Source organism: Curtobacterium sp. LFS079, from assembly GCF_047977865.1.
In the GTDB taxonomy this organism is placed as follows: Bacteria; Actinomycetota; Actinomycetes; order Actinomycetales; family Micrococcaceae; genus Arthrobacter.
On record NZ_JBFPFO010000002.1, the window covers coordinates 499557 to 547161 of the forward strand.

A 47605-nucleotide genomic window follows, 5' to 3' on the forward strand; every position below is an offset into this window, starting at 1 on the left:
ATGGTCGCCGTCGTGCTGCGTAAGCCCAGAGCTGCTTAAACGAGTTGGCAGTTCGCGGCAATGTTTTCGAAGAACACTGCCGCGAACTGCCATTTCGCGTGGAGGGGGAGGAAAACTAGATGGAGTCTTCCGAACCCGGGGAGGGGCGGTTGGCCACCACCGGGGACATGCCGGTGTAGCCGTCGCGTGCCTCGGCGATCTCGTGGATCTGCTTGCGGCAGGCGTACCAGCCCCCCACCATCAGCGCACAGGCGATGAGGGTGACCAACAGGGTGAGGGGCGAATCGATGAACACCATCACCAGGACCACGACGAGGAAAACGAGCGTCAGGTAGCCCGTGTAGGGTGCGCCCGGCATCCGGAAGGCGGGCCGCTTGAGCCAGCCCTTGTCCGCCCAGCGCTTGAGCTGGATCTGGCAGAGGACGATCGTGGCCCAGGTGGAGATGATGCCCACAGAGGCCACGTTGAGCACGATTTCGAACGCCTCGGACGGAACCAGGTAGTTCAGCGGAACACCAAGCAGGGAGACGCCCGCGGTGATGGCGATGCCGCCGTAGGGCACACCGGCCTTGTTCATGCGCTGGGCGAACTTCGGGGCAGAACCGGCCACGGACATGGAGCGCAGGATGCGGCCAGTGGAGTACAGGCCGGCGTTCAGCGAGGACAGCGAGGCCGTGAGGACCACCAGGTTCATGATGGTGTCCACGCCAGAGACGCCGATGGAGCCGAAGAACGTCACGAACGGGCTGACGCCCTTCTGGTACGAGGTGAACGGCAGCAGCAGCGAGAGCAGGATGACCGAGCCGACGTAGAACACGGCAATACGGAAGACCACGGAGTTGATGGCCTTGGGCATGATCTTTTCGGGGTTCTCGGTTTCACCCGCGGCGGTGCCAACCAGCTCGACGGAAGCGTAGGCGAACACGACGCCCTGCATGAGAAGGATCATCGGCATGATGCCGTTCGGGAAGATGCCGCCGTTGTCAGTGATGAGGGAGAAGCCTGTCGGAGCGCCGGTGGGGGTGCCGAAGGCGACGAACCAGATGCCTAGGATGAGGAAGGCAACCAGGGCTGCGACCTTGATCAGGGCGAACCAGAATTCCATCTCGCCGAAGACCTTCACCGAGACCAGGTTCAGCGAAAGCACCACGACCAGGGCGATGAGTGCCCAGGCCCACTGCGGCACGGCGCCGATCCAGGACACGTACTTGCCGAAGAAGTTCATGTAGATGGCCGCGGCCGTGATGTCCACGATGGTGGTCATGGCCCAGTTGATCCAGTAGAACCAGCCCGAGGCGAAGGCAGCCTTTTCGCCGAAGAACTCGCGGGCGTAGGAAACGAAGGAGCCCGAGGACGGGCGGTGCAGGACGAGTTCGCCCAGGGCCCGCAGGATCAGGAACACGAACGCGCCACAGATTGCGTAGGAGAGGACCAGCGAGGGGCCCGCGACGTTCAGGCGGCCGCCGGCACCGAGGAACAGGCCGGTACCGATCGCGCCGCCGATCGCGATCATCTGGATCTGACGCGGCTTGAGGTTCTTGTGGTAGCCCTTGTCCTCGGCGTGCAGCAGCTTCTCAGTCGCGTGCGCTTGCTGCGGGACCGTATGGTCGGTGATGGGTTGATTGCTCATGGGGATCCTTAGGGGTGTCCTGTGGGGAGGTTCCGGTTAGGGGACGACGGCGGAAAGCCGGCCGCCGTCGTCGTGCTCGCTGCCGCTCATGCCGCAGAGCCGGGCTGCTGATGGAGAGGGCGGCAGCGGAGTGTCAGCTGCCCAGGTTGGCGAGCCGTTCGGGACGCAGCAGCTCGTTCAGCTGCTCTGCGGTCAGCATTCCGTGCTCCAGTACCAGCTCGGCGACGCCGCGCCCGCTGGTCAGCGCTTCTTGGGCGATGGCCGTGGCGGAGGCGTAACCGATGTGCGGGTTCAGGGCCGTGACCAGGCCGATCGACTGCTCCACGGTAAGGCGCAGGCGTTCGGTGTTGGCGGTGATGCCACGCACGCACCGTTCGGTGAGGGTGTGGCAGGCAGCTTCCAGGTGGGAAATGCTCTTGTGGATGCTGTGGACGATGATTGGCTCGAAGGCGTTCAGCTGCAGCTGGCCCGCCTCGGCCGCCATGGTGACGGTGATGTCGTTGCCGATGACCTCGTAGGCCACCTGGCTGACCACTTCCGGGATCACCGGATTGATCTTGCCTGGCATGATGGACGATCCCGACTGGACTGCCGGGAGGTTGATTTCGCCCAGTCCCGCTCGCGGTCCGGAAGACAGCAGGCGGAGATCGTTGCAAATCTTGGAGAGCTTCACGGCCACGCGCTTGAGCACGCCGGACAGGTGCACGAAGGCCCCGACGTCCTGGGTGGCCTCGATGAGGTCGACGGCGGTGACCAGCGGCAGGCCAGTGATCGCGGCCAGGTGCCGGCAGGCTGCCTCGGCGTAGCCCTTGGGGGCGTTCAACCCGGTGCCGATCGCGGTGGCGCCCAGGTTGATTTCGTGGATCAGCAGCTGGGATTCGGCCAGCCGGGCGCGGTCTTCGCCGATCGTCACGGCGTAGCCGCCGAATTCCTGGCCCAGGGTCATGGGCACCGCGTCCTGCAGCTGGGTGCGTCCCATCTTGACGACGGTGCGGAACTCCCGGCCCTTTTCAGCGAAGGCGTCTTCGAGGATGGCGAGGGCCTTGAGCAGGCCCTGCACCGAGAAGATCGTGGCCAGGTTGACGGCGGTGGGGTAGACGTCGTTGGTGGACTGGCTCAGGTTGACGTGGTCGTTCGGGTGCAGGCGGGCGTAGTCGCCCTTGGGGTGGCCCAGGATTTCCAGGGCGCGATTGGCGATCACCTCGTTCGCGTTCATGTTGGAGCTGGTGCCAGCTCCGCCCTGGATCACGTCCACCATGAACTGCTCGTGGAGCTTGCCGTCCAGGATGTCCTGGCAGGCCTGCTCGATGGCTCCGGCGCGCTCGTCGTCGAGGAGGCCGAGTTCACGGTTGGTGCGGGCCGCGGCCAGCTTCACCGCGGCCAGGCCGCGGACCAGGTCCGGGTTGCTGGAGAGCCGCTGGCCCGTGATGGGGAAGTTTTCGATCGCGCGGAGGGTGTGCACACCCCAGTACGCGTCAGCGGGGACATCGCGGTCGCCCAGAAGGTCGTGTTCCGAGCGGAAGCGGTGATCGTCGTTGCTCATGGCATTCCTTGGTTTGTTTGTGCGCGAGTTGGCAGATCGCGGCAATGTTTCTTGGGAAAACTGCCGCGAAGTGTCAACTCGCGGGGGTGGTCTGGAGGTATGGGAGGAAAGCTGCGGCGCGGAGGACGCCCACTGGCTTGCCGCCGCCCAGCACCGGCGGGATCTGCAGCGCCGCCAGGGCATCGGCGTCGACCCCGAGTTCGGCGAGGACCCGGAGGGTGACGGGCAGGCGGGCGCGGTCGCCGCCGTCGGAAATCTTGATTGCGATGCCGGTGCCGTCCGCCAGGCCGATCAGCTGCAGGCCCTCGAAACCGTCTTTCGCGAGCAGGCCCGGCACCGCACGCATCAGGGCGGTGACGTCGCGGCCTTCGCCGGCCACCATTTCCGGGAAGGCGCGCATGGCGTGGGCCACCTGGCCTTCCTGGCTTTCCGGGCTGGCGGAGGCGAGCCGGCCGTAGGCGCGGGCCATGCCGCGCAGGCTGTGGGCGAAGAGCGGGGTGCCGCAGCCGTCGGTGCTGACCGCGGCGGCGTCTTCGCCCGTGAGCTCGGTGATGGTGTTGCGGACGAGGACCTGGAGCGGGTGCTCCGGATGCAGGTAGCCCTCGACCGGCCAGCCGTTGATGGTGCAGACCGCGGCCATGGAGGCGTGCTTGCCCGAGCAGTTCTGGGCCAGCTGCGTGGGGCCGTTGCCGGCGCGGAGCCAGGCCTCGCGTTCGCCCGCGCCGTAGGGCAGGTCGGTGCTGTTGGCCAGGGCTCCTTCGTCCAGGCCGTGCATTTCGAGGATCCGGCGGGCGCCGTCCTGGTGCATGGCCGCGCCCGAGTGGCTGGCCGCGGTGAGGGCGAGGAGGTCTTGCGGGAGGTCCAGTCCGGCACGGAGCAGGGCCACGGCCTGCAGCGGCTTGAGGGAGGAACGCGGGTAGATGGGCGCGTCGGGATCGCCGGCGGCCACCTTGGTTTCGCGGTTTTCCCCGCTCTTGGTTTCCGCGCGCTCGGCTTCGGCGCATTCGGGGCCGAGGGCGATGAGCGAGCCGTAGTGGATGCTCTCGACGAGGCCGTCGCGGGTCTGCTCGGCCAAGGGCACGTGCGGGGTTGGCATGGCGTCCTTAGGTAGTTGTTGCGTGGTGGTCCGTGTGGATTGCGTAGACCGGCGCGGGCCGGGCCCGGCTAGCCGCCGGTGGAGCTGAGGATGCTTTCCAGGGCAACGCTGACGGCGTCGAGGTGGGCGGCCATGGCGGCTTCGGCGGCCTCGGCGTCGCCGGCGTCGATGGCCTCGATGATCCGGAGGTGTTCGTCGTCCGAGGCGTGGCGGCGGTCGGCCACCATGTTCAGGGTTTCGGACTGGTGGGCGAGGGCGTCGCGGATATCGGCGACGACGCTTTCGAAGACCTTGTTACCGCTGGCCCGGGCGATGGTCGAGTGGAAGGCCGCGTCCAGGCCGACCCAGGACTCGGGATCGTTTTCGAGGAGCATCTCCTCCATGAGCCCGCGGAGCTGCTTGAGGTCCTCCTCGCTGCGGCGCTGTGCCGCCAGCCCGGCGGCGGGAACCTCGATGTGCGGACGGGCTTCGTTGAGGTCCCGGGCGGAGTACTGGCCCAGGGTGAGGTCGTTGGCCACCTTGTTGGCAACCACGAACGTGCCCTTACCGGTCTTGGTGACCGTCAGGCCCAGGGCGTTGCAGGAGCGGAGAGCCTCACGGATCACCGAGCGGCTCACGCCGTACTGGCCTGCGAGCGTGGCTTCGGAGCTAAGCTTCGCGCCCAGCTCGACCGTGCCGGATTCGATGTCCTGCCGGATGGCGCTGAAGACGGCCTCGGCCGCGCTGAGGCGGGCGAGGGGAGTGGCCTTCGCGGCGATTGCAGGCGGCGCCGGGGTGGCCGTCGCGAGCGACTGGCCGCCGTCGGCCTGTCCGGCTGTCCGGCTGTCTGACAGGTTCACGGTTAAGAATATGGCACGGGTCACAAGGCCCTGTCAATTGGGGCTTTCGAGGTTCTCCTTGGGCCGTTCTGCGTTCTCCTGGCGGCGGGGCGCTCATTCTGCTGGATCTCCTTGGCTGCGCCGGGGCCCGACCCCCGGAACGGCGGGGTTTTCGCAAACGCGGCGGTCGGTGATCCAGCAGAATGTTGCCGGCCCGCGTTGCTCCCGGCGCATAATCGAGATGGAGCGGCCGGTGAATGGTCACCGGCGGGCAGGGAGGTCCGGATGCAGGCGCCGCCACGCATTACCGTCGAGGTCCCGCTGCTCAGCCTCGGCAACAGAGCCGCCGACTACGAGGCGCTGGGCAGCCACGTCGATGCCCTTCGCAGGCCGCGCGGGCTGCACATGACCCTGCTGCACCTGGGAATCCTCGAAGACTTCGCAGCGGATGTGACCGCCTGGACCAAGGGGTTCACCGGTGCCGACTCCGCCCTCGAGCGCACCGCGACCTGGTTGCGTGGACTGCCGGTCCTGGAAGGGTTTTCCGCGAACACCGGCAGGTTGGTGATCCTGGGCGGCGGCAGGATTTACGGGCTGGAGGTTGATGTCCCCCAGCCGGTGCGTCACTTCCAGCTTTCCCTGGTTGAAGCACTCCACGGCCTGCTCGATGACCTTGCGGTGGACAACATCGACGACTTCATCCTCAGCTCGCCGGCCCTCGGCTACAGGTCACCGCGCTGGATACCCCACGTAGCCGTGGGTCGGCCGAAGACCAGGCACGACGGACCCGTGGACATCGAGCCGCTGGCCCTCGAATTCGGCGCGTCGCGGATCAGGAACGAGTGGGCGCTGCCGGCGTGAGGTGCTCCGGCGGATGACTCAAGGACGCACATTCTGCTGGATCACCCGGCCGGCACGGTCCACGTCCCGCGGCATTCCGGGCCCGACGGCGAGACACAGATAAGTGATCCAGCAGAATGTCGCCGGCTTCACCCGTGGGGACCCATCCGCCTACCCTGAACCTTGATGCACATGGAGACCAACGCACAGGGAACAAGCCAAGAGGCAGCCTTTGCCCACCCCGAGATAACCGCCGCCCTCAAGGACCTCGAACGCCAGCTTGAGAACGGCAAGAGGGTCATCCTCGGCATCACGGGACCGCCTGGCGCCGGGAAGTCCACCTTCGCCGAGTGCCTCGCCCGGTATTTCGGGCCGGAAACCAGCACCGTGGTGCCGATGGATGGCTTCCACCTGGGCGAGTCGATCATCGCCGGGACGGACCTGAAGGCGCGCAAGGGCGCCATCGACACCTTCGACGTCGGCGGCTACTTCTCGCTGCTGCGGCGCCTCAAAAACCGGGACGAGGCGGTCGTGTACGCGCCCGCCTTCCGGCGTGATATCGAGGAACCCATTGCTGCCTCGATCGCCGTCCGCGCTGAAACACCATTGGTCATCACCGAGGGCAACTACCTCCTGAGCGGGGACCCCGCATGGCAGAAAGTCCGCGCCCAGCTCGACGCCGTCTGGTACCTCGAACTCCCGGCGGACCTCCGGCTCGAACGCCTGATCCGCCGGCACGTCGAGTTCGGAAAGGAACCCGCCGCAGCCGAGGCCTGGGCCAAGGGAACCGACGAAGCCAATGCCCGCCTCATCCGGGCAGACAGCCACAGGGCAGACCGCACCCTGCCCTGGGGTTAGCTCCGCAAACGGGTACTGTGGAGAAGCGGCTAAGGCCCAGGCCGGAACAAGCCGCAGGACCTAAAGGTGCTGGATGCCCGCCCGCTGCATGGCATCGCGGTACGTTTCGATGGTCTTCTCCAGAAGCTCCTGCTGCTTCGCCTCGGACAGGGCAAACGCCCGCCCGCCCAGCGCACTGGCCTTATAGACCTTGATGCCGTGCTCCTTGAGCGCCGAGTGGTAGGTCTTCTCGAACAGGGTGAGGAAAGCGGCGGCTTCCGCTCCGTGCGCGACGACGGCGGAGACCCTTTTGTTGATCTTCAGGAACTGGCGGAACGGCTTGAGTCCGTCCAGCTTTTCCTGCGCGCTCAGTGACGGCGGCAGGCCCGCGTCGCGGACCCAGGGGTAGCTGTGCCACGGCATGACGTAGCGGGGGTCCAGCTCGGCTCCGGTGTAGATCTCCTGCGCGCGGCGGGCGGAGTCGTCGTCGTTGAAGTACGACACGAACCCGGACACCGTCCCGCGGCCGGGACTCACTTGGAGGCTGACGATCCGGCACTCATCTTCGTCGTGGACGGGGTCGACATACGGGACCAGGGAGCCGGGTTTCCGGGCCATCAGTTCCTCGCAGAGCTGCGTCACGGCAGCGATATTCGGTTCGCGGAGCAGGGCTCGTTTGCCGTCCCAGTCAATGTCCACGTTTGCTCCTTCGGCAAGCCAGCCCCCAGAAATCGTCCGTCTCCTGACACTTTACGCGCCGCACCCGCGTGTCGTCGCCGGTAATTTTTGCCGGTGGCGGCGTGCGGACTCCGCGTAGCCCTTTCGGCTTCAACGCCGCCGTCGTAGGCTGGGCAGGAAGGACAGGAACCACCAAAAGCCGCGTGACCCATGGGAAGAATCCCTCCCGGACTGGCTCTTTGCGCAACAATCGCCGCCGCCTTGCTTGCGGCCTTCGGCGTGGCGTCGCCAACCCCAGTCGCGGAATTACCAGTCGCGGAATTGGCAGGTACGACGGCGGCAAGCACCGTGGCCGCCCCGTCTCCTTCGGCCCAACTGCTGCGCATGACCATGGGACAGCGGGTCGGGCAGTTGTTCATGGTCGCCGCCACCGCCACGGGCGCCTCCTCCGCCACGCTGTCCGACCTTTCCGCCTACCATGTGGGCAATGCCTACCTCTCGGGCCGTAGCGCGGAAGGTACGACGGCGACGGCCGCCGTCGTCCGGCGTATGACCCAAGGCGTCTCGGCCGCCACGACGGGCAACGTCAAGCTGCTCGTGGGAACCGACCAGGAAGGCGGCTACGTCCAGGTCCTCAGCGGCCCCGGCTTCTCCACGATCCCTACGGCCCTGTCCCAGGGCACGCTGGCTCCCGCGACGCTGCAAGGCTACGCCGGGACCTGGGGCGGACAGCTTGCCGCTGCCGGGCTGAACCTGAACCTGGCACCCGTGCTGGACACGGTGCCAAGTGCAGCCTTTGCCCCATTGAACGCCCCCATCGGCTACTACGAACGCGAGTACGGCTACACCCCCGCCACCGTCTCGAGCCACGGCTTGGCCTTTGCCGCAGGGATGAGGCAGTCAGGGCTGGTTACCGCGGTCAAGCACTTCCCAGGGCTGGGACGGGTCACCGCGAACACGGACACCAGCACCAACGTCCATGACACCATCACCACGATCGCGGACCCGTACCTGCAACCCTTCCGGGACGCCGTCAACGCGGGCACCGGCATCGTCATGGTCTCCAGCGCCTACTACGACAAGATCGACCCCGCCCACATCGGCCCGTTTTCCGGCACCATCATGAAGACCATGCTGCGTGGGAACCTTGGCTTCAATGGCGTCATCCTTTCCGACGACCTGTGCAACGCCGCGCAGCTGGCGCCGTGGTCCCTGGCCGACCGCGCCATTAACTTCTTCAATGCCGGCGGCACCATGCTGTTGTGCGCCAACCCGGCCAGCATTCCCGCCATGTACCGCGCTGTGCTCAGCCGCGCCCAGTCGAGCGCCGCCTTCGACGTGGTGGTCAGGACTGCAGCCCTTAAGGTGCTCCAGCTCAAGGCAGGCGCCCTCCCGAACGCCTTCGGACATGGAGCCACGAGCTACATGACCGACTTCAACGGCGACGGCACGGGCGATGTGTTGGCCCGGGATGCTGCCGGGGCGCTGTGGCTGTACCCGGGCAAGGGCAATGGCACCTGGCTTCCCCGTGTTCAGGTGGGCAGCGGTTGGCAGATCATGACGGCGTTGCTGAGCCCGGGGGACTTCAACGGTGACGGCACGGGCGATGTGTTGGCCCGGGATGCTGCGGGGGTGTTGTGGCTGTACCCGGGCAAAGGCAATGGCACCTGGTTCCCCCGTGTTCAGGTGGGTAGCGGTTGGCAGATCATGACGGCGTTGTTCAGCCCGGGTGATTTCAATGGCGACGGCACGGGCGATGTGTTGGCCCGGGATGCTGCGGGGGTGTTGTGGCTGTACCCGGGCAAGGGCAACGGCACCTGGTTCCCCCGCGTTCAGGTGGGCAGCGGCTGGCAGATCATGACGGCGTTGTTCAGCCCGGGTGATTTCAACGGTGACGGCACGGGCGATGTGTTGGCCCGGGATGCTGCGGGGGTGTTGTGGCTGTACCCGGGCAAGGGCAACGGCACCTGGTTCCCCCGTGTTCAGGTGGGCAGCGGCTGGCAGATCATGACGGCGTTGCTGAGCCCGGGGGACTTCAACGGTGACGGCACGGGCGATGTGTTGGCCCGGGATGCTGCGGGGGTGTTGTGGCTGTACCCGGGCAAGGGCAACGGCACCTGGCTTCCCCGTGTTCAGGTGGGCAGCGGCTGGCAGAACATGACGGCAATTTTCTAGAACCGTCGGCATGGGTCGTGCCCTCTGGCGGCAACAGGCGGTGCTCCCTAAACTGGCAGTTACCATCGTGCGGAGTCCCGCAGCGGGGGCGGGTTCCCACGGAATAACCCAGGGAGCATCCCCATGCGTGAAAACACCCGGCGTGGAAACACCCGCAAAACTGCAAAAGCATTACGTCGTGCCGCCGTCGCCCTGCTGGCCGTAGCAGGCCTCCTTCTCCTTCCGGGTCCCGTCGCCTCGGCGAAGGCCCCGGCCCCGCACAAAACCCAGGCCGCCAAATCCATCGTCCTGCCCGGCGCCGGGGGCGCAGAAGGCATCGCCGCGGGCAGGGGCACCACGTTCTACGCCGGCGACCTTGCCACCGGAGACATCTTCCGCGGCGATATCCGCAAAGGCACGGCAGAACGCTTCATCGACGCCCCGGCCGGCCGCGTGGCTGTCGGCATGAAGTTCGACAAGCGCCATGAGCTGCTCTTCGTGGCCGGCGGGCCCGCCGGCACGGCCTACGTCTACGACACCAAGGCGGCCACCACCAAGGCCACGATCCAGCTGACCGGCAAGCAACCGGCCTTCATCAACGATGTCGCGCTCACCCGCCAAGGCGCCTGGTTCACCAACTCGAACGCCGCCGAACTCTACTTCGTCCCTGTGGGCGCAGACGGCAGCCTCGGAGCCGTCAAGACGCTCGCGATCAGCGGACCGGCGTCGGACACCTCCGCCCAGTTCAACCTCAACGGCATCGCGGCAGCGAACGGTGGCCGCATATTGATCGTGGCGCACTCGGGCAAGGGAGCCGTGTACACGGTCAACCCGCAGACTGGCGCCAGCGCGGCGATTTCCGGCGTCGACGTCCCCAACGTGGACGGCATCCTCGTCCGCGGCCGCACGCTCTGGGCCGTGCAGAACTTCAGCAACCAGATCAGCCGGGTCAAGTTGTCCGCGGACCTGTCGTCCGGCGTCGTGAAGCACGTCATCAAGAGCCCGCTGTTCCAGGTCCCGACGACGGCCGCGAACTTCGGCGGGAAGCTCGCCGTGGTGAACGCTAAGTTCGGGGTGCCGGCACCGGTGACCTACGACGTCGTGGTCCTGCGGGGGAAGTAGGCTAGCGGCCGCTGCGGAGCCTTTCCATGTCGCGGCGGTCCTTCTTGGTGGGTCGGCCCGCGCCGCGGTCGCGCTGGGGCAGGCCGAGCGTTGCGGGCGCCGGCCGCTCCGGCGTGTGGTCGGTGAAGCAGTGCGAGGCGGCCTCGGCGCCGACGCGTTTCGCGATCAGTTGGCGCACTTCCAGGATCCGCTCGAAACCGGGCTGCCGGACGCGCACGGTGTCCCCGATAATTACGGTCTGCGATGCCTTAACCGGGTTCCCGTTGATCCTCACGTGGCCCGCGCGGCAGGCGGCAGTAGCCGCGGAACGGGTCTTGTAGGCGCGGATCGCCCACAGCCACGCATCGATGCGGGTGGAGGAGGAAGTCGGCAGGCTGTTCATGGCTGCGAACGAGTCTAGCTGCGCCACTATCCCGGAGCCTACCTCCGGCGCAGCTCCGCAAACTCGAGATGGGGAACCACGGTGCCGGCGTCGCGCTCCAGGAAGTTGGTGCCGGGCGCCACGATGTCGTCGATCGCGTCCAGCAGGGCCTCGCTGAGCACCGTATCTGCGGCCTTGAGGTAGTCCGTCAGGTGCTCCTCGGTGCGCGGGCCGATGATCACGCTGCTCACGGAGGGGTGGTTCAGTGCGAAGCCGACAGCGAGCTGGATGAGGCTCAGGCCGTGCTGGTCGGCCAGGCGGGCCAGGGCGTCGGCCGCGTGGAGCTTGTGCTGGTTGAATGGCGCCGCGACGTCGAAACGGCCTGGCAGCGCGTTGGCCCGCGAACTGGACGGCTGGCGGGCGCCGAGCCGGTAGTGGCCGGACAGCCAGCCGCCGTCGAGCGGTCCGTAGCTGAGTACCCCGAGGTTGTACTGCTGGGTGATGGCGAAGACGTCGCGCTCGTTGGCGCGCACCAGCAGCGAGTAGGGCACCTGGTCCACCACGGGCGGGATGAGGTGGTTGGTGTTGGCGATCCATTGCGCCTCCACCAGTTGGGCCGGCGTGAACACGGAGGTGCCGTAGTAGAGGATCTTCCCCTGCCGGATGAGGTCGTTCAGGGCCGTGATGGTTTCCAGGACGTCGGTAGTGTAGTCGGGCCGGTGAGCCTGGTAGAGATCGATCCGGTCCGTCTGCAGGCGGCTGAGGCTGCCCTCCACCGCCTTCATGATCCAGCGCCGCGAATTTCCCGAATGCGCCGGGTTCGACCCCATTTGGCCGTGGAATTTCGTGGACAGGAAAACGTCGTCGCGGCGGCCCTGCAATGCGCGGCCCGTAATGGCCTCCGCCTCGCCCTGTGAGTAGATGTCCGCGGTGTCTACGCTGGTGATTCCGGCGTCGAGGGCCGAGCGGATGATGCGGACGCTGTCCTCCGGGCCGGTGGGTGCCGAGCCGGTGCCGAAGTTGAGGGTGCCCAGGGTCAGGGGACTGATCGGGACGCCCGTGCGTCCCAGGGTTCGAAGCTCGCTGAGGCTCACCTACGGCTCCCTTCGTGGAGGAATTGGCTGTGAAGCAGGAGTGCACAATCGGTTGACACGACGCTACACATTTGCGTGAAACATCGCCCGAAAAACCGTAGGAGTTCTTAGCTTTTCGTATTCCGGAGTAACGAAAACGGCATCATGACGCAGCGTGAATGGGGGCATGGACATGCAATTACACAAATATTGCCCTCTGCCGGATCCAGTGAATTAGTTGAAAAGGAAGGCGCAGAAACACGGAGAGAGGACGAACGGCATGACCCAGGCGACAGTGGACGGAACAGCTTCGATCAAGCAGGCGTTTGCGCAATTTCCGTCCGGGGTGGCCGCGTTCAGCGCCATGGTCGGTTTCGCTCCCGAGGTGCTCGTGGCATCGAGCTTTACCGTGGGTGTTTCCCTGGAGCCGCCGCTGGTGATGTTCGCCGTGCAGAACTCTTCCACCACCTGGCCGAAGCTCCGCCGGGCGCCGCGCCTTGGCGTCTCGGTGCTCGCCGAGGGCCAGGAGGCCGTGTGCCTGCAGCTGTCTTCGCGCAAGGGTGAGCGATTCGCGGGGATTGCCACCTCAACCAGCGACGCCGGAGCCGTCACCATTGACGGCGCGGTGCTGTCCCTCGAGTGCGAGATCGTTTCAGAGACCCCGGCCGGCGACCACGCGATTGTGGTGCTGGAGGTTAAGTCGACGGCGATCAACGACGACGCCCGGCCCCTGATCTACCACGGGGCTTCCTTCCGCCGCCTGACGGAAAGCGGCCTGAGCGGTACAGCCTGAGCAGCGCTGCCTGAGCGGTGCCGCCTGGGCGGGCTCGTCATGGACTCAGCGTGAGCCGGCGGCCGACTTTTCGCGGGCATGCACGTGGGCCACTTCCCGTGCTTCCTCCCGGGCCTCTTCCCGGGCGTCGGCCTCGGCGACCGCGGCGGCCCACTCCGCATTGAGGGCCGGCGGTTCGTGGGTCGCGGCGAGCAGCAGGGGGTGGTGCTTCGTCTGGTTCTCGACGGCGGCCGCGGTACCTTCCGCGATCCGGCTCCTGAGCTGGCCCGGAGGAGGCCATTCGTTCGGCGAGAGCAGCTTCTTCCAGGGGACGCTGCGAAGGGCTGTTGCCAAGGCGGCGACCAGCTGTGCGGCTGATTCCAAGAAGCCGGGCCGCGGAGCGGCAGGCACCTCAACAGGGGCGCCGGAAACATCGCCGCCGGCGGGCGCTTCGTCCGGGGCGGGCGCATAGTCAGCATCCGCCGTCGCCGGTTCCGCTGCGGGCTCCGCGGAGGCGGTGTGGCTGCTCGGAAGATGGACCACCGGGTCGGCGTCGTTCTTCGGCAGGATCCCCACCATCGCGAGCACAAGGATCGACAGCAGCCGCGCGAGCCCCGCCAGCACCAGCGTGGCTGCCATGCACAGGAGCAGGCCCAAGAACATCAGGAAAGCCATGCCGAGGGTGCCGAAAAAGGTCAGGTTGAGGGCCAGCGTTGTCGGATCTTCCACGTAACCTCCCCGTGCCGCAGTTTCGACCGTCCCGGATGCCGGGCACGGTTCCTAGCCTACGATTGAATCCGGCCGGAATCACCCGGCCGGCCGCGCGCTGCCCGGGTTGTAGCGAAGCTGTTATCTCGTCCGGGAGGATCCATGCCGCTCGCCCTTTCCAGGCTCCGAAACGGCGCCTGCCCCTGCCTGTCCGGTGAGCAGTACGAGCTTTGTTGCGGGGTGTTCCACCGCGGCGACGCCGAGGCGCCCACGGCGGAGCAGCTCATGCGTTCCCGGTACAGCGCCTTCGTGCTGCTTGACCCCGGCTACCTGCTGCGCACCTGGCACCCGGACACCCGGCCGCCCGCACTGGACCTCGACCCGGACACGCAATGGCGCCGCCTGGACATCATCGGGACTTCGCGCGGCGGCCCGCTGGACTCCGAGGGGACGGTCGAGTTCGCGGCGCACTATTCGCACGACGGCGAACGCGGGGTGCAGCGCGAAAAGAGCCGCTTCCTGCGCGTGGACCGCCGCTGGTACTACCTGGACGGAACAGTCCGCTAGTCCTAGCGGTACTTCCGATGCAGGTTCTCCTTGGCGGACGGACCGGGGGCGGCGTCCGCGATCCACGGGCCGGTGCCTTCCGAGGAATCCAGGATCCCCGCCTCCAGCCAGGCGTAATCCCCGGCGAGGACCTTGCGGGATACCGCATGGTCGGCGTCGTCGGTGTTCTTCCACAGCTGCTCGAAGGAAGCCTCCACCCGAAGCCGGGCCTGCTCGCAGTAGGCGTCGGCGAGCTCGAACGCCGCGGCACCGTGCTCCGGGTTGCTGCGCAGCAGCGCTTCCGCCCGCGAACAGCTGGCGGCCATGGCGAACAGCTCCGCGCCGACGTCCACGATCCTGCCCAGGAACGCCTGCTTGTGCTCCAGCCCGGCCTGCCAGCGGCCCATGCCGTAGAAGGTCTGCCGGGCCAGCTTCCGGGAGGCGCGTTCCACGTAGCGCAGGTGCCGGGAGAGCCGGCCGAACTCGCCGTAGGAGCGCGGGTCCAGGCCCGCACCGGCCACCAGCTTGGGCAGCCACCGCGCGTAGAAACCTGTAGCGCCGACGGCGGCCCGTGCCTTGTCCTGCAGGCTCGCGTCCGCTGAGGCGAGGTCGCCCGCGGCCGCAAGGTGCGCGTCCACCGCTTCGCGTGCGATCAGCAGGCGCATGATCTCCGAGGAGCCTTCGAAGATCCGGTTGATGCGCAGGTCCCTGAAGAGCTGCTCGGCGGCCACGGCCCGTTCCCCGCGGGCTTCCAGCGAATCGGCGGTTTCGAAGCCGCGGCCGCCGCGGATCTGTACCAGCTCGTCGGCGATCTGGCAGCTCAGTTCGGTCGACCAGAGCTTGGCCAGGGCTGCTTCGATCCTGATGTCCTTCTGCCCGGCGTCGGCCATTTCGGCGCACAGCTCGAAGACCGCTTCCAGAGCGAAGGTGGTGGCGGCGATGAACGCGATCTTTTTGCCCACGGCCTCGTGCTTGCCGACGGGGCGCCCCCACTGGGTGCGGGCGTTCGACCATTCACGGGCGATCTTGAGCGACCACTTGCCGGCCGCCACGCACAGCCCCGGGATGGACAGCCGGCCGGTGTTGAGCGTGGTCAGGGCGATCTTCAGGCCCTGGCCTTCCTTGCCCAGCCGGTTCTCCGCCGGAACCCGGACCTGGTGGAAGCGGGTGACGCCGTTTTCGATGCCGCGCAGGCCCATGAAGGCGTTGCGGTTCTCCACCGTGATGCCTGGGGAGTCCATTTCCACCACGAAGGCAGTGATTCCGCCCTTGTGCTCGCTGCCGTCCGCGGCCGTGTAGGGCAGGACCTTGGCCATGACCACCACGAGTTCGGCGATCACCCCGTTGGTGGTCCAAAGCTTCACGCCGTCCAAAAGGTAGGAGCCGCCGTCGTCCGCCGGAACCGCCGTGCAGCCCATCCGGGCGGGGTCGCTGCCGACGTCGGGCTCGGTCAGCAGGAACGCAGTGATGGCTCCCGCGGCGCAGCGCGGCAGGTACTGCTGCTTCTGTTCGGCGGTGCCAAAGACCTTGACCGGCTCCGGGACACCAATGGATTGGTGGGCCGAGATCAGGGCGCCCAGGCTGGGGTGGACCGAGCCCAGCAGCGCCAGCGCCCGCCCGTAGTAGACCAGGGACAGGCCGAGGCCGCCGTACTCCCGCGGAATCTTCATCCCGAAGACGCCCAGCTCCGCCAGGCCGGCAAGGTACCGGTCGGGGATGCGGGAGTCGCGTTCGATGGCGCGCCCGTCCATCGATTTGCAGTACTCCCGCAGGGATGCCATGAATGCTTCGCCGCGTTCGACGTCGTCCGCGCGGGCCTGCGGCCAGGGATGGATCAGCCCGAGGTCGAAATCACCGAGATAGAGGCCCTTGGCGAAGCTGGGCCGGGACCATTCCTGCTCCCTGGCGGCTTCGGCGACGGCGCGCGCTTCTGCGGCCGTGACTGCGGAACTGCTGTGTCCAACCGGGCTGTTCTCGGTGGTCGACGTCATGGCAGGACTCCTCCGGCCGCGTCCGCGGCATAGGGCCCAGGGTTCGCCTCGGGCGGAGAACCCTGCAGCTGTCCCTCAATGCTACCCGCGGGTAGATAGCTCTGCCAGAGAAGAAAAGGCCTTGCCCGGCAATATTCAGCGATATATCGTTAAGTATCGCCAGATCGTTGGCGTCGAAGGATCGAAAGGGTGATGACGTCATGAAAGGCATTCACGACAACAAGCACGAAGACTGCGGGCCCGGCAACGGCCGTTTCGAGCGTGGCAGGAGCCATCGCGGACCCCGCGGCCACGGTGGAGGCGGGTTCGGGCGCGGTGGATTCGGGCCCGGATTTGGGCCGGGCTTTGGTCCTGGCTTCGGCCCGGGTGGTTTTCGACGGGCCAGCAGGGGTGACGTCCGCTGGGCGATCCTCTCCCTCCTCGCCGAGAATCCTTCCAACGGGTACGGGCTGATTCAGACAATTGCGGAAAAAACGTCCGGTGCCTGGCGTCCAAGCCCGGGGTCCATTTACCCCACGCTGCAGCAGCTTGTGGATGAAGAACTGATCGAGCCCGTGGGAGAGGGCCGGCGCACTGAATTCACGCTCACAGAGGCGGGCAAGGCCTACGTTGCCGAGCACGCTGAAGAGCTGAGCAACGCCTGGGACACCGACCCCGAGGGTGCCCTGCCCGCGTTTCACGAGAGCGTCGTGAAACTCATGCGGGTCATCCATCAGTTCCGGATGGCGGCCAGCGATCAACAACGCCAGGCCGCGGTGGAGAAAATCGACGAAGCCCGGAGGGCGCTGTACCACATCCTTGCGGACTAGCGAGCCGTGCTGGGGCGTGCCGAGCGGCGCTCTGCCGGCGTCCCGGCGGGCGTCCCGGCGGCTAAAGGGTATTCGGCTGGCGCAGCAGCGAGCCCGTCACGGCCTGCAGTTCGCCCGGAATCTCCACATTCGCCGTTTGGTGGACCACCCGCTCCCAGGCGAAGTTGATTCCATTGACCAGCGCGCCCAGGGTGCTCCGCAGCAGGAACCAGAGGAACTGCCCGCATCCCGCCAGCGCAAGCGTTGCCAGCGCAGCCACGGCCATGAAAGCGGCCAGGGCCAATGCGATCAGCAGCGTGCCGATGAAGACGTAGATGGACGTGTCCAGAGCCGTGAAATCCAGGTTCATTTGTCCCCCTTGAACAATGTGCCTGAGTTGAACTGTGTGCCATGAGCAGGGTGTGGTGCAGTCCGGGGAAAGCCGGTGTTCCGAGGGTAGGATCGGCGCGGGGCTTCCGGCCAGCAGCCCACACGCGCGACACGGAGTTGTTGCGTGATCGAAACCGTGCCGGGGACCAAGGTCACGGCGCGGTTTCGGAAGGGGGGCGGAACCGCCTGCGGACAACGGCCCGGCCACCCTGCGTTAACCTTGAAGGGGCAGTTTTCGGGAATCCCGCTGCCACAACGTACGCGGCAGCTGAAGGAGAGTGTGTGTCCCGATCTGCGATGTCCTCGGCAGACGCCATCAGTGCCCGGCTCCGGGACCTGGAACTGCTCACCAAGGGTCCTGCCTGGGCCTTGACGCGCTCGGCGCCGTGGGTGATCGCGGTGCTGCAGGCTTCCTTCACCCGCACCCGGCCGCAGCTTCCGCTCGAAGAGTTCCACGCCGACGTCGACGCCTTCCTTGAGCAGCTCCGCCGCCAGGAGCCGGGGCTGGGCGGTTCGGCCAACGGCAAGGCATTCGGCGACGAATGGACGCGCAGGCAGTTCCTCACCCGCCGGAACCAGTCCGGTCAGATCGTCTACGAAGTCACCGAGGCCGCGGCCCGCGTGCTGGCCTTCCTCGACAGTCTCTCCAGCGAACGTTCCACCCTGAATGGCTCCCGCCTCGGGACGCTGCTGGGCGACGTCGAGAAGCTCGCCAACGAAACCAACCCTGACCAGAGCGCCCGCCTGGAAGCCCTGGAGGACGAAATCCAGGAACGCCAGCAGCTGATCGAGGACATCAGCTCCGGCGATTTCGACGGCCTGCTGGACGACGAGGAAGCCGTCGAGGCTGCCGGGAACATCCTCGACCTGGCCGCGAGCCTGCCCGCCGACTACAAGAAGATGCGCGACCGCATCGAGGAACTGGTGGGCGAGCTGCGCAACCAGATCATCGAAGAGTCCCTCAGCAAGGGCGCCACCATGGCCCAGGTCCTGGAGGCGGACAAGCGCCTGCGCCAGAGCCCCGAGGGCAGGACCTTCCGCTCCTTCACGGCGTTCCTCGAAGACCCCCAGCAGCAGCTGCGCTTCCGCTCGGCGATCGGCGAGGTGCTGGGCCGGCAGTTCGCGGACGAGCTCAGCCATGAGGACCGCGAGACGCTGAAGAACCTCGTGGCCGAACTCCGCACCCAGCACAGCCAGATCCAGCGGATCTACGGGAAGCTCTCGGAGAGCCTCAACGCCTACATCCAGAGCGACGACATCCGCCAGTCCGTGCGGCTGCGCAACGTCCTGCGGGAGGCGGAGCAGGCCATCCGGTCCATGCCGTACGAACGCGACCGCCCCGCACTGGTCCGGGCGCCGGTGCTGTACAACGCCGCCTTCGAATCACTCGCCATGGTCAAGCTCTTCGACCCGGACGAGTTCGCGGCGCCGCCCAAACTCGCGGAGCCGATCGCCTTCAGCGACGCGGACCGCGTGCGGTCACTGCGCTCCGCGAAGGCGAGGCCCGACGTCGTCCGTGCGGCTGCCGCGGGAGCCGCCACTTTGGCGGAGGCCTGGGAGAACCTGCCCGACGACGAGCGGCACATCAACACCGTCCGCGCCCTGCTGTCCCACGCCCTGCACAGCGGCGCCGCGTTCGGGCAGGACAGCTGGGAAAACATCGACTTCGAACAGATCGACGGCAGCACCCGCACCGCGTACCTGCCGCTCGTGACACTCACCGCGCCTAACGAGGATTCCGATGACTGACGCCCCCACCACCGACGGACATGTCCACCCGGACCCGTTCCGTGTGACGCCGCGCGATACCTTCGTGGACGGCGCAGCACTGTTCCCCGGCGACACCGGCGTGCTGCCCATGAAGCTGCGCCAGGCTTTGGTGCGGCTGCTGAAGGGCCCGTACGTCGACGGCGGCCGGGACGAGAAGCTCTGGACCACCCTGCTGGACAACCAGCAGATCCTGCGCAGCCGCCTCTCCGAACTGTTCCTGAGCCTGCAGCTGGACCACGAACGCAAGATCGCCGTGCTCCGCCCGGTGGACCCCGACGTGATCGGCGGCGGCGCCCGCTCCAGCATCCTCCGCCAGCAGCGTGCCCTGAGCCGGGTGGAAACCATCGTGCTGCTACGCCTGCGCCTGCTCCTGGACCGGCACGCCACCGCCCAGACCGAGCCCACCATCACCCGCGAGGAAATCTCCGAACTCGTGGCCCACTACCAGCCCTCCGGCCAACAGGACGCCCTGCGCGACGCCGACGTGGTCAACCGCACCATCACCAAGCTCCTGGCCCGCCAACTCCTCCTGGCCACCGGTATCGACGACACCTTCTCGATCTCCCAGGCCCTCCCGCTGGCCTTCCCCTTCGAAAACATCGGCGACATCCCTGCCCAGATCGAAGCCCTGGTCGCAGCAGGATCGGACGAAACCGGCACGGAGCCCCTGCTTGAGCTGGCTGAAAACGACGACGACGGCGACGGCAGCCTGGGTGGCGAGAACGCCGATGCCGCCCCCGCCCCTTCGGTGGGCGGCTCCGCTGCAAGCAGCGAGCCGTCCACCTCAGGAAGGCCCGATGCCACTCCCTGGGCGGCATCGGCGTCCTCGCCGATCGGCGAACCTGCGGCGCCCGGCCGCAGCGTCGCCGACGCCCAAGGTGAGACTCGTCCCACCGCGGAGGCAGAGGCAACCACGACTGAAGCGCCAACGACTGACGGGGAGCAGACCAAGTGACCATTGCGAGCATGCTTCCGATCGGTGACCAGGTGAACCCCGGCCAGATGCGCCTGGCCCTGGTCCAGGTGGTCAACTGGGGCACCTTCCACGGCGCCCACACGATGCACGTGGACCGCAACGGCACCCTGCTGACGGGCAACTCTGGCGTGGGCAAGTCCACGCTGTTCGACGCCATGCTGCGGGTCTTCGATGCACGTCCGCGTTCCAACGAGGCCGCGGCGCAACGGGTCGGCGGGTCCGTGGAGGACAAGCGGACCACGTTCACGTACATGCGCGGCAAGGTGGGCGACAAGGCCGTGGGAGAGGGCTCGGCCAGCGCCTTCCAGCGGCCCGGAGCCACCTGGTCCGCCGTCGCGCTGACGTTCGACAACGCCGCGGGCACCCGGGTGACGGTGTCGGCGCTGTTCGACCTGCCGAAGAACGGCACGGAGTCCAGCGTGGGCCGTTTCTACCTGATCGACCACAGGCCGCTGGACTTGGCCGCGATCGAGGGCATCGCGGAGAAGCGCTTCACCAAGGGTTCCCTGGAGGGTATCTTCCCCGAGGCGCAGGTCTTCGACGTGCACAAGGCGTTCGCGGAGCGCTTCCGCCGCCTGCTGGGGATCAGCTCGGACCAGGCCCTGCCGCTGCTGCGCGTGATCCAGGCCGGCAAGGGCCTGGGCGGCAGCGTCAACACCTTCTTCAGGGACCAGGTGCTGGACCCGCCGGCCACGCTCGCGGCGGCGGACGACGTCGTCGAGGAATTCAGCAACCTCATGTCCATCCGGCAGCGGCTGGAGGACGTGCGGCAGCAGCGCGACCAGCTGGCGCCGGTGCCGGGCCTGAACAAGGAGTATGCCCAGACCCTGCTGGAGGCGAACCGGCTGCGGGAGCTCAGCGGCGAGGAATTCGATGCCTACCGGCAGCAACTCGCGGTCGAGGTCCATGCGAAGACGCTGGCCCGCTTCAAGGAGCTTGCCCAGCAGAAGGCCAAGGAGCTCGGCGCCGAACGCTCCGTCCGTGATGCCCTGGCCAAGGAGCTGCGACAGCTCGAATCGGACTACAACAACCAGGGCGGCAACGCGATTTCGGCGATCGAGCAGTCGCTGGAGAACGCCCGGCTCGGCCTGAAGCTGCGGCAGGACGTGGAGGCCGCGGCCCGGAAGGCACTGGCCGACGCCGGACTGGACCTTGAGTGGACCGCCGAGGGCTGGAACCAGGCCCACGAACAGGCGGCAGCGCGATCGGCCGAGCTCCAGGACGATTCCGAGGCGCTGCGTGAGCTGCGTTTCGAGGCCTTCGACGGGCACGCCACCAAGAAGCGTGAGCTTGCCACGGCGCAGCAGGAGCTCGCCTCGTTGCGGAGCAGCAAATCCCTGCTGCCGCCGTCGAGCATTGAGAACCGGGCGGCCATCGCGGCGGCCACGGGCGTCCCGGAGGAGCGCATGCCGTTCGCGGGCGAGCTGATCGACCTCGCGGAGGGGGAGGACCAGTGGCGGCCCGCGGCCGAGCGGGCCCTGCGCAACCTGGCCACCACCCTGCTGGTCCCGGGCGAGCACTTCGCCGCCGTCACGCGCTTCCTGAATGACAACACCATCCGCGGCGCCCTGCGCGCGGTGGACATCTCCAAGCCGCTCGCGGGCGGGGCGCTGGCTGTGGAGGACGTGTCCGACGGCGATCTGCTGACGAAGCTGGACATCCTCACCTCGGGCGCGAAAGGCGAGTCCCTCGCACAAGCAAGTGAGTGGGTCCGCGAGCGGATCGCCCTGGACTTCGCGTACCCCTGCGTGGAGACCCCGGAGGAACTGGCCGGCCTGGACAAGGGCCTGAGCCTGGGTGGTGTGGTCAAACGGAACCGCCACACGGTGGAAAAGGACGACCGCTTCACCGGCCGTCAGGACTACGTGCTGGGCTTCGACAACGCGGCCAAGCAGGAGCTGCTCGCCGCGAAGGTCGAGGAGCTGGAGAACGAGCTGGCCAAGGCGGCGGAGCTGGCCCAGAGCCGCGAAGACTCGCACCAGGGCATGGCCCGCCAACTTGAAGCCCTCCGCCGTGTGGCCGAGGACGAACGGAGCTGGGAACAGGTCTCGGCTGCGGTGGCCGCGGACGAGCTGGCCCGCATCGAGCAGCGGCTCAAGGACGCCCTGGCCGCGCAGGCCGACCTCGAACCGCTGCGCGGCAGCATCGAGGCCGTGCGCGAAAAGCACCAGTCCTCCACAGGTTCCGCCGCCGTGCTGCAGAGCGAATACAAGGCCCTGGACCAGCAGATGACCGCGGCCGACTCGCTCCTGGAGGCCGCACGCAAGCGCCTGGCCGACGCGCCGCCGTCGGGCACCACCGTGGCCGCGCTGGAACCGAAGTTCACCGGCTTCGGCGACATCACCGAACTCCACGAACTGGACAACCTGGCCAACCGGGTCCGCACCGAACTGCTCGCCGAACTGCATGCCGCGGAATCCCGCGGGCAGGCGTTGTCGGAACGGTTGAGCCGCATGTTCGAGGGCTTCGTGCGCGAATGGGGCACCGCGATTTCCGCGGACCACGGCACGTCGATCGGCGCGGCCGGCGAGTTCGAGTCCCGCTACCACCAGATCGTCAGCGAGGGCCTGCCGGCGCAGGAGGCCGAGTTCCGGCAGTTCTTCAACCAGCGCACGCACGAATCCTTCAGCACCCTGCTGCACCTGCTGGACGAGGAACGGCGCGCCATTACCAGCCGGATCCTGCCGCTGAACGGCATCCTGTCCGAGGTGAACTTCCACGAGGGCAGCTACCTCGAGCTGGACATCAAGCAGACCATGCCGGCCACCGCCAAGCAGTTCAAGGACGCCATCCAGAACGCGCTCAAGGCCCGCCATGGCCGCGGCCGGGCCGCCGGCGCCGCCGCGGCGGAGGACGACGTCGAACTCGGCAACCGCTACAAGTCGCTCGAAACCCTGGTCAAGCGCCTTGGCTCGCAGGCCCCGGAGGACCGGCGCTGGCGGGCCGAGGTGCTGGACGTCCGCGGCCACCTGTTCATCCAGTGCAAGGAGCACCGGCAGGTGCAGGGCCGTTCATCCGGGTCGAAGGGTGGGAGTGTGAAGACCGAGGTCTTCATGCACACGGACACCGGCTCCATGTCCGGCGGCGAGCGGCAGCGGTTCACCGCGTTCATCATGGCCGCGGCGCTGAGTTACCAGCTGGGCATCGCCGAACAGGGCTTCACCACGTACGGCACGGTGATGATGGACGAGGCCTTTGTGCTCGCCTCCGAGGAGTTCGCCGGCGCAGGCATCAAGGCGCTGCACGAGTTCGGCTTCCAGTTGCTGCTCGCCGCCCCGGAAAACGTCATCGACCTGTCCCGGCATCTGGGCTCGGTCACTGAAATCCTGCGGGACAAGCGCACCAACCGTTCCGGCGTGCTCACGGCCCCGGTGATCAGCGGCCCCGGAACGCCGGGGGAGTGGCGCTCCGAGGCCAACCCGGTGGACATCGTCTTCCGCTGACCCCTCGTTGCGTTCTTTCAGGCGTCCCAGAGCGCTTTGCGCAGGAGCCGCTTCAGCTCGCTGACTTCGGCCCCGTCCAGGGCGGCGAGCTGGCGGTGCTCGCATTCCACCAGGGCCGCGCGCGCCTTGCTGTGGGTCCTCCGGCCCCCGGGAGTGGCCACGACGATCTTCGCGCGCCGGTCGAGTTTGCCGGCCGCCCGTTCAACGAGCCCGCCGCCTTCCAGCTCATCCACCAGGCTGACGATCTGGCTGGGGTCAAGGCTGAGGAAATCGGCCAGCTCGCGCTGCGTGGGCTCCAATCCGCTGCAGGCGAGGGTGAGGATCGAGAAGGATCTCTCCTTCAGCCCGAACTCCTTGAGGGCACGGTTGTTCAGGACTGATCCTGCGGCGTGCAGCTTCGCAAGCAACAGCCCCACATCGCTGCCAATATCCGCGGCGGCAAGCCGCGGTTCCTCGACGTCAGTATCCAGTGTGCCCATCCCAGCTCCAGTCGTAGTAAAAAACAATCATTGACTTTTTCAACAATCTAATTTTTCATTGATTGTGACAAGGATCTCACGCCGCCGTGGGATCGGCCCCACCGGCACCGGCCGGTCACTTCATGCGAGGGAGCATGCCATGAGCTTGAACGGCAAGGTTGCAATCGTCACCGGCAGCGGGCAGGGCCTCGGCCTCGCCTACGCGAGGGAGCTCGCCAGGCAGGGCGCCGCCGTCGTGATCAATGACGTCAACGAAAAGACCGCGGCTGCCGCGGTTGCGCAGATCGAGGCCGACGGCGGCAGGGCCACCGCCGTCGTCGTCCCGGTCGGCGGCACGGAAGCCGCGAAGGCCCTCGTCGACGGCGCCGTCGCCGCGTTCGGCCGCCTGGACATCCTCGTCACGAACGCCGGCATCCTCCGCGACAAGAGCCTGCTGAAGATGACGGACGAGGACTTCGACCTGGTCATCGACGTCCACCTCCGCGGTACCTTCACCTGCGTCCGCGAGGCCTTCGCGTACTTTAAAGCCAACAATGTCCAGGGCCGCATCGTCACCATCGGCTCCCCGACGGGCCAGCGCGGCAACTTCGGCCAAAGCAACTACGCTGCGGCGAAGGCCGGGATCGTGGGCATGGTGCGCACGTGGGCGCTCGAGATGAAGAAGGCCGGCGTGACCGTCAACGCCGTCATCCCCGTCGCCGCGACCGCGATGACGAAGACCGTCCCCTACTTCGCCAAGGCCGTCGAGGCGGAGGAGAACGGCGAGCCGATGCCGGCCTTCTTCCGTCACGATCTTGGCTTCGGAACGGCCGACGACGTCGCCGGCCTCATCGCGTACCTCGCCTCCGATGAGGCGGCCGGCATCACGGGCCAGGCGATCGGCGCAGGCGGGGACCGGCTCCAGGTCTGGACCCACCCCGAGCCGGCGACGACCGACTACCGCGAGGGCGGCTGGACCTACGAGGCGCTCCGGGAACAGGGCGCGGAGATCATCGGCGGCCACCTGCAGGGCGTGGGCGAGGAATTCCTCCCGCTGCCGGCGGAACTCCAGCCGGAACCCGCGACCGAAACAGCCGGGGTCCTCTGATGCGCTACGAACCCGGCATCGACGTCGGGAGGATCGACGCGATCGACATGCACGTGCACGTCGAGATCGACGGCCACGGGCACTGTTCCCTCCCGGCCGCCCTGACCGAGGCCTCCGCGAAGTACTTCAAGGCCGAGGACCGCTCCCCGGGCCTGGACAGGATCGCGGACACCTACCGCGAGCTGAACATGGCCGCCGTCGTCTTTACGGTCGACGCGCGGACCCAGCTCCGCCACGAACCCAACAGCATCGAGGAACTCATCGAGGGCGCGGCCCGGCACAACGACGTCCTCGTCCCGTTCGGCTCCGTGGACCCGCGCACGGGGGAGGAAGCGATCGCCCGCGCGAAGCACCAGGCCCTCGAGCTCGGCGCCCGCGGCTTCAAGTTCCACCCGAGCCTCCAAGGCTTCGACCCGAGCAGCGAGGAGTTCTACCCGCTCTGGGAGGCGCTCCAGGAGCTCGGCCTTCCGGCCATCTTCCACACCGGCCAGAACGGGATGGGCGCCGGCCTGCCGGGCGGCCACGGGATCAAGCTGCGGTACTCGAACCCGCTCCTGCTCGACGACGTCGCCGCCGACTTTCCGGGCCTCACCGTGATCATGGCCCACCCGTCCGTGCCGTGGCAGGAGGAGGCGAACTCGATCGCGACCCACAAGGCGAACGTCTTCATCGACCTCTCGGGCTGGTCGCCGAAATACTTTCCGGAGTCGCTCGTGCGGGCTTCGAACTCGGTCCTGCAGGACAAGGTGCTCTTCGGTACCGACGTCCCGCTTATCACCCCGCAGAAATGGCTCGGCGCTTTCGCGGAGCTGCCGCTCAAGGACGAGGTGCGGCCCAAGATCCTCAAGGAGAACGCAGTGCGCGTCCTCGGGCTGGGGTCCTGAGATGAGCACGACGACGGCGGAGCCCGCCGTGGGTGCCGTGCCTGCTGCCGGTGGTGCCGCGCCCGCCGTCGAACGTCTGTACGGCGTCGCCGACTGGTACGACGCCGAGTCCCTCCTCACTGACGACGAGCGCCGGGTGCTCGGCCGGCTGCGCGCCTTCCTCGACGGGAAGGCCCGCCCGCTCCTTGCCGATCACTGGGAACGCGGCGACTTCCCGGATGAGCTGCGCCAGCCGCTCGCGGACCTCGACCTCATGGAGCCGGCGGAGCTCACACAGGACGGCCCGGCCCGCGGGATCTACCACGGCTTCCGGATCTTCGAACTCGCCCGCACGGACGCCTCGCTCGCCACCTTCTACACGGCGCAGGCCGGACTCTTCAGGACCGCGATCCGCGTCGGCGCCTCGCCGGAACAACAGCGGGACTGGATGCCGCGCGTCGTCGACTTCTCGCTCAAGGGCGTCTTCAGCCTGACTGAACCCGGGCACGGCTCGGACATCGCGGGCGGCCTGGCCACGACGGCGCGCCGCGACGGCGACGAATGGGTCATCGACGGCGCGAAGCGGTGGATCGGCGGCGCGGCAACGGCCGACGTCCTTGCGGTCTTCGCCCGCGACGTCGCGGACGGCCAGGTCAAGGCGTTCCTCGTCCCGCGCGAGGCGCCCGGCGTCGTCGTCGAAAAGATCCAGCGCAAGACGGCGCTGCGGATGATGCAGAACGCCCACATAACGCTCAGCGGCGTCCGCGTCACTGAGGCCGACCGCCTGCACAACGTGAACTCGTTCAAGGACGTCGCGGCCATGCTGCGGGCCATGCGCTCGGACGTTGCGTGGATCGCTACGGGCATCCAGGCCGGCGCGTTCGAGGCAGCGCTCAACTACGTATGCGAACGGGAGCAGTTCGGACGGCAGCTCGGCTCCTTCCAGCTCGTCCAGGAGAAACTTGCCCGGATGCTCGGCAATGTGACCTCGAGCCTCTCGCTCGTCGTCAGGCTCACCGGGCAGCAGGAGCGCGGCATCTACCGCGACCAGGACTCCGCCCTCGCGAAAATGCAGACGAGCCTGGCGATGCGCGAAACCGTGGCCCTCGCCCGGGAGCTCGTGGGCGGCAACGGCATCACCCTCGACACCGACGTGGCCCGCTTCCACGCCGACGCCGAGGCCGTCTACTCCTACGAGGGCACCCACGAGATCAATGCCCTCATTGTCGGCCGGGCCCTCACCGGGGCAAGTGCCTTCACCCGCTGAACACCCCTGCACAGGAGGAAAGAAATGCCCAATCTCGTTGTCGATTTCGACACCCTGCTGACCACGTCCGGCGCCGAGCTCGGTGCCACCGACTGGCTCGAAATCACCCAGGACCGCGTCAACCTCTTCGCCGAGGCCACCGACGACCACCAATGGATCCACGTGGACCCCGAACGCGCCAAGGACGGTCCGTTCGGCGCCCCGATCGCGCACGGCTTCCTCACCCTTTCGCTCATCATCCCGTTCTGGGGCGAGCTGTTCGACGTCGACGGCGTCACCACCAAGGTCAACTACGGGCTGGACAAGGTCCGCTTCACCTCTCCGGTCAAGGTCGGATCCAAGGTCCGGATGGTCGGCCGGATCGCCGAAGTCACCGAGGTCAAGGGCGGTGCCCAGATAAAGGTCAACGCCACCATCGAAATCGAAGGCCAGGAGCGCCCGGCAGTGGTCGCCGAGTTCCTCGCCCGCTTCTACAAATAGGCCCGATCCAGGGCCACCCCCACCCAACCCCCCTTCGCAAGGAACAGCCATGTCAGGACACACTGCACTCGCACCTGCGAGCACGGCCGGGAAGCGCAAAGAAGCGCGCACGGTCATCTTGTCCAGCTATCTGGGCAGCACCATCGAGTTCTACGACTTCCTGCTGTACGCCACGGCCGCCGCCGTGGCCTTTCCCAAGGTCTTCTTCGCCGGCACGGACGAGTGGGTCGGCGTCGTTGCCGCCTACGCAACCTTCGCCGCAGGCTACGTCGCCCGGCCGCTCGGCGGTGTGATCTTCGGCCACTTCGGAGACCGGATCGGCCGCAAGGGAATGCTGATCGTCTCCATGGCGATGATGGGCATCGCCTCCACCCTCATCGGCGTGATTCCCGGTGCCGGCGTGATCGGCCCTTGGGGAGCGGTCCTGCTGGTCCTGCTGCGCGTATGCCAGGGCATCGCCGTCGGCGGCGAATGGGGCGGGGCCGCGCTGATGGCCCTGGAGCATTCCGATCCGAAACGGCGGGGCTTTGCCGCCTCGTTCGTCAACGCGGGCGCGCCCACCGGCGCCGTGCTTGGCACAGTCGTCGTGGGCATCTTCTCGGCCTTGCCGCAGGACGCCTTCCTCGCCTGGGGCTGGAGGGTGCCCTTCCTCCTGTCCTTCCTGCTGCTGATCGTGGGCATGTTCGTCCGCCTGCGGGTCTCCGAAAGTCCGATCTTCGCCGAGGCGGTGGCCAAGGAGGGTGCCGAGGTGAAGCGCAAGGCTCCCCTGCTTGAAGTCCTGCGACGCCCGAAGGCCCTGCTCATGATCATGTTCGCCGGTGCCGCCGGTTTCGGCCTCCAGGTGGTGCTTCCGACGTTCTCCGTCACCTACGCCGTGTCCAAGGGCGCGCCGCAGCAAGGCGTCCTGTACGCCTTCGCCGGGGCCTCGGCCATTTCGATCCTGTTCGTGCTGCTGGGCGGGCGGCTATCCGACCGCTTCGGCCGCCGACCCGTCATGGTCACAGGCCTGGCCCTGTTCATCGCCTACCTTTTCCCGATGTTCGGACTGCTCGGTTCCGGCAACGTCGGGCTGGTCTTCCTGGCCTTCTCGGTGGCGCTCGTCCTCCACTCGTCCTTGTACGGCCCCCTCGCGGCGTTCGTCTCCGAGCAGTTCGGCACCACCAACCGCTACACCGGTGCCGCGGTCGGCTACCAGCTGGCCACGCTGCTCGGTGCCGGCTTCACTCCCGGAATCGTGGCAGGGCTGTACAAGGACTCCGGCCAGAGCATCCTGCCCGTGGTCATGTTCCTGTCCGTCCTCGCCCTCGTTTCGATTGTGTTCATCCTGCTGACGCGGGAACCTAAGGACAACGACCTCTCTACGGTCCGTTAGGAGGGCCGCGCACATGGACAACAGTGGAGTCGGATCCTGGCTGCACCGCCGTCGCCCCAAGTCCGGGCCCAAGGCCGCACTCGTTGCCGGGGCCCGCACCCTGAGCTACGACGATCTTGCCGGGCGCACCGAGCAGCTCGCGCAAGCGTTGCGGAAAAGGGGCGTCGCCAAGGGCAGCCGGGTTGCCTACCTCGGCGAGAACGATCCTTCCTTCGTGGAAACCTTCTTCGCCTGCGGCCTGCTGGGGGCGATCTTCGTTCCGCTGAACACCCGGCTGGCCGCTCCCGAACTGCAGTTCCAGCTGCAGGACTCCGGGGCGCGCCTTCTGGTCAACGCCGCCGCCCTCAACGGGCTGGCCGCGGCCTCCGCGGAAGACACTCCTGTGGCTTGCCGCCTGGCGGTACTGCCCGACGGCGGAACGGTGGGTTCCGCCGCGGAGCTGCCGCCCGGCGTCGAGGACTATGAAGCCGCCCTCCGGGCGGCCGGCGACGGTCCCCTTGACGAGGCGGTGGGCCACGAGGACGGTGCCATGATCCTGTACACCTCGGGCACCACCGGAAAGCCCAAGGGCGCGCTGCTGACGCACGGGAACATCACCTGGAACTGCATCAACACCCTGGTGGACATGGACCTGAACAGGGACGACGTCGCCCTGATGATCTCGCCGCTCTTCCACGTCGCTTCCCTCGACATGGGCCTGCTGCCGATGCTCCTCAAGGGCGCCACCGTGGTGCTGGAGGCCAAGTTCGACGCCGGGCGGGCCCTGGAACTGATCGAACGGCACCGGGTCACCACCCTCAACGGCGTGCCAACCACCTTCCAGATGCTCTGTGAACACCCGGGATGGGCGACGGCGGACCTGTCATCGCTGGAGAAGCTCACCTGCGGCGGCTCGGCAGTACCGCGCCGCGTCCTGGACGCCTACGAGGAACGCGGCATCGGCTTCACCAGCTGCTACGGCATGACGGAAACCGCGCCCGGCGCCACGATGCTGCCGGTGTGGAAGTCCAAGGAGAAAGCCGGGTCGGCCGGCCTCCCGCAGTTCTTCACCGACGTGCGGATTTCCGATCCCTTTGGCGGTCCCGTAGGGCCGGGCGAGGTCGGGGAAATCCAGATCTCGGGCCCCAACGTCATCCGCGAGTACTGGAACCGGCCGGAAGCCACGGCAGGCAGCTTCGCGGACTCGGCCTGGTTCCGCTCCGGCGACATGGGCTACCTGGACGCGGAGGGTTTCCTGTTTGTCTCGGACCGGATGAAGGACATGATCATTTCCGGTGGCGAGAACATCTACCCCGCTGAGGTTGAGGCGGCCATTGCCGAACTCGGTGCTGTGGCCAGCGTGGCGGTGATCGGGGTCGACGACGACAAATGGGGCGAAGTGCCGCGCGCCATCGTTGTGCTCCGGGAGGGAGCGGCCCTCAGCGAAGCGGAACTGCGCGGGTACCTGGAGGGGCGGCTTGCCCGCTACAAGATCCCCAGGTCCGTGGTGTTCGTCGAGGACATGCCCCGCACGGCAAGCGGGAAGATCCGTAAGGTGGAGCTTCGCCGGCAGTTCGCGCGGCGGAGCGACCTGCCGGGCTAGGCGTTACACGGTGCGGGAATTCACACGGTGCAGGCGTCGATCTCCGCCTGCACCAGGGTGCCGAAATGCGCGGCGGCGTCGTCTGCGCCGGCCCCGGTCTCAACCGAGGCAGCCCCGCCGAACAGCCCAAGGGTCCGCACGGCCTCCCCGAAGCCGATCATCAAGGCGACGACGTTCGCGGCGTGGCGGCGCTCCGGCGTCGGGTCCCCGATCAGCTCCGCCACGTGTGCGAGGTACCGTTCCCGGGTTTCCGCGCGGGCGGCCTCCGGCTCCGGGGAGTCCTGGATGGTGAACGGCACCATGGCCCACGGTTCCTGCAGCCCGCGTTCGCGCCGCATCAGCACCCGGTACGCCAGGGCGGTGCCCAGTTCCTCGCGGGGAACATTCAGTTCGCCCAGCAGCCGTTCGTTGGGCTGGGCCGCCGCGAACAGCTTCTGCTTGGATTCGTAGAGCTTCATCACGAGGGCGGCGGACACGCCGGCGTCGGCGGCGATGTCCCGCACGGTGACGCCGCGGAATCCGCGCTCGCCGAACAGCCGGCCCGCCGAGGACAGGATCGCCTCGCGGCTGGAGCCGGGAACGGCAACTTCGGGTGCCTCGGTGCCGCTCATGCGCCCTGCCCCCGGCCGGCCGGGACGGGTACCGGATCCAGCGCCAGGTCGAGGTCCACGGAGCGGTTGTCCACAGTGAGTTTGCGCGCAGCGGCGCCGAGTGTCTGAGGATGAAGCACCGAAACAATGTACCGGCCGGCCGCGGGCAACGGCACACTGTACCGGCCGTCGTCGCCCGCCTCCACGGACGCCGCGTGCTCACCGCCCGCGTGCAGCACGGCGACGACGGCGCCGGGAACCGGAGTGCCGCCGTCGAGCACCCGTCCGGCGAGGGTGAGCTGCTCGCCCAGGGTGAAGTCGTGCTGCAGGGTGCGGCCGTCGAGGTCGAAGACCCGGGCTTCGGGCGCCCAACCGGCCGCGTTGATCACCAGCAGGTACCGGCCCGGCCCGGGCAGAGCGAGGGAGTACTGCCCGTCCGTATCCACCCTGCTCCAGTCCACGGGCTCGCCGTCCAGTTGCAGCACCGTCACCACGCCATGGTTGACGGCCGTGCGGTCCGCCACCCGCACCTTCCCGCGCAGCACCAGTTCCTTCGCGGACAGTGCCGGGACCACGACGGCGGCCGCCGCCTTGGGGATGAACACCGCCGCGGCGATCGAGGCGGCGGAGGCCAGGGCGGCCATCCAGAACACGTCCTGGAAGGCGGCGAATGCGGGCAGCCGTGCGCCGCCGACGTCGAGCGTCACCGAGGTCAGGAAGGCCGCGACGGCGGCGCTCGAGGTGGAGGTGCCGATGGAGCGCAGGAGGCTGTTCAGCCCGTTCGCCGAGGCGGTTTCGGTGATGGGCACCGCGCCCATGATCAGCGTGGGCATGGCGGCGTAGGCGATGGCCGTGCCGATGCTCACCACCGTTGAACCGATGATGATCCACGGCACCGACTCCCAGAAGAACACGCGGAACACATACCCGGCGATCATGATCGCGGCGCCGCCGATCAGGGCCGTTTTCCCGCCGTAGCGCCGGATGATTCCGCCGGAGACCGGCGCGAACACCACCATCGCCAGGCCGGACGGAACCATGGTGAGGCCCGCGGTGATCACGGACATCTGGAAGCCGTAGCCGGTGGCGGCAGGCAGCTGGAGCTGCTGGGTGGTGAGCAGCATGCTGGCGAACATCGCGAAGCCGATCAGCAACGATGCCAGGTTGGTCATGAGCACCGGCCGCTTGGCCGAGGTCCGCAGGTCCACCATGGGCTGGCTGACCTTCAGCTCGTAGGGGATCCAGATGCCCAGCAGCACGGCCGCGGACAGGAAGAGCAGGAGGACGGCCTCCGAGCTCCAGCCCCAGCTGCCGCCCTTGGAAATGGCCAGCAGCAAGGCCACCAGCGCGGCGGACAGGACGAGGGCGCCGAGGTAGTCGAAGCGGCCGGGCGTGCGGACCTTGGACTCGGGCACCACCAGGGCGACGGCGAGCAGCAGCAGGGTGCCCGCCGCGGCGGACACCCAGAAAATCGAGTGCCAGCCGAAGGCCTGGTAGAGGATCCCGGCGAGCGGCAGGCCGAGGGCGCTGCCGATGCCCAGGGTTGCGCTCATCAGGGCCACGGCCGAGCCGATCTTATCCTTGGGCAGCTCGTCCCGCATGACACTGATGCCCACGGGGATCAGCGCGGAGGAGAACCCCTGCAGCGCCCGGCCGACGATGATCCAGAGGAAGGTCCCGCCAAGCGCTGCCACCACCGACCCGGCAACCATGAGGGCCAGGCAGAGGAGCATCATCTTCTGCTTGCCATACATGTCTGCGCTGCGGGAGACGATCGGCGTGGCCACGGCGCTGGTCAGGAGGGTTGCCGTAACGAGCCAGGAGGTGTCGTCGCCGGTGACGCCAAGGATGTGTGGGAAATCCGGAAGGAGCGGGACCACGAGGGTCTGCATGAGGGCAACGACGGTGCCGCTCAGCGACAGGACGGCGGTGATCGCCCAGATTGGAAGGAGGCGGGTGCGGGTGGCGGGCATGGCTTGGTTTCGGCCCTTCTTGGGTCGCTCACGTGGTGGCTTGTGGGGCGGTGAACAACGGTTCACCGCCCCATGAGTGAACCATTGTTCACCCCTGCGGCGCAAGGAATTGACGCGGGATGAACGGGCATCTTCCTTGCCGCCGCATGTGGCCGGTGGGAATTAGGTGACGTAAGTGTTTCGTAATCGACAGAAGGATAGGCTAGCCTTACTTGGGTTTGCCCCGCTTACCTAAGGATTCACATGGCTTCCTTCCTCCCGCGCCGTGCGCTGCTCAAGACCGCAGGAAGCGCAACCGCCGCGCTGGCCGCCGTCGCGCTTTCCCTCACTGCCTGCTCCACCGGCCCGGCGTCGTCGGGTTACCAGGGTGCCGCCGCGTCGGCCGGCAGCGCGCAGTTCCCGGTGACCATCAAGAACGTCTTCGGCGAGACCACCATCAAGGAACAGCCCAAGCGCGTCGTCACCATCTCCTGGGTCAACGACGACATCGCCCTGGCCCTGGGCGTTGTTCCGGTCGGCGTCCCGAAGAACGAGTGGGGCAACAACAGCAAGGGCTCCACCCCGTGGAAGGACGCCGCACTCGAAAAGCTCGGCGCCTCCTTCGGGAGCGACAAGGCTCCGGTCCAGTTCTCCGAGGCTGACGGCATCAACTTCACCGAAATCGCCAAACTGAACCCGGACGTCATCCTGGCCGCCTACTCCGGCCTCGAAGCGGCGGACTACAAGAAGCTCTCCGGGATCGCACCGGTGGTGGCCCAGCCCGAACTGGCCTACGGCACCCCGTGGCAGGAAGCCACCACCATCATCGGCAAGGCCCTGGGTAAGAGCGACGAGGCCGGGAAGCTTGTCAGCGACACCGAGTCCGCCATCAAGGCCGAGGCCGCCAAATACCCGCAGATCGCCGGCAAGACCTTCATCTACGGCAACCTGGAGCCGGCCAAGGGCGACGGCGTGAACGTCTACCTCGCCTCCGACAACCGCCCGCGCTTCCTCACCGAGATCGGCATGAAGGCGGCCCCCGTTGTGGAGGAGAAGTCCAAGGGCTCCAAGGAGTTCTTCACCGCCTGGTCCGCCGAGAAGGCCAACGAGCTGGACTCGGATGTCTTCGTGACCTGGGTTCCGGACGCCAAGACCAAGGACCAGATCGTCAAGGATCCGCTGCTGGGCCAGATCCCGGCCGTGAAGAAGGGTGCGCTGGTTGCCGATTCGGACAACACCCTCACCCTGGCCATCTCCGCGTCCTCGCCGCTGAGCCTGCCGTGGGCCCTGGAGAAATTCCTGCCGCGGCTCGCCGCAGCCGCCAAGTAGGTACCCCGATGACCGCAAACACGACGACGGCCTCCTCCCTTGAGCGCGAACGTACAGTTGAGGCCCCAAAAAGCGCCAAAACAGGGCCGCAACTGTACGTTCGCGCGGAGGTTCGCACCGCGAAAGGCAAGCGGCCCGCCTGGCTGCTGGCCGTCGTCGTCGTGCTTGCCGTTGTCTGCGGCGCCTCCCTCGCGGTGGGCGCCCGCGGCATCCCGCTGGAAACGGTCTGGGACGCGCTGATCAACTTCAACCCCGACGACGGCAACCACGCCGTGGTGCACGCCCGGATCCCGCGCACCGTGCTCGGGCTGCTGGCCGGCGGTGCCCTGGGCCTGGCCGGCGCCGCGATGCAGGGCGTGGCCCGCAACCCCCTGGCCGACCCCGGCATCATGGGCGTCAACGCCGGTGCGGCGCTCGCCGTCGTTGGCGGTATCTACCTCTTCGGCATCACGGGCCTGGGCGGGTACATCTGGTTCGCGTTCCTCGGCGCCGCGGCCGCTGCCGCCGTCGTCTACCTGCTCGCCTCGATGGGCAGGGACGGCGCGACGCCGGTCAAGCTCGCCCTGGCGGGTGCCGCCTTGAGCGCCGGCCTCTATTCCCTGATGAACGTGGTGCTCGTCTCCAGCCAGGACACCCTGGACCGCTTCCGCTTCTGGCAGGTGGGCGGCGTGGCCGGCCGCGACTGGTCCGTGATCCTTCCTGGCCTGCCGTTCCTGGCCGTCGGCGCGCTCATTGTGCTGGCCAGCGGCCGGATCCTCAACGGCCTGGCCCTGGGCGAAGACCTTGCCCGCGGCCTGGGCCAGCGTGTGGGCCTTTCCCGCGGCATCGTGGCGCTCGGCGTCGTGCTGCTGTGCGGCACGGCGACGGCGCTCGCCGGGCCCATCGCCTTCCTTGGCCTGGTCATCCCGCACGCCGTGCGCTTCTTCACCGGCCCGGATTACCGCTGGATTCTGCCTTTCTCCCTGGTGCTGGCGCCGGCGCTCCTTCTGGCCTCGGACGTCGTGGGCCGCGTGGTGCTCCTGCCCGGCGAGGTCCCGGCAGGGATCATGACGGCGATCCTTGGCGCGCCGGTGTTCGTGTGGCTCGTCCGCCGCGGCAAGGGGGTTTCCTTATGAGCCGCACCCTCGAGCGCGAACGTACAGTTGACGCCCTTAAAAGCACGAAAAAGGGGCCCCAACTGTACGTTCGCGCCGGGAAAAAGAAGCCCAACCGGACGTGGTTTCTCGCGGCCGCCGTCGTGCTCCTGCTCGCGGCCAGCGTCCTGCTTGGCAGCTACACGGTCACGGTCCCGGACTTCGTCGCGATCGTTTCGGCCCAGCTCACGGGCGGCGAGAAGATCCCCGGCGCCAGCTTCATCGTTATGGAGAACAAGCTGCCGCGGGCCGTCATGGGGCTGATGATCGGCGTCGCGTTCGGACTCTCCGGCGCGCTGTTCCAGACCATGCTCCGCAACCCTCTGGCCAGCCCGGACGTCATCGGCATCAGCAACGGCGCCAGCGCCTCCGCGGTCCTGGCGATCGTGGTCTTCGGCGCATCCGGCGCCACCGTGTCCGTCGCGGCCCTGCTCGGTGCCCTCGCCGTCGCCCTGCTGATCTACCTGATCTCGCGCGGCGGAAACTTGCGCGGGGCCGGTGGGCGCAACGGGAATGCCGCCGGCAACCGGCTCGTCCTCGCCGGCGTCGGAATCGCGGCCGCCCTCGGGGCCCTGGTGAGCTTCCTCATGACCCGCGCCGACATCCGCACTGCCGCGGAAGCCCTCATCTGGCTCAACGGCTCCCTCAACCCGGCCAACTGGGAACGGATCGGCGTACTGCTGCTGGCGCTGTGCGTCCTGCTCCCGCTCACGGCGGTCCTGGCCGGGCCGCTGCGCATGCTCGAACTCGGTGATGACACCGCCGCCGGCCTCGGCATCCGCGTCGGCGCCGTGCGGCTCGGCCTGGTGCTCACCGCCGTCGCCCTCGCAGCGGTCGCGACGGCGGCAGCCGGCCCGGTTTCCTTCGTCGCCTTCCTTGCCGGGCCCATTGCCCGGCGCTTCACCGGGAAACCCAGCCTCCCGGCGTCGGGCCTCACCGGCGCCGTGATCGTCCTGGCCGCCGACTACTTCGCCTACAACCTGGCACCCCTGCTGCTGGACGGAACGGTGCTGCCGGTCGGCGTCGTCACCGGCGCCCTGGGTGCCCCGTTCCTGCTCTGGCTCCTGGCCACGTCCAATCGAAAGGACTCCTGAAATGCCCCGTCTCAGCGCCCGGGACCTGACGCTCCAGTACGAGCAGCGCCGGGTCATCGATGGGCTCCGCACGGAAATCCCCGAGGGCAAGGTGACCATGATCGTGGGCGCCAACGGCTGCGGCAAGTCCACCCTGCTCCGTGGCCTGTCCCGCTTGCTGAAGCCCGCCGCAGGGGCCGTGACCATGGACGGCAAGGACATCCACGGCCGCCCGGCCAAGGAACTTGCCAGGACACTCGGCCTCCTGCCGCAGCACCCCACCGCGCCGGACGGCATCACCGTGCGCGACCTCGTGGGCCGCGGCCGCTACCCGCACCAGGGCTTCTTCCGCAACTGGAGCCACGGCGATTCCTCGCCGCACGACCTCGCGGTGCGGCAGGCCCTCGAAGCCACCGACACCACCGGACTGGCGGACCGCAACGTGGACGAACTCTCCGGCGGGCAGCGCCAGCGGGTCTGGATCGCCATGGCCCTGGCCCAGGAAACCGACGTGCTGCTGCTGGACGAACCCACCACCTACCTCGACCTGGCCCACCAGGTGGAAGTCCTGGACCTCGTCACGGACCTCAACCGCCGCCGCGGCACCACCGTGGCGATCGTGCTCCACGACCTCAACCTCGCCGCACGCTACGCGGACCACGTCATCGCCATGAAGGACGGCGGCATCGTGGCCGAAGGCCCGGGGGCCGAGGTCATCACGGAGGAGCTCGTCCGCACCGTGTTCGGCCTTGAATGCCGTGTGGTCCCGGATCCCGTCTCCGGAACCCCGCTGATCGTGCCGATCGGCCGCCACCACTTCCCTGCACGGCAAACCGCAACCGCCCCGTCAACCCGAACCGCACTGGAGATCGCCTCATGAGCACCGAAACCGCGCCGCCGGCCAGCTACGCCACGGAGCCCATGGTCCTGGCCTTCGACGTCACCGTCACCGCGGTCCAGGACATCGGACCGAACTTCCGCCGGATCACCTTCGGCGGCTACTGCCTGCGCGGTTTCGGCGTCTCCGGCAGCACCCTGGACCTGCGCGTCAAGCTGCTCATCCCATCACTCGACGCCGACGGCCGCACCATCCCGCTGCCCGCCTTCGAAATGGGCGACGCCGGGTGGTACCAGCAGTGGCTCGCGATGGACCCCGCCGTGCGCGGTGCCATGCGCACCTACACCGTCCGCAGCGAACGCCTCGACGCCGTGTACCCGGAGATCGACGTCGACTTCGTGATGCATTTCGATGCCGGCGGCACCGGCGGCCCCGCAGCCAACTGGGCCTTGACCGCCGAGCCCGGCGACTCGTTGACCATCATCGGCCCCAACAATCGCGCCGCGCACTGCGTCACCGCGGAAATCTACTCCGGCATCGAATGGCGCCCGGGCCTGGCCCAGCGCATCCTCCTCGGCGGCGACGAAACCGCCGTCCCCGCCATCAGCGCCATCCTCGAAAGCCTGCCGGCCGGGATCAGCGGCCACGCCTTCCTCGAGGTCCCCGAAGCCGGCGACTTCCAGGACCTCCAGACAGCTGCCGACGTCGAAATCACCTGGCTGGCGCGCGGCGCCTCGATCGGCCGCTCGCGTCCGCACGGAGAGCTCCTGCAGGCCGCCGTCCGGAAGGCGGTCCCCGTGCCCGGCTGGGTGGGCATCTCCTCCGAAGCCGCCGCCGGCCCCGAACCGGAAGATGTCAACGTGGACCAGGACATCCTCTGGGAAACGCCGCAGCGCATGGACACCGCCTCCATCAAGGCCACCCGCAACCCCGGCCTGCCCGCCGGCGCCCTGCCCTTCTACGCCTGGATCGCCGGCGAGGCTGGGGTCATCAAGGAAATGCGGCGTTACTTGGTGCGGGATGTCGGGATTGATCGGAAGCAGGTGGCTTTCATGGGGTACTGGCGCAAGGGGAAAGCGGAGCTTTAGTCTGCGTTCCCGCGCTTGCGCGCCGTCAGTGGTGCGCGACGGCGGTCGGTTGCCTTTCGCCTTCGCCGCTGGCCTGCGGTCGCTTAGCGTTCGGACCCTACCCAAACTTCGCAAGCTCAGTTCGGGACCGTCGGGTCCTCTCTTCCTTCCGGCGCTCCGCTTCGGTCGCTGGGCGACCTGCTCTGCGCTCCAGTCGGCGATGCGCTCCCCGCAGACCACCGGCCGCGGCTGGTGCGTCTGTCGCCTGACCTGCCGCGCCGCTATTGTTCTGTCGCCTTTCCGTCGCTTGCCTTCGTGCCGCTCACCTTTGCTGTCCCCCTTCGTTGAGCTTCCTGCGCCGCTCCGTCCCAGTTGCTTTCGAGTCCACTGTGGCGTGCTTCCGGAATTCCGCGGAAATTGGCAGGGCCCGGGTCTGGATTCGGGAAGCAACCGGGCGGGAGCGTCGTAACCGGGTCCGTCTCCGTCCGTTAAGCTCGCTGTTCCCTTGCAGTTGATTGGGGTGGGTAGGTTCGGGGGGTGGGTGGTTTTCTTTTTTCTCCTGATGGGCGACGGCGGTTTGTTGCTTTAGGGGATTCCTTCACCGAGGGGGTGGGGGATAAGAACAAGCACCTTCCCAATGGGGTGCGGGGGTGGGCTGACCGGGTTGCCGAGAAGTTGGCGAAAGCGGAGCCTGGCTGGGAGTACGCGAACCTGGCCGTGCGCAGCAAACGGCTCCGGCACGTCGTCGACGAACAGCTCGAACATGCCCTGGCCCTCGAGCCGAGCCTCATTACCCTCTACGCCGGCGGCAACGACATCCTCGACTTCGGCACGGACATGGACCAGCTCATGGCCGACTACGAACACCTCGTCGCCCGCCTCGCCGGAACCGGCGCCACCCTGGTCCTCTTCACCGGCTATGACGTCAAGGTTTCGGCCGTGCTGGAGCCCTTCAGGAAGCGCAACGCTCTCTACAACCAGCGGGTCCGCGAGCTGGCCGCCGAATACGGTGCCGTGCTGGTGGACTACTGGTGCATGGACGCCTACCACGACCGGCGGATGTGGGCCGCGGACCGGCTGCACATGTCCAAAGCCGGCCACAAGTACCTGGCCGCCCGGGTCCTGGACCAACTGGGTGTGCCGCACAAGATCTCCCCGAAAGACTGGGACCCGCCCCGCCGCCTGAAACTGCGCGAATGGGAACGCCAGCAGCGGCGCTGGATCAACGACTGGGTGGTTCCCCTGTTCGGGCGCAAGCTGCGCGGCGTCACCCTGGGCGACTCCCTCAGCGCCCGCTGGCCCGACCCCGTGAAGGTCCCGCGCAAGGGCGGGCTCCGGAAACTCGTGGAAGAAGCAGCAACAAAGGAGCCGAAATGACCCCCGAAGTAATGGACACAGCACCGTTGCGTTTCGTCGCCGTCGGGGATTCCTTCACCGAAGGCGTGGGCGACCGCGACCTCCGCCTGCCCAACGACTGCCGCGGCTGGGCGGACCGGGTGGCCGAGGAACTGACCCGGAACGATCCGCGCACCCGCTACGCGAACCTCGCCGTCCGCGGGCGCCGGCTCCGCCGCATCGTGGACGAACAGTTGGACACCGCGCTCGCCATGGAACCAAACCTCATCAGCTTCCACGCCGGCGGCAACGACCTCCTCGCCGCACGCTTGGACCTCGGGGCGCTCATCCGCCGCTTCGAAGCCGCCGTCGCCAGGATCGCCGGAACCGGCACCCGGGTGCTGCTGTTCACCGAATACAACGTGCCGCTGTCGCCGGTCCTCGAACCCCTCAAGCTACGCACCGCCATTTTCAACAAGCACATCCGGCGCATCGCCGCCGAACACGGCACGCTCCTGGTGGACCACTGGTGTTTCGAACGCTTCCAGGACCGTCGCATGTGGGCGCCGGACCGGCTGCACATGTCCACTCCCGGCCACGAGTACATGGCGGTCAAGGTCCTTGAGGTGCTCGGCGCCGCGCACTCGCTGCCGACGCCGGTTCTCGCCCCGCTGCTCCAGCGCAGCCGGGCAGAAATAGTCGCCGACGACGCCGCCTGGCTGAGGCGGGACGTCGCCCCCTGGTTCTCCCGGCGGATCCGCGGCGTCTCCAGCGGCGACCACCTCGGCGCCCGCTGGCCGGCCCTCATGCCCGCGGTCCTCCCGGAACGCCTGGGAAGCTCGAAGGCGCCGGTTCCAGTCCGCGGCTAGGCCGTGAACTGGCTGCAGCCGCCACCGTCGCATCGGATCTCAGATGACGTCGAATTCGTTGCCTTCCGGGTCCTGCATCGCGGCGGCGTAGAACTCTGCATCCGGCTCATCCTTGATCCGCAGCACTGTGGCACCGGCTTTGACCAGCCGTTCCACCGTAGCTTTGACCTGTTGCGTGCGGACCCCCAGTGGGACGCCACGTCCCTCACCGACCTTCAGATCGAAGTGCCACCGGTTCTTGGCGACCTTTGGCTCCGGAACCTGCTGGAACCACACCCTTGGCCCACGTCCCGAAGGGTCGATGATCGACTCCGGAAGATCCCCGGCACCGGCTGGCAATTCTGCCTCGGGGACCCCCAACGCCGCCCAGTACGCACGCCACGTGGCGTGCCCGTCCGGCGGGGGCTCAGGCACGTAACCCAGGGCCTCGGCCCAGAAACTGACCATTCTCTGCGGATCGTAGCAATCGATCGTCAGCTGCACTGTCATCTCCATGCCCAGAGCATCCCAGACAGGTCTGACAGAAAATAGACTTTCGCAGTCCGCGCCTAGTCGAGCAGGTTCTCGTAGCCTTCGGCAGCCGAGGTCACCGAGAATTCGATGATCTCGAAGTCCGCCACCCCGTTGGAATAGAAGGGGTCGCGGGCCAGGGCTTCATCCAGGGTGGCGCGGTCGACCCGGGAGAGCAGCACGCCGCCAATCGCCGGGACGCGGCGGCCGGACGCGAGGAAGATCCCGGCGTCGAAAGTCTCCTTCACCCAGGCCATGTGGGCGGGGCGGTGGAAGTCGACGATCTCGTCCGGGACCTTGTACGTCAGCGACACAATGAACATGGCACCAGATTACCCAGCGGGACCGCCCCTAGGATGGTTCCATGACCGAACCCCGCTGGCTGAATGCCGAGGAACGCCGCGCCTGGCTGGCCCTCGTGAGCATCAACACCCTCCTGCCGGCGGCGTTGGACACCAAACTCCAGGCAGCGGGAAAGTTGTCCCTCTTCGACTACAACGTGCTCGCGATGCTCTCCGAATCCGAGGGCCGCTTCCTGCCCATGAGCGAATTGGCCGCCCGCACCAGCGCGTCCCTGTCGCGGCTTTCCCACGTGGTCACCAAGCTGCAGAAGCGCGGCTGGGTGGAACGCGCGGGGCACCCCGGCGATGCCCGCGTCACCGTCGCGCACCTGACCGACGCCGGCATGGACACGATCGTGGGCCTCGCTCCGGGCCATGTGGAATCCGTCCGCGAGCTGATGATGGACGCCATGACCGATGACGACGTCGCCGACCTCGCGCGCATCGGCGAGAAGATCGTCGCCCGCCTCAAGCCGGACCACTGGATCCTGCGCGAGCACTGAGCCCGGGAGCGCTGAGCCCGCTGGGCCACGCGCCGGGTGGCTAGACTGTCGGCATGGATTTTTCGGACCGTTATGTCGCCCTGGGGGATTCCTTCACGGAGGGCGTCGGCGACCCCGATCCCGCCCGGCCCAACGGCGTCCGCGGCTGGGCTGACCGGGTAGCCGAGCAGCTCGGCCGGGACAACGACGCTTTTGGCTACGCCAACCTCGCCATCCGCGGCAGGAAGCTCCGGCAGATCATGGCAGAACAGGTGGCGGCCGCCGTCGCGCTCCAACCGACACTGGTGACCCTGTACGCCGGGGCGAACGACATCTTCCGCCCGAAGGTGGACATCGATTCCCTGATGGAGGAATACGACGCCGGCCTGGCCGCCTTGCGTGCCACCGGCGCGGCCGTGCTGCTGTTCACCGGGTTCGACGCCCGCAGTTCGAAGGTCTTCGGCACCATGCGAGGCCGCACCGCCATCTACAACGAACTGCTCCGGGAACTCGCGGACAAGCACGGCGCGGGCCTGGTGGACTACTGGCGCTTCGGCGAGTACCACGACTGGCGCATGTGGGACCGGGACCGGATGCACATGTCCACCGCAGGCCACATCAACATGGCGAACCGGGTGCTGGACGTGCTTGAGCATGAACGCCTGGGACCCGCGGAGCACGGCATCGCGCAGGGCGGGAGCACGGCGCTGCGCGCCGGCCGCGTCGCTGCCCTCCGGGACAATGCCCAGTGGGTGCGGGAGCATGCCGTTCCTTGGGTTGTCCGCCGGGTCAAAGGCACCTCGTCGGGGGACGGGCTGAGCCCGAGGTACCCGGAACTCACCCACCTTTAGTGGCTGCGGCCGAGTAGCGGGGCCTGGCGGGCCGCGCGGAAACCCGGCGTGGCGAGCAGTCCGCCGTCGTCGGTCACGGCCAGGACGTCCACGTCCCACCGTTCGGTGGCGATATCCAGGGTGCGCCGCCCGCCGGCCATGATGGCCGTGGCCAGGACGTCGGCCGTGACGATGTCCGGCGCCGCGACGGATACCTGCCGGAACCCGGCGGAGGCCCCACGCCCCAGCCCGGCCGCCCAGATGTGCTCGCCGCGTTCCGTCGTCCCGGAGGTGGCCAAGGCATTGCGTGAGTTCGCCGGACCCAGAGGGAAGGCGGAGAGCAGGGCACCCCGGTCAGAGGGGTCCACCACCCCGGCCCGCCAGGGTTCTCCGCTGCCCGGCCGCGGGGAACCGTTGGCCAGGACGTCGCCGCCGGCATTGAGGCACCAGTCCCGCAGGCCGAGCGCCAGGAGCACGGTTCCGGCCTCCATGATTGCCTGGGCCTTGACGATGCCCGAAAGGTCAAGGATCCCGTCCGGGCGCTCGGGCGTGAAGGCGCCCTCGGTGTCCAGGCGCCACTGCAGGGCCTCAGCGTGCGTCCGGCGCATGTCGTCCGAGGCCTGCCCCAGTGCCAGTTCGCCCCGGGCGATCGCGCTCGCCTCCGAACCCGGCCGGTAGAGGCTGAAGGTCCGGTCATGCGAGACGAAAACCTGCTCGACGGCGGCGGTAGCGGCCTCAAGCTCCCATGTCCCGGCGTCCCCCGTCCCGCCGTCGGGGTCCGGTTTCCCTGGGACGGGCGTTCCGCCGTCGCCCCGGGGAGCGCCGGCAGCCGTCGGCACGGCGAGGCTGACCACGGTGCCCATGCTCCGGAAGGTCCGGGAACGGAGCGGGATGTCAGAAGTTCGCGGCATCGAGGGCTGCCTGGAGTGAGGTCAGGTACGCATCGCTGGTCACCGTGGCCCCGCTGACCGTCTGCACATCCGCCGACTGGGCGTCGAGGACTTCGCCGCGGAGCACGGGAGCCGCCCGGTTGCTGATCTGCACGGACCGCTGTTCGTTGTCCGTCAGCTGCAAGGCCGTGACGTCGGTAATGACCCCGCCCTTGACCGTCACCTGCACCTGCACCGTTCCGAAGCGGGTCTGAACCGCGGTGCCCGCGTAGCTGCCGCCGGCCTTTGCCGCCGCCCCGGCGCCGGTCCCGGAGCCGGTCCCGGCGGATGTTCCGCTTGAGCCGGTTCCGCTTGAACCGGTTCCGCTCGAATCTGTTCCTGCCGCCGTGCCGTTCACGTCCGATGTCGTGGTTGCCGAGGCGTTGGATTCGGCCACGTGCGCCCCTGCCTGCCATCCGGCCAGGAGAATGGCCGCCGACGCCATCACCGCCGCAAATGCTGCCCTGAGTCTCACCAGTCAAACCTTTCGTAGTGGAGTTGCCCTTCCGGGACCCCGGCACTCCGTGCGTCCGCGAGGACCAGCTGCGCCCAGGCGGAGGGACCGCAGACGTACACATCCGTGCCCGCCGGATCGGGCACGTAGTCCCGCAACCCGCCGGGAACTTCGCCCGCGGGAAGCCAACTGCCCGGTGCCCGGGGGCCCGTCAGATGGAAGAGCGTGGCGCCCCGCCGCCTGCACAGCTCCATGACCTCCTGGCCCAGGTACAGCTCGCCGGGATTGCTGCCGCGGAGCAGCACCGTGGCGTCGCCGGACGTGAAAGGGGTGGATTCGAGAAGCGCGCGGATGGGGGTGATCCCGATGCCCGCACCGATCAGCACTACCCGCTTCCTGGTCCGGGCTGCGCTGCTGAAGATCCCGTATGGGCCTTCGATCGCCACCTTGGTGCCCGGCCGCAGCCTGGCCAATGCCGCCGACCCGCCGCCCAGGTTCCGGACCGTGATGCGGATGGCCCCCGCGCTGGGCATCCCGGTCCCGTGGACCCCGCCCGACGGCGGTGCTGCCGCCGGCTCCGCCGAGAGGCTGAACGGGTGCGCCTGCCACCACATGCCGGGGGCGAGGAATCGCCAGACGAAGAAGCGCCCGCCGCTGCCCGCGAGCTCGTGCAGCCGAAGCCCGTGCATTTCGATGCTCACCACCCCGGGCGCCACCGGGACCACGCGGCTCACAGTCAACTGGTGCCGGAATGTCGCCACCAAGGGAGTCGTTACCCGGTACCAGAGCAGTGCCGCCCCCGTGCCGGAGCACAGCAGCAGCCAGTACCAGCGCTGCCATGTCCCCTCGGCAAACATCCCGCCCACGCTGAACTGGTGGGGCAGGGCAGTGCCAACGGCCAGGTACGTCAGCAAATGCACCACGTACCAGAACTCATAGGGGAAGCGGCGCCGCACCGCCACCAGGGACGTGACCACGACCGCGACAAACAGGGCGAGCGAAACAAACGCGAGCCACATGTCGGGGACCAGCGTCCACAGTGCCACCGCCTCGCTGACGGGGTCCAGGCCTTCGGCCAGGCCGTAGCCGATACTGATGAGGAGCCCGTGCCCGAGCAACAGGTACAGTGCCGGTTTGCCGAGTTTGCGATGGAACTCCAGCGCGCGGTCGTGGCCGACGGTGTTGTCCAGGAAGGGCAGCCGGGCCGCCAGCAGGAGCATCAGCAGCACCAGGTCCATGCCGGCAAGCCCGGCCAGGATCCCGGCTGCGGTGACGAACTGGGCGGGACTGCCCAGCGAGGAGGCGCCGCCGTCGGCCAGCCATAAAGCCGCCGCAGCGGAGAGGGACGACCACAGCACCACGGTGAGCAGATCGGTGCGGACCATGCGGCGCCGCTGCCTGGAGCGCAAGCCGTGCTCGACGGCGGAACCCGCCATGGGCTGCGCGGCCGGGGGCTGCCGGCGCGGGATTTCAAGGAGTTCCTGCTTCATGCAAACCAGACTCTGCCCGGAGCCTTTCGTTTTGCTGTGAATGGCCTTGATACCGCTTATGACCTTTGTGGGCCGGGGCTTGAAGCGCTCAACGGCTGTGCCTGCGGCAGTCCCATATACACCGGATTGGTCTTAATTTCACGCAGCACCTAGACTTATTAGGCGCTAGGTGGCGCGGAGCGTGTGCAATTGCTCCGGTTGGCGGTGACTGTCGGAAACGGCGGAAGATCCGGTGGCCGGTAGTTAGGGGCTCAAGTTGCTTCGTTCCTCCATCCGCCCGGTATCCCGGAACCAGTTTCCGGGCCCACTCCTTCGCCGCAGCGGCAATCCAGCACTGGTTTTCAACCGGTCCTTGATGCTGCGGGAACTACCGAAAACATAGTGGACCGGCGTCGGACGTCACTGACCGCACGGCAGGCAGGAATTCTGCAGGCCGTTATTCCATACTTTGAGGAGAGTCGACATGGCAGCACACTGCCAGGTGACCGGAGCCGAGCCGGGCTTTGGACACAGCATTTCGCACTCGCACCGCCGCAACAAGCGCCGGTTCGACCCGAACATCCAGAAGAAGCGCTACTGGGTTCCGTCCCTGCGCCGCAATGTCACGCTGACCCTGTCGGCCAAGGGCATTAAGACCATCGACGTTCGCGGCATCGACGCAGTCGTCGCCGACATTCTTGCGCGTGGGGTGAAGCTCTAATGGCAAAGAAGGACAAGGACGTACGTCCGATCATCAAGCTGAAGTCCACTGCGGGCACCGGCTACACCTACGTGACGCGGAAGAACCGTCGTAACGACCCGGACCGCCTGGTCCTGAAGAAGTACGACCCGAAGATCCGCCAGCACGTCGAATTCCGAGAGGAGCGCTAAACATGGCTAAGAAGTCCAAGATTGCTCGCAACGAGCAGCGCAAGGTCATCGTTGAGCGCTACGCCGCCAAGCGTCTCGAACTGAAGAAGACCCTGGTTAACCCCAACGCGACTGACGAAGCACGCGAAGAGGCACGCCTCGGCCTGCAGAAGCTGCCCCGCAACGCCTCCCCGATCCGCGTCCGCAACCGCGACATAATCGACGGCCGCCCGCGCGGTACCTTCCAGAAGTTCGGCATCTCCCGTGTCCGCTTCCGCGACATGGCACACAAGGGCGAACTCCCGGGCATCACCAAGTCTTCCTGGTAGTCCAGAAGCACTGAAAGGGCCGGCAACCGTTTGGTTGCCGGCCCTTTCTGCGTTCCCGGATGCCCTTCTGCATGGCGCAAGCGTTCTGCATCCCTCAAGCCGCAGGGACTGGCCACGTGCGGCGGATGTGAGGGGCTTCACGGTACTGATTCCGAGGTTTGTTGCGGTTCCGGCGGCCCCCGGGGGCCGGATTTCCGCCGCGATTCCGCGGCTACAGACCCCGCTGCTCGCTGATTTGCGTGGCCCCGCCGGGGCGTGTAATGTTTTCTGAGTCGCCGCGAGGGGGACAGCGAAGAGCTGGGACCCGGAGGCGGCCAAAACTCCCCCGAATTTAGCCGGTTATCCGGTTGGCTTTGATGCCTTTCGGGAGCCGCTTCTTTTCTTCAGGTTTTGACGGAAACGTTGATTTGCTTGGCGGGAGGGAATCGGGTAAGTTTGGAAAGTTGCTCCGGAGCGATCCTGAATGTTTGGTTTGGGTGGTGCCGGGTGTGTCTGTTGTTTGAGAACTCAATAGTGTGCCAAGTTTGTTGATACCGATT

General features: G+C 67.6%; 47 protein-coding genes and 1 pseudogene (1 of these 48 running past the window's edge). 29 read left to right on the plus strand and 19 right to left on the minus strand.

The window, feature by feature from the left end:
* Window positions 1-39 carry the final stretch of an MFS transporter gene (locus tag ACNQPB_RS05775; RefSeq protein WP_498749966.1) on the plus strand. The gene continues 1467 nt to the left of window position 1, outside the view, so only the last 39 of its 1506 coding nucleotides appear in the window; the start codon falls outside the window, past its left edge; the stop codon is at window positions 37-39.
* Between the two features lie 76 nt (window positions 40-115).
* On the opposite strand, the gene ACNQPB_RS05780 is transcribed toward ACNQPB_RS05775, so the two are convergent.
* The 4 genes from ACNQPB_RS05780 to ACNQPB_RS05795 form a co-directional block, all read right to left on the minus strand.
* On the minus strand, window positions 116-1630 hold the full coding sequence (locus ACNQPB_RS05780; protein WP_498749849.1) for an amino acid permease: 1515 nt from the start codon (window positions 1628-1630) through the stop codon (window positions 116-118).
* Between the two features lie 133 nt (window positions 1631-1763).
* On the minus strand, window positions 1764-3173 hold the full coding sequence (gene aspA, locus ACNQPB_RS05785; protein ID WP_498749851.1) for an aspartate ammonia-lyase: 1410 nt from the start codon (window positions 3171-3173) through the stop codon (window positions 1764-1766).
* Between the two features lie 73 nt (window positions 3174-3246).
* Window positions 3247-4269, minus strand: coding sequence for an asparaginase (locus ACNQPB_RS05790; RefSeq protein ID WP_498749853.1), 1023 nt, complete (start codon window positions 4267-4269; stop codon window positions 3247-3249).
* Window positions 4270-4337: 68 nt separating this feature from the next.
* Window positions 4338-5108 carry a FadR/GntR family transcriptional regulator gene (locus ACNQPB_RS05795; RefSeq protein ID WP_498749855.1) on the minus strand — a complete coding sequence of 257 codons (771 nt, stop codon included), beginning with the start codon at window positions 5106-5108 and terminating at the stop codon, window positions 4338-4340.
* 264 nt (window positions 5109-5372) lie between these two features.
* Here ACNQPB_RS05795 and ACNQPB_RS05800 point away from each other — a divergent pair, with 264 nt between their 5' ends.
* Window positions 5373-5948 carry a hypothetical protein gene (locus ACNQPB_RS05800; protein WP_498749856.1) on the plus strand — a complete coding sequence of 192 codons (576 nt, stop codon included), beginning with the start codon at window positions 5373-5375 and terminating at the stop codon, window positions 5946-5948.
* Between the two features lie 171 nt (window positions 5949-6119).
* The gene (locus ACNQPB_RS05805) at window positions 6120-6785 is read left to right on the plus strand and encodes a nucleoside/nucleotide kinase family protein (protein ID WP_498749858.1); all 666 of its coding nucleotides are present in this window, start codon (window positions 6120-6122) and stop codon (window positions 6783-6785) included.
* A 60-nt stretch (window positions 6786-6845) separates the two neighbouring features.
* On the opposite strand, the gene ACNQPB_RS05810 is transcribed toward ACNQPB_RS05805, so the two are convergent.
* Window positions 6846-7463, minus strand: a complete 618-nt coding sequence (locus ACNQPB_RS05810) for a uracil-DNA glycosylase family protein (RefSeq protein WP_498749859.1) — start codon at window positions 7461-7463, stop codon at window positions 6846-6848.
* Between the two features lie 189 nt (window positions 7464-7652).
* Between ACNQPB_RS05810 and ACNQPB_RS05815 the strand changes: the two genes are divergently transcribed.
* Both ACNQPB_RS05815 and ACNQPB_RS05820 read left to right on the plus strand, forming a co-directional pair.
* Window positions 7653-9617 (plus strand): glycoside hydrolase family 3 N-terminal domain-containing protein, encoded by a 1965-nt coding sequence (locus tag ACNQPB_RS05815; protein ID WP_498749861.1) that lies wholly within the window; start codon window positions 7653-7655, stop codon window positions 9615-9617.
* 123 nt (window positions 9618-9740) lie between these two features.
* Window positions 9741-10718, plus strand: a complete 978-nt coding sequence (locus ACNQPB_RS05820; RefSeq protein ID WP_498749863.1) for an SMP-30/gluconolactonase/LRE family protein — start codon at window positions 9741-9743, stop codon at window positions 10716-10718.
* A 1-nt stretch (window position 10719) separates the two neighbouring features.
* Here the strand turns inward: ACNQPB_RS05820 and ACNQPB_RS05825 are convergent, their stop codons facing one another.
* Together ACNQPB_RS05825 and ACNQPB_RS05830 are read right to left on the minus strand one after the other, a co-directional pair.
* Window positions 10720-11100 (minus strand): RNA-binding S4 domain-containing protein, encoded by a 381-nt coding sequence (locus ACNQPB_RS05825; RefSeq protein ID WP_498749968.1) that lies wholly within the window; start codon window positions 11098-11100, stop codon window positions 10720-10722.
* Between the two features lie 38 nt (window positions 11101-11138).
* On the minus strand, window positions 11139-12173 hold the full coding sequence (locus ACNQPB_RS05830) for an aldo/keto reductase (protein WP_498749865.1): 1035 nt from the start codon (window positions 12171-12173) through the stop codon (window positions 11139-11141).
* Window positions 12174-12432: 259 nt separating this feature from the next.
* On the opposite strand from ACNQPB_RS05830, the gene ACNQPB_RS05835 reads away from it, so the two are divergent.
* Entirely contained in the window at window positions 12433-12945 is a 513-nt protein-coding gene (locus ACNQPB_RS05835; RefSeq protein ID WP_498749867.1) for a flavin reductase family protein, read from the plus strand.
* Between the two features lie 45 nt (window positions 12946-12990).
* Here ACNQPB_RS05835 and ACNQPB_RS05840 read toward each other — a convergent pair whose 3' ends face one another.
* Window positions 12991-13653 (minus strand): hypothetical protein, encoded by a 663-nt coding sequence (locus ACNQPB_RS05840; RefSeq protein ID WP_498749869.1) that lies wholly within the window; start codon window positions 13651-13653, stop codon window positions 12991-12993.
* 141 nt (window positions 13654-13794) lie between these two features.
* Between ACNQPB_RS05840 and ACNQPB_RS05845 the strand changes: the two genes are divergently transcribed.
* Window positions 13795-14199 (plus strand): YchJ family protein, encoded by a 405-nt coding sequence (locus ACNQPB_RS05845; protein WP_498749870.1) that lies wholly within the window; start codon window positions 13795-13797, stop codon window positions 14197-14199.
* A gap of 2 nt (window positions 14200-14201) precedes the next feature.
* Here the strand turns inward: ACNQPB_RS05845 and ACNQPB_RS05850 are convergent, their stop codons facing one another.
* Complete coding sequence (locus tag ACNQPB_RS05850) at window positions 14202-16169, minus strand: acyl-CoA dehydrogenase family protein (RefSeq protein ID WP_498749871.1); 1968 nt, start codon at window positions 16167-16169, stop codon at window positions 14202-14204.
* 200 nt (window positions 16170-16369) lie between these two features.
* Here ACNQPB_RS05850 and ACNQPB_RS05855 point away from each other — a divergent pair, with 200 nt between their 5' ends.
* Complete coding sequence (locus ACNQPB_RS05855) at window positions 16370-16978, plus strand: PadR family transcriptional regulator (protein WP_498749970.1); 609 nt, start codon at window positions 16370-16372, stop codon at window positions 16976-16978.
* Window positions 16979-17039: 61 nt separating this feature from the next.
* On the opposite strand, the gene ACNQPB_RS05860 is transcribed toward ACNQPB_RS05855, so the two are convergent.
* Complete coding sequence (locus tag ACNQPB_RS05860) at window positions 17040-17327, minus strand: hypothetical protein (RefSeq protein WP_498749873.1); 288 nt, start codon at window positions 17325-17327, stop codon at window positions 17040-17042.
* Between the two features lie 302 nt (window positions 17328-17629).
* On the opposite strand from ACNQPB_RS05860, the gene ACNQPB_RS05865 reads away from it, so the two are divergent.
* The 3 genes and pseudogenes from ACNQPB_RS05865 to ACNQPB_RS05875 all read left to right on the plus strand — a co-directional run bounded on the left by ACNQPB_RS05865 (window position 17630) and on the right by ACNQPB_RS05875 (window position 23536).
* The gene (locus tag ACNQPB_RS05865) at window positions 17630-19096 is read left to right on the plus strand and encodes a DUF3375 family protein (RefSeq protein ID WP_498749875.1); all 1467 of its coding nucleotides are present in this window, start codon (window positions 17630-17632) and stop codon (window positions 19094-19096) included.
* Window positions 19089-19796, plus strand: a pseudogene (locus tag ACNQPB_RS05870) (DUF4194 domain-containing protein); the annotation flags it as partial. The gene ACNQPB_RS05865 and the pseudogene ACNQPB_RS05870, both read left to right, overlap by 8 nt.
* A gap of 272 nt (window positions 19797-20068) precedes the next feature.
* Window positions 20069-23536, plus strand: a complete 3468-nt coding sequence (locus ACNQPB_RS05875; protein WP_498749877.1) for an ATP-binding protein — start codon at window positions 20069-20071, stop codon at window positions 23534-23536.
* A gap of 17 nt (window positions 23537-23553) precedes the next feature.
* On the opposite strand, the gene ACNQPB_RS05880 is transcribed toward ACNQPB_RS05875, so the two are convergent.
* Window positions 23554-24015: a MarR family winged helix-turn-helix transcriptional regulator gene (locus tag ACNQPB_RS05880; RefSeq protein ID WP_498749879.1), complete on the minus strand. Its 462-nt coding sequence runs from the start codon at window positions 24013-24015 to the stop codon at window positions 23554-23556.
* Window positions 24016-24154: 139 nt separating this feature from the next.
* Between ACNQPB_RS05880 and ACNQPB_RS05885 the strand changes: the two genes are divergently transcribed.
* From ACNQPB_RS05885 to ACNQPB_RS05910, 6 genes are read left to right on the plus strand one after another with little or no spacing between them, the layout of a single operon-like run.
* Complete coding sequence (locus tag ACNQPB_RS05885) at window positions 24155-25102, plus strand: SDR family NAD(P)-dependent oxidoreductase (RefSeq protein ID WP_498749881.1); 948 nt, start codon at window positions 24155-24157, stop codon at window positions 25100-25102.
* Window positions 25102-25986, plus strand: coding sequence for an amidohydrolase family protein (locus ACNQPB_RS05890; protein ID WP_498749883.1), 885 nt, complete (start codon window positions 25102-25104; stop codon window positions 25984-25986). The genes ACNQPB_RS05885 and ACNQPB_RS05890 overlap by 1 nt, the downstream gene beginning before the upstream one ends.
* A 1-nt stretch (window position 25987) precedes the next feature.
* The gene (locus ACNQPB_RS05895; RefSeq protein WP_498749885.1) at window positions 25988-27232 is read left to right on the plus strand and encodes an acyl-CoA dehydrogenase family protein; all 1245 of its coding nucleotides are present in this window, start codon (window positions 25988-25990) and stop codon (window positions 27230-27232) included.
* 24 nt (window positions 27233-27256) lie between these two features.
* The gene (locus tag ACNQPB_RS05900; RefSeq protein ID WP_498749887.1) at window positions 27257-27712 is read left to right on the plus strand and encodes a MaoC family dehydratase; all 456 of its coding nucleotides are present in this window, start codon (window positions 27257-27259) and stop codon (window positions 27710-27712) included.
* Window positions 27713-27761: 49 nt separating this feature from the next.
* On the plus strand, window positions 27762-29084 hold the full coding sequence (locus ACNQPB_RS05905) for an MFS transporter (RefSeq protein ID WP_498749889.1): 1323 nt from the start codon (window positions 27762-27764) through the stop codon (window positions 29082-29084).
* 13 nt (window positions 29085-29097) lie between these two features.
* Complete coding sequence (locus tag ACNQPB_RS05910) at window positions 29098-30666, plus strand: acyl-CoA synthetase (RefSeq protein WP_498749891.1); 1569 nt, start codon at window positions 29098-29100, stop codon at window positions 30664-30666.
* Window positions 30667-30686: 20 nt separating this feature from the next.
* Here the strand turns inward: ACNQPB_RS05910 and ACNQPB_RS05915 are convergent, their stop codons facing one another.
* Both ACNQPB_RS05915 and ACNQPB_RS05920 read right to left on the minus strand, forming a co-directional pair.
* Window positions 30687-31277: a TetR/AcrR family transcriptional regulator gene (locus ACNQPB_RS05915; RefSeq protein WP_498749893.1), complete on the minus strand. Its 591-nt coding sequence runs from the start codon at window positions 31275-31277 to the stop codon at window positions 30687-30689.
* Window positions 31274-33229 carry an MFS transporter gene (locus tag ACNQPB_RS05920; protein WP_498749895.1) on the minus strand — a complete coding sequence of 652 codons (1956 nt, stop codon included), beginning with the start codon at window positions 33227-33229 and terminating at the stop codon, window positions 31274-31276. The genes ACNQPB_RS05915 and ACNQPB_RS05920 overlap by 4 nt, the downstream gene beginning before the upstream one ends.
* A 243-nt stretch (window positions 33230-33472) precedes the next feature.
* Here ACNQPB_RS05920 and ACNQPB_RS05925 point away from each other — a divergent pair, with 243 nt between their 5' ends.
* The 7 genes from ACNQPB_RS05925 (at window position 33473) to ACNQPB_RS05955 (ending at window position 40852) form a co-directional block, all read left to right on the plus strand.
* A complete protein-coding gene (locus ACNQPB_RS05925) occupies window positions 33473-34537 on the plus strand; it encodes an iron-siderophore ABC transporter substrate-binding protein (protein WP_498749896.1) in 1065 nt (354 codons plus the stop codon).
* A gap of 8 nt (window positions 34538-34545) precedes the next feature.
* Window positions 34546-35652: a FecCD family ABC transporter permease gene (locus ACNQPB_RS05930; RefSeq protein WP_498749898.1), complete on the plus strand. Its 1107-nt coding sequence runs from the start codon at window positions 34546-34548 to the stop codon at window positions 35650-35652.
* Window positions 35649-36764, plus strand: coding sequence for a FecCD family ABC transporter permease (locus tag ACNQPB_RS05935; protein WP_498749900.1), 1116 nt, complete (start codon window positions 35649-35651; stop codon window positions 36762-36764). Before ACNQPB_RS05930 ends, ACNQPB_RS05935 begins: the two co-directional genes overlap by 4 nt.
* A 1-nt stretch (window position 36765) precedes the next feature.
* The gene (locus ACNQPB_RS05940; RefSeq protein ID WP_498749902.1) at window positions 36766-37623 is read left to right on the plus strand and encodes an ABC transporter ATP-binding protein; all 858 of its coding nucleotides are present in this window, start codon (window positions 36766-36768) and stop codon (window positions 37621-37623) included.
* Window positions 37620-38669, plus strand: coding sequence for a siderophore-interacting protein (locus ACNQPB_RS05945; protein ID WP_498749904.1), 1050 nt, complete (start codon window positions 37620-37622; stop codon window positions 38667-38669). The genes ACNQPB_RS05940 and ACNQPB_RS05945 overlap by 4 nt, the downstream gene beginning before the upstream one ends.
* Before the next feature lie 516 nt (window positions 38670-39185).
* The gene (locus ACNQPB_RS05950; RefSeq protein WP_498749906.1) at window positions 39186-40025 is read left to right on the plus strand and encodes an SGNH/GDSL hydrolase family protein; all 840 of its coding nucleotides are present in this window, start codon (window positions 39186-39188) and stop codon (window positions 40023-40025) included.
* Window positions 40022-40852 (plus strand): SGNH/GDSL hydrolase family protein, encoded by an 831-nt coding sequence (locus ACNQPB_RS05955; RefSeq protein WP_498749908.1) that lies wholly within the window; start codon window positions 40022-40024, stop codon window positions 40850-40852. Before ACNQPB_RS05950 ends, ACNQPB_RS05955 begins: the two co-directional genes overlap by 4 nt.
* Window positions 40853-40891: 39 nt before the next feature.
* On the opposite strand, the gene ACNQPB_RS05960 is transcribed toward ACNQPB_RS05955, so the two are convergent.
* Together ACNQPB_RS05960 and ACNQPB_RS05965 are read right to left on the minus strand one after the other, a co-directional pair.
* Window positions 40892-41347, minus strand: coding sequence for a VOC family protein (locus ACNQPB_RS05960; RefSeq protein ID WP_498749909.1), 456 nt, complete (start codon window positions 41345-41347; stop codon window positions 40892-40894).
* A 53-nt stretch (window positions 41348-41400) separates the two neighbouring features.
* Window positions 41401-41685 carry a YciI family protein gene (locus ACNQPB_RS05965; protein WP_426300515.1) on the minus strand — a complete coding sequence of 95 codons (285 nt, stop codon included), beginning with the start codon at window positions 41683-41685 and terminating at the stop codon, window positions 41401-41403.
* Window positions 41686-41726: 41 nt separating this feature from the next.
* On the opposite strand from ACNQPB_RS05965, the gene ACNQPB_RS05970 reads away from it, so the two are divergent.
* The gene (locus tag ACNQPB_RS05970; protein WP_498749911.1) at window positions 41727-42206 is read left to right on the plus strand and encodes a MarR family winged helix-turn-helix transcriptional regulator; all 480 of its coding nucleotides are present in this window, start codon (window positions 41727-41729) and stop codon (window positions 42204-42206) included.
* A 53-nt stretch (window positions 42207-42259) separates the two neighbouring features.
* Window positions 42260-43036, plus strand: coding sequence for an SGNH/GDSL hydrolase family protein (locus ACNQPB_RS05975; protein WP_498749912.1), 777 nt, complete (start codon window positions 42260-42262; stop codon window positions 43034-43036).
* Here the strand turns inward: ACNQPB_RS05975 and ACNQPB_RS05980 are convergent.
* Genes ACNQPB_RS05980 through ACNQPB_RS05990 form a run of 3 tightly spaced genes read right to left on the minus strand, consistent with a single transcriptional unit; the run spans window position 43033 to window position 45888 of the window.
* Window positions 43033-43926, minus strand: a complete 894-nt coding sequence (locus ACNQPB_RS05980) for an FAD:protein FMN transferase (protein ID WP_498749914.1) — start codon at window positions 43924-43926, stop codon at window positions 43033-43035. The two genes, ACNQPB_RS05975 and ACNQPB_RS05980, sit on opposite strands and share 4 nt — an antisense overlap.
* Window positions 43910-44419 (minus strand): FMN-binding protein, encoded by a 510-nt coding sequence (locus tag ACNQPB_RS05985; protein WP_498749916.1) that lies wholly within the window; start codon window positions 44417-44419, stop codon window positions 43910-43912. The genes ACNQPB_RS05980 and ACNQPB_RS05985 overlap by 17 nt, the downstream gene beginning before the upstream one ends.
* A complete protein-coding gene (locus ACNQPB_RS05990) occupies window positions 44416-45888 on the minus strand; it encodes a ferredoxin reductase family protein (RefSeq protein ID WP_498749918.1) in 1473 nt (490 codons plus the stop codon). Before ACNQPB_RS05990 ends, ACNQPB_RS05985 begins: the two co-directional genes overlap by 4 nt.
* A 463-nt stretch (window positions 45889-46351) precedes the next feature.
* On the opposite strand from ACNQPB_RS05990, the gene rpmB reads away from it, so the two are divergent.
* The 3 genes from rpmB to rpsN are packed head-to-tail and all read left to right on the plus strand — an operon-like array spanning window position 46352 to window position 47066.
* Window positions 46352-46588 (plus strand): 50S ribosomal protein L28, encoded by a 237-nt coding sequence (gene rpmB, locus ACNQPB_RS05995; protein ID WP_045075827.1) that lies wholly within the window; start codon window positions 46352-46354, stop codon window positions 46586-46588.
* Entirely contained in the window at window positions 46588-46758 is a 171-nt protein-coding gene (gene rpmG / locus ACNQPB_RS06000; RefSeq protein ID WP_070348673.1) for a 50S ribosomal protein L33, read from the plus strand. Before rpmB ends, rpmG begins: the two co-directional genes overlap by 1 nt.
* A 2-nt stretch (window positions 46759-46760) precedes the next feature.
* The gene (gene rpsN / locus ACNQPB_RS06005) at window positions 46761-47066 is read left to right on the plus strand and encodes a 30S ribosomal protein S14 (RefSeq protein WP_498749919.1); all 306 of its coding nucleotides are present in this window, start codon (window positions 46761-46763) and stop codon (window positions 47064-47066) included.
* A gap of 331 nt (window positions 47067-47397) precedes the next feature.
* Here the strand turns inward: rpsN and ACNQPB_RS06010 are convergent.
* On the minus strand, window positions 47398-47605 hold a 208-nt coding region (locus ACNQPB_RS06010), incomplete at its 5' end, for a hypothetical protein (RefSeq protein WP_498749921.1).

What these genes read in the sequence shown, in the direction of transcription:
- ACNQPB_RS05780 (WP_498749849.1), bottom strand. Translation starts at nt 1,630, where the DNA reads ATGAGCAATCAACCCATCACCGACCATACGGTCCCGCAGCAAGCGCAC.
- aspA (WP_498749851.1), bottom strand. Translation starts at nt 3,173, where the DNA reads ATGAGCAACGACGATCACCGCTTCCGCTCGGAACACGACCTTCTGGGC.
- ACNQPB_RS05790 (WP_498749853.1), bottom strand. Translation starts at nt 4,269, where the DNA reads ATGCCAACCCCGCACGTGCCCTTGGCCGAGCAGACCCGCGACGGCCTC.
- ACNQPB_RS05800 (WP_498749856.1), top strand. Translation starts at nt 5,373, where the DNA reads ATGCAGGCGCCGCCACGCATTACCGTCGAGGTCCCGCTGCTCAGCCTC.
- ACNQPB_RS05805 (WP_498749858.1), top strand. Translation starts at nt 6,120, where the DNA reads ATGGAGACCAACGCACAGGGAACAAGCCAAGAGGCAGCCTTTGCCCAC.
- ACNQPB_RS05815 (WP_498749861.1), top strand. Translation starts at nt 7,653, where the DNA reads ATGGGAAGAATCCCTCCCGGACTGGCTCTTTGCGCAACAATCGCCGCC.
- ACNQPB_RS05820 (WP_498749863.1), top strand. Translation starts at nt 9,741, where the DNA reads ATGCGTGAAAACACCCGGCGTGGAAACACCCGCAAAACTGCAAAAGCA.
- ACNQPB_RS05825 (WP_498749968.1), bottom strand. Translation starts at nt 11,100, where the DNA reads ATGAACAGCCTGCCGACTTCCTCCTCCACCCGCATCGATGCGTGGCTG.
- ACNQPB_RS05835 (WP_498749867.1), top strand. Translation starts at nt 12,433, where the DNA reads ATGACCCAGGCGACAGTGGACGGAACAGCTTCGATCAAGCAGGCGTTT.
- ACNQPB_RS05845 (WP_498749870.1), top strand. Translation starts at nt 13,795, where the DNA reads ATGCCGCTCGCCCTTTCCAGGCTCCGAAACGGCGCCTGCCCCTGCCTG.
- ACNQPB_RS05850 (WP_498749871.1), bottom strand. Translation starts at nt 16,169, where the DNA reads ATGACGTCGACCACCGAGAACAGCCCGGTTGGACACAGCAGTTCCGCA.
- ACNQPB_RS05855 (WP_498749970.1), top strand. Translation starts at nt 16,370, where the DNA reads ATGAAAGGCATTCACGACAACAAGCACGAAGACTGCGGGCCCGGCAAC.
- ACNQPB_RS05860 (WP_498749873.1), bottom strand. Translation starts at nt 17,327, where the DNA reads ATGAACCTGGATTTCACGGCTCTGGACACGTCCATCTACGTCTTCATC.
- ACNQPB_RS05880 (WP_498749879.1), bottom strand. Translation starts at nt 24,015, where the DNA reads ATGGGCACACTGGATACTGACGTCGAGGAACCGCGGCTTGCCGCCGCG.
- ACNQPB_RS05885 (WP_498749881.1), top strand. Translation starts at nt 24,155, where the DNA reads ATGAGCTTGAACGGCAAGGTTGCAATCGTCACCGGCAGCGGGCAGGGC.
- ACNQPB_RS05890 (WP_498749883.1), top strand. Translation starts at nt 25,102, where the DNA reads ATGCGCTACGAACCCGGCATCGACGTCGGGAGGATCGACGCGATCGAC.
- ACNQPB_RS05895 (WP_498749885.1), top strand. Translation starts at nt 25,988, where the DNA reads ATGAGCACGACGACGGCGGAGCCCGCCGTGGGTGCCGTGCCTGCTGCC.
- ACNQPB_RS05900 (WP_498749887.1), top strand. Translation starts at nt 27,257, where the DNA reads ATGCCCAATCTCGTTGTCGATTTCGACACCCTGCTGACCACGTCCGGC.
- ACNQPB_RS05905 (WP_498749889.1), top strand. Translation starts at nt 27,762, where the DNA reads ATGTCAGGACACACTGCACTCGCACCTGCGAGCACGGCCGGGAAGCGC.
- ACNQPB_RS05910 (WP_498749891.1), top strand. Translation starts at nt 29,098, where the DNA reads ATGGACAACAGTGGAGTCGGATCCTGGCTGCACCGCCGTCGCCCCAAG.
- ACNQPB_RS05915 (WP_498749893.1), bottom strand. Translation starts at nt 31,277, where the DNA reads ATGAGCGGCACCGAGGCACCCGAAGTTGCCGTTCCCGGCTCCAGCCGC.
- ACNQPB_RS05920 (WP_498749895.1), bottom strand. Translation starts at nt 33,229, where the DNA reads ATGCCCGCCACCCGCACCCGCCTCCTTCCAATCTGGGCGATCACCGCC.
- ACNQPB_RS05925 (WP_498749896.1), top strand. Translation starts at nt 33,473, where the DNA reads ATGGCTTCCTTCCTCCCGCGCCGTGCGCTGCTCAAGACCGCAGGAAGC.
- ACNQPB_RS05930 (WP_498749898.1), top strand. Translation starts at nt 34,546, where the DNA reads ATGACCGCAAACACGACGACGGCCTCCTCCCTTGAGCGCGAACGTACA.
- ACNQPB_RS05935 (WP_498749900.1), top strand. Translation starts at nt 35,649, where the DNA reads ATGAGCCGCACCCTCGAGCGCGAACGTACAGTTGACGCCCTTAAAAGC.
- ACNQPB_RS05940 (WP_498749902.1), top strand. Translation starts at nt 36,766, where the DNA reads ATGCCCCGTCTCAGCGCCCGGGACCTGACGCTCCAGTACGAGCAGCGC.
- ACNQPB_RS05945 (WP_498749904.1), top strand. Translation starts at nt 37,620, where the DNA reads ATGAGCACCGAAACCGCGCCGCCGGCCAGCTACGCCACGGAGCCCATG.
- ACNQPB_RS05955 (WP_498749908.1), top strand. Translation starts at nt 40,022, where the DNA reads ATGACCCCCGAAGTAATGGACACAGCACCGTTGCGTTTCGTCGCCGTC.
- ACNQPB_RS05960 (WP_498749909.1), bottom strand. Translation starts at nt 41,347, where the DNA reads ATGGAGATGACAGTGCAGCTGACGATCGATTGCTACGATCCGCAGAGA.
- ACNQPB_RS05965 (WP_426300515.1), bottom strand. Translation starts at nt 41,685, where the DNA reads ATGTTCATTGTGTCGCTGACGTACAAGGTCCCGGACGAGATCGTCGAC.
- ACNQPB_RS05970 (WP_498749911.1), top strand. Translation starts at nt 41,727, where the DNA reads ATGACCGAACCCCGCTGGCTGAATGCCGAGGAACGCCGCGCCTGGCTG.
- ACNQPB_RS05975 (WP_498749912.1), top strand. Translation starts at nt 42,260, where the DNA reads ATGGATTTTTCGGACCGTTATGTCGCCCTGGGGGATTCCTTCACGGAG.
- ACNQPB_RS05980 (WP_498749914.1), bottom strand. Translation starts at nt 43,926, where the DNA reads ATGCCGCGAACTTCTGACATCCCGCTCCGTTCCCGGACCTTCCGGAGC.
- ACNQPB_RS05990 (WP_498749918.1), bottom strand. Translation starts at nt 45,888, where the DNA reads ATGAAGCAGGAACTCCTTGAAATCCCGCGCCGGCAGCCCCCGGCCGCG.
- rpmB (WP_045075827.1), top strand. Translation starts at nt 46,352, where the DNA reads ATGGCAGCACACTGCCAGGTGACCGGAGCCGAGCCGGGCTTTGGACAC.
- rpmG (WP_070348673.1), top strand. Translation starts at nt 46,588, where the DNA reads ATGGCAAAGAAGGACAAGGACGTACGTCCGATCATCAAGCTGAAGTCC.
- rpsN (WP_498749919.1), top strand. Translation starts at nt 46,761, where the DNA reads ATGGCTAAGAAGTCCAAGATTGCTCGCAACGAGCAGCGCAAGGTCATC.